The 51,056-nt window shown below is 56.8% G+C and carries 41 protein-coding genes, 2 tRNA genes and 1 rRNA gene (1 of these 44 only partly in view); 13 read left to right on the top strand and 31 right to left on the bottom strand.

Going from position 1 to position 51,056, the window contains the following annotated elements; translation table 11 throughout:
* The 3 genes from LW884_06735 to LW884_06725 all read left to right on the top strand — a co-directional run.
* Window positions 1–111: ribosomal RNA gene (locus tag LW884_06735) — 16S ribosomal RNA — on the top strand; the annotation flags it as partial.
* Window positions 112–182: 71 nt separating this feature from the next.
* Window positions 183–256: transfer RNA gene (locus LW884_06730), tRNA-Ile, on the top strand.
* Window positions 257–332: 76 nt separating this feature from the next.
* Window positions 333–406: transfer RNA gene (locus LW884_06725), tRNA-Ala, on the top strand.
* Window positions 407–1,017: 611 nt separating this feature from the next.
* Here LW884_06725 and LW884_06720 read toward each other — a convergent pair.
* The 17 genes from LW884_06720 to LW884_06640 form a co-directional block, all read right to left on the bottom strand.
* Window positions 1,018–1,686, bottom strand: a complete 669-nt coding sequence (locus tag LW884_06720; GenBank protein MCE3008023.1) for a hypothetical protein — start codon at window positions 1,684–1,686, stop codon at window positions 1,018–1,020.
* Window position 1,687: 1 nt separating this feature from the next.
* Window positions 1,688–2,206 (bottom strand): 5-(carboxyamino)imidazole ribonucleotide mutase, encoded by a 519-nt coding sequence (purE, locus tag LW884_06715; protein ID MCE3008022.1) that lies wholly within the window; start codon window positions 2,204–2,206, stop codon window positions 1,688–1,690.
* Between the two features lie 223 nt (window positions 2,207–2,429).
* Entirely contained in the window at window positions 2,430–2,756 is a 327-nt protein-coding gene (locus LW884_06710; GenBank protein ID MCE3008021.1) for an iron-sulfur cluster assembly accessory protein, read from the bottom strand.
* A gap of 3 nt (window positions 2,757–2,759) precedes the next feature.
* Window positions 2,760–3,173 carry a Fe-S cluster assembly scaffold IscU gene (gene iscU / locus LW884_06705; protein MCE3008020.1) on the bottom strand — a complete coding sequence of 138 codons (414 nt, stop codon included), beginning with the start codon at window positions 3,171–3,173 and terminating at the stop codon, window positions 2,760–2,762.
* A 100-nt stretch (window positions 3,174–3,273) separates the two neighbouring features.
* On the bottom strand, window positions 3,274–4,485 hold the full coding sequence (locus tag LW884_06700) for an IscS subfamily cysteine desulfurase (protein MCE3008019.1): 1,212 nt from the start codon (window positions 4,483–4,485) through the stop codon (window positions 3,274–3,276).
* Between the two features lie 298 nt (window positions 4,486–4,783).
* Window positions 4,784–6,253, bottom strand: a complete 1,470-nt coding sequence (gene guaB / locus LW884_06695) for an IMP dehydrogenase (protein MCE3008018.1) — start codon at window positions 6,251–6,253, stop codon at window positions 4,784–4,786.
* 180 nt (window positions 6,254–6,433) lie between these two features.
* A complete protein-coding gene (locus LW884_06690; GenBank protein MCE3008017.1) occupies window positions 6,434–7,336 on the bottom strand; it encodes a helix-turn-helix domain-containing protein in 903 nt (300 codons plus the stop codon).
* A gap of 134 nt (window positions 7,337–7,470) precedes the next feature.
* Window positions 7,471–9,873, bottom strand: a complete 2,403-nt coding sequence (locus LW884_06685) for a Smr/MutS family protein (GenBank protein ID MCE3008016.1) — start codon at window positions 9,871–9,873, stop codon at window positions 7,471–7,473.
* Between the two features lie 46 nt (window positions 9,874–9,919).
* The gene (locus LW884_06680; protein MCE3008015.1) at window positions 9,920–10,309 is read right to left on the bottom strand and encodes a DUF4296 domain-containing protein; all 390 of its coding nucleotides are present in this window, start codon (window positions 10,307–10,309) and stop codon (window positions 9,920–9,922) included.
* Between the two features lie 328 nt (window positions 10,310–10,637).
* The gene (gene rpsA, locus LW884_06675; GenBank protein MCE3008014.1) at window positions 10,638–12,476 is read right to left on the bottom strand and encodes a 30S ribosomal protein S1; all 1,839 of its coding nucleotides are present in this window, start codon (window positions 12,474–12,476) and stop codon (window positions 10,638–10,640) included.
* A 140-nt stretch (window positions 12,477–12,616) separates the two neighbouring features.
* Window positions 12,617–14,659 (bottom strand): thioredoxin domain-containing protein, encoded by a 2,043-nt coding sequence (locus LW884_06670; protein MCE3008013.1) that lies wholly within the window; start codon window positions 14,657–14,659, stop codon window positions 12,617–12,619.
* A gap of 137 nt (window positions 14,660–14,796) precedes the next feature.
* Window positions 14,797–15,111 carry a hypothetical protein gene (locus tag LW884_06665; protein MCE3008012.1) on the bottom strand — a complete coding sequence of 105 codons (315 nt, stop codon included), beginning with the start codon at window positions 15,109–15,111 and terminating at the stop codon, window positions 14,797–14,799.
* A gap of 108 nt (window positions 15,112–15,219) precedes the next feature.
* A complete protein-coding gene (locus tag LW884_06660; GenBank protein ID MCE3008011.1) occupies window positions 15,220–16,590 on the bottom strand; it encodes a hypothetical protein in 1,371 nt (456 codons plus the stop codon).
* Window positions 16,591–16,610: 20 nt separating this feature from the next.
* Window positions 16,611–18,227 carry an anthranilate phosphoribosyltransferase gene (trpD, locus tag LW884_06655; protein MCE3008010.1) on the bottom strand — a complete coding sequence of 539 codons (1,617 nt, stop codon included), beginning with the start codon at window positions 18,225–18,227 and terminating at the stop codon, window positions 16,611–16,613.
* Between the two features lie 2 nt (window positions 18,228–18,229).
* On the bottom strand, window positions 18,230–19,711 hold the full coding sequence (locus LW884_06650; protein MCE3008009.1) for an anthranilate synthase component I family protein: 1,482 nt from the start codon (window positions 19,709–19,711) through the stop codon (window positions 18,230–18,232).
* Entirely contained in the window at window positions 19,693–19,953 is a 261-nt protein-coding gene (locus tag LW884_06645; protein MCE3008008.1) for a trp operon repressor, read from the bottom strand. The genes LW884_06650 and LW884_06645 overlap by 19 nt, the downstream gene beginning before the upstream one ends.
* 96 nt (window positions 19,954–20,049) lie before the next feature.
* Window positions 20,050–20,937, bottom strand: coding sequence for a hypothetical protein (locus LW884_06640; GenBank protein MCE3008007.1), 888 nt, complete (start codon window positions 20,935–20,937; stop codon window positions 20,050–20,052).
* Between the two features lie 72 nt (window positions 20,938–21,009).
* Between LW884_06640 and LW884_06635 the strand changes: the two genes are divergently transcribed.
* Window positions 21,010–22,380, top strand: coding sequence for a DUF1015 domain-containing protein (locus LW884_06635; protein MCE3008006.1), 1,371 nt, complete (start codon window positions 21,010–21,012; stop codon window positions 22,378–22,380).
* On the opposite strand, the gene LW884_06630 is transcribed toward LW884_06635, so the two are convergent.
* Both LW884_06630 and LW884_06625 read right to left on the bottom strand, forming a co-directional pair.
* Complete coding sequence (locus tag LW884_06630) at window positions 22,348–23,004, bottom strand: MarC family NAAT transporter (GenBank protein ID MCE3008005.1); 657 nt, start codon at window positions 23,002–23,004, stop codon at window positions 22,348–22,350. The genes LW884_06635 and LW884_06630 overlap by 33 nt on opposite strands.
* Before the next feature lie 85 nt (window positions 23,005–23,089).
* A complete protein-coding gene (locus LW884_06625; protein MCE3008004.1) occupies window positions 23,090–25,570 on the bottom strand; it encodes a hypothetical protein in 2,481 nt (826 codons plus the stop codon).
* Between the two features lie 203 nt (window positions 25,571–25,773).
* Here LW884_06625 and rpsO point away from each other — a divergent pair, with 203 nt between their 5' ends.
* From rpsO to LW884_06610, 3 genes are read left to right on the top strand one after another with little or no spacing between them, the layout of a single operon-like run.
* A complete protein-coding gene (rpsO, locus tag LW884_06620) occupies window positions 25,774–26,049 on the top strand; it encodes a 30S ribosomal protein S15 (GenBank protein MCE3008003.1) in 276 nt (91 codons plus the stop codon).
* Between the two features lie 42 nt (window positions 26,050–26,091).
* Window positions 26,092–28,398, top strand: coding sequence for a polyribonucleotide nucleotidyltransferase (gene pnp / locus LW884_06615; GenBank protein ID MCE3008002.1), 2,307 nt, complete (start codon window positions 26,092–26,094; stop codon window positions 28,396–28,398).
* Between the two features lie 12 nt (window positions 28,399–28,410).
* A complete protein-coding gene (locus LW884_06610; GenBank protein MCE3008001.1) occupies window positions 28,411–29,397 on the top strand; it encodes a GDP-mannose 4,6-dehydratase in 987 nt (328 codons plus the stop codon).
* 131 nt (window positions 29,398–29,528) lie between these two features.
* On the opposite strand, the gene LW884_06605 is transcribed toward LW884_06610, so the two are convergent.
* Together LW884_06605 and ccsA are read right to left on the bottom strand one after the other, a co-directional pair.
* Window positions 29,529–29,708 carry a CcmD family protein gene (locus LW884_06605; protein ID MCE3008000.1) on the bottom strand — a complete coding sequence of 60 codons (180 nt, stop codon included), beginning with the start codon at window positions 29,706–29,708 and terminating at the stop codon, window positions 29,529–29,531.
* Entirely contained in the window at window positions 29,701–30,441 is a 741-nt protein-coding gene (ccsA, locus tag LW884_06600) for a cytochrome c biogenesis protein CcsA (GenBank protein MCE3007999.1), read from the bottom strand. The genes LW884_06605 and ccsA overlap by 8 nt, the downstream gene beginning before the upstream one ends.
* A 40-nt stretch (window positions 30,442–30,481) precedes the next feature.
* Here ccsA and proC point away from each other — a divergent pair, with 40 nt between their 5' ends.
* Window positions 30,482–31,309, top strand: coding sequence for a pyrroline-5-carboxylate reductase (gene proC / locus LW884_06595; GenBank protein MCE3007998.1), 828 nt, complete (start codon window positions 30,482–30,484; stop codon window positions 31,307–31,309).
* Window positions 31,310–31,433: 124 nt separating this feature from the next.
* On the opposite strand, the gene LW884_06590 is transcribed toward proC, so the two are convergent.
* From LW884_06590 to smc, 5 genes are all read right to left on the bottom strand, one after another.
* Window positions 31,434–32,015, bottom strand: a complete 582-nt coding sequence (locus LW884_06590; GenBank protein MCE3007997.1) for a hypothetical protein — start codon at window positions 32,013–32,015, stop codon at window positions 31,434–31,436.
* Between the two features lie 81 nt (window positions 32,016–32,096).
* Window positions 32,097–32,678: a Crp/Fnr family transcriptional regulator gene (locus tag LW884_06585; GenBank protein ID MCE3007996.1), complete on the bottom strand. Its 582-nt coding sequence runs from the start codon at window positions 32,676–32,678 to the stop codon at window positions 32,097–32,099.
* Window positions 32,679–32,835: 157 nt separating this feature from the next.
* Window positions 32,836–34,494: a PAS domain-containing protein gene (locus LW884_06580; GenBank protein MCE3007995.1), complete on the bottom strand. Its 1,659-nt coding sequence runs from the start codon at window positions 34,492–34,494 to the stop codon at window positions 32,836–32,838.
* 88 nt (window positions 34,495–34,582) lie between these two features.
* Window positions 34,583–35,008: a DUF2141 domain-containing protein gene (locus LW884_06575; protein ID MCE3007994.1), complete on the bottom strand. Its 426-nt coding sequence runs from the start codon at window positions 35,006–35,008 to the stop codon at window positions 34,583–34,585.
* Complete coding sequence (gene smc, locus LW884_06570; protein ID MCE3007993.1) at window positions 35,005–38,574, bottom strand: chromosome segregation protein SMC; 3,570 nt, start codon at window positions 38,572–38,574, stop codon at window positions 35,005–35,007. Before smc ends, LW884_06575 begins: the two co-directional genes overlap by 4 nt.
* Window positions 38,575–38,788: 214 nt before the next feature.
* On the opposite strand from smc, the gene LW884_06565 reads away from it, so the two are divergent.
* The 4 genes from LW884_06565 (at window position 38,789) to LW884_06550 (ending at window position 43,739) form a co-directional block, all read left to right on the top strand.
* The gene (locus LW884_06565) at window positions 38,789–39,541 is read left to right on the top strand and encodes a ribonuclease Z (protein MCE3007992.1); all 753 of its coding nucleotides are present in this window, start codon (window positions 38,789–38,791) and stop codon (window positions 39,539–39,541) included.
* A 35-nt stretch (window positions 39,542–39,576) separates the two neighbouring features.
* The gene (locus LW884_06560; protein ID MCE3007991.1) at window positions 39,577–40,434 is read left to right on the top strand and encodes an FKBP-type peptidyl-prolyl cis-trans isomerase; all 858 of its coding nucleotides are present in this window, start codon (window positions 39,577–39,579) and stop codon (window positions 40,432–40,434) included.
* 21 nt (window positions 40,435–40,455) lie between these two features.
* Window positions 40,456–41,193 carry a hypothetical protein gene (locus LW884_06555; protein MCE3007990.1) on the top strand — a complete coding sequence of 246 codons (738 nt, stop codon included), beginning with the start codon at window positions 40,456–40,458 and terminating at the stop codon, window positions 41,191–41,193.
* A gap of 152 nt (window positions 41,194–41,345) precedes the next feature.
* Window positions 41,346–43,739, top strand: a complete 2,394-nt coding sequence (locus LW884_06550; protein MCE3007989.1) for a gliding motility-associated C-terminal domain-containing protein — start codon at window positions 41,346–41,348, stop codon at window positions 43,737–43,739.
* A gap of 103 nt (window positions 43,740–43,842) precedes the next feature.
* On the opposite strand, the gene LW884_06545 is transcribed toward LW884_06550, so the two are convergent.
* From LW884_06545 to LW884_06525, 5 genes are all read right to left on the bottom strand, one after another.
* Entirely contained in the window at window positions 43,843–45,504 is a 1,662-nt protein-coding gene (locus LW884_06545; GenBank protein MCE3007988.1) for an AMP-binding protein, read from the bottom strand.
* A gap of 277 nt (window positions 45,505–45,781) precedes the next feature.
* A complete protein-coding gene (locus LW884_06540; protein MCE3007987.1) occupies window positions 45,782–46,723 on the bottom strand; it encodes a hypothetical protein in 942 nt (313 codons plus the stop codon).
* A 19-nt stretch (window positions 46,724–46,742) separates the two neighbouring features.
* Complete coding sequence (locus tag LW884_06535; GenBank protein MCE3007986.1) at window positions 46,743–47,186, bottom strand: DM13 domain-containing protein; 444 nt, start codon at window positions 47,184–47,186, stop codon at window positions 46,743–46,745.
* A gap of 166 nt (window positions 47,187–47,352) precedes the next feature.
* Complete coding sequence (gene uvrB, locus LW884_06530; protein ID MCE3007985.1) at window positions 47,353–49,374, bottom strand: excinuclease ABC subunit UvrB; 2,022 nt, start codon at window positions 49,372–49,374, stop codon at window positions 47,353–47,355.
* A 41-nt stretch (window positions 49,375–49,415) separates the two neighbouring features.
* Window positions 49,416–50,279: an alpha/beta fold hydrolase gene (locus tag LW884_06525; GenBank protein MCE3007984.1), complete on the bottom strand. Its 864-nt coding sequence runs from the start codon at window positions 50,277–50,279 to the stop codon at window positions 49,416–49,418.
* Between the two features lie 294 nt (window positions 50,280–50,573).
* Between LW884_06525 and LW884_06520 the strand changes: the two genes are divergently transcribed.
* Window positions 50,574–51,056, top strand: partial view of a gliding motility-associated C-terminal domain-containing protein gene (locus LW884_06520; protein MCE3007983.1) — the beginning only. The gene runs 3,081 nt beyond the window's last position; the window shows 483 of its 3,564 coding nt (coding positions 1–483); the start codon lies at window positions 50,574–50,576; the stop codon falls past the right edge of the window.

Below are 51,056 nucleotides of genomic sequence, written 5' to 3'. Positions count from 1 at the left end.
CCGCGGGCGCCTGAAGTCGGGCCTTAAAACCTGCCGAGGGCGAAAGTGGTAACTGGGGCTAAGTCGTAACAAGGTAGCCGTACCGGAAGGTGCGGCTGGATTACCTCCTTTCTAGTGATCTTTGTGATCAATTCAATTTCCTTTTCTCGATTCTATACGAATCTTTTCCCCTCGATTTTCATGGGCTTATAGCTCAGGTGGTTAGAGCGCAACACTGATAATGTTGAGGTCCCAGGTTCGAGTCCTGGTAAGCCCACGTATAGGGAAGCCAGAACCAAAGCAACCGGTTCTGAAACAGAAAAACAAAGCGCACTGCGCTTTTTTGACATTATGGGGGATTAGCTCAGCTGGCTAGAGCGCCTGCCTTGCAAGCAGGAGGTCATCGGTTCGACTCCGTTATCCTCCACACCAAGCCTCAAAATTGGCCTCCATAGCCAGTTTTTAGGCTTTTTTTGTTTTGGGGTCAAAAATTTGGACGAAATTTAGACAAAACCTTGTGTTCAACCCCTGCGTAAACACTGGAGTTACGGGCCAAAAGTGGCGTACTAGAAGACTGCATTTGAGGAGTCAAATTCAGTTTCTAAACGCATGAAAACTGAAGTTGCGTGCAGAATGTCCGTCTCTTTCCCAAGGATGGATAGGCCAGGTATTGGTCTGTTCACGTTGACTTCCTAAATCCCAAAACCGGGAAACACCAACGCACCAGGGAGTGCGCTGGCCCGAGCCGGATCCCCAACTGGTGGAGAGCATAGGTAAGGAGCAACACATACTAACCACTACAAGGAAGCCATTTCTTTTAGAAGGCAGTGCTCCCCCCTTGAGCGTGTGGTATCTGCTACTACGAGGCAACCACTTAAGGGGCCAAGACTAGCCCATTGGGGCAAGGTGGGTCTGCGTTTAAAACCCGATGCCCGTGTTTATCCCCACAGGGCAGAAGGGTAGTTGAAGCACGAGCCGCGAGAAGATCAGACTAGGAGGATTGGGAATCTATTGCCTATCGAGCGGATCCGTGGTCTATCAGCGGTTGCTTAGCAGTACGTGTATCTCAAAATTGAAGGTACGGATTACCCCCCCGGTACGCAGGTTTCCGGTTCCGAGCACGTTGGTAAGGCCAAAGTTGTAGTAAGCCCCGAAGCCGGTGGCCCCGAAGCCGGTAGGTAGGTCGATCGAGAAGCCAATGGGTAACAGCAGGTGCATTTTATTTAGCTTGTACTTATCGGTAGGTTCTCCCTCAAACACCTTCTTCAGCATGCCCTCCTGCAGAAAGCGGTACTGCCAGCGGAAGCCAATCTTAGGCGTAAAAATGCCGAAGCGTGGGCCTACTTTGAAGTCCAGCTCCAGGCCCGTCATCCGGGTGTTCAGCGTGTCCGGACTGTCCCGATTTACTAGCGGTAGCTGAAAGCCGCCATCTCCACCCTTGAAGAGAAAATTTAGGCCTACTTCCATTTGGCCGTTCCCATAGAACTTCTTGTAGGTAGGGCCAATGGTGATGTGGCTGTAGTTCCCCTCGATGAGTGGGAAGTTACGTGCCTGATTGTAGTAGGAAAAGTCGGACGCGAAGCGCATGCCGAAACCCGTCATCACTACCTCGTTTCGCCGGTTATAGGCCTGGCCCAGCACGAAGCCCTGGCTAAGCAGCAGGCAAATCAGGCACAACTGTGCATATCCCCGAAGAAGGCTCTTCATACTAGCTCTCCAGGTACTTTTCAATTCCGCTACTGACCAGCCTGTTGGCTCTGCGCTCCTCTTCCTCCTTCATTTGCCGTTTGAAGGCAATGACCAGGTCGTGGTAACTGGGGTGCTTGCAGCCCAGGATTTGCAGGGCAAAGAGTGCCGCATTTGCCGCCTCATTCAGGGCCATGGTGGCCACGGGTACACCCATGGGCATCTGTAGCATGGAGTATATGGCGTCCAGGCCATCGATGGAGTTATCGGCCTTGATCGGCACCCCTATGACCGGCTTGGGCGTAAAGGCCGCAATCATACCAGGCAGGTGGGCAGCACCTGTGGCCCCCGCCACCACTACCATAATATCACTACTGGCCAGCGAACGCGCATAGTCTATCATCCGCTGGGGGTTTTTGTGGGTTTCCAGCATATCCAGCGCGTAGGGGATGCCGAAGCGATCCAGCAGTTTGGTGGCCCCCAGCATTATCGGCAGGGTTTCTGCCGAGTCCATTACGATTCCTATTTCTTTGGCGCTCATTGTATTTAGGGCTTTGATTTTGCCAAATCTACAGCTTTTTGTGCACGCATGCTGCCCAAATCTGTACGACCGAAACCATTGTTTGGGTATGGCTTGCGCTTCCACTGCTACAGGGTGCGCCCGCCGCACCACAAAAACAGCCCCCTGGTGGGGGCTGTTGGGGTGTTAGGCCTAATGGGTGGGCGTGGCGTACTTTTTCGATTTCCTCGCAGGTACACCACGCTTATACAGCAAAGCTTTCGCCACAGCCGCAGGCACGGCTGGCATTCGGGTTGTTGAAGTGGAAGCCCTTGCCTTGCAGGCCATCGCTATACGTTAGCTCGGTGCCTGCCAGATACAGATAGCTTTTCAGGTTCACGCGCATGGTAATGCCGTGGTCCTGAAACACCTGGTCGCCCGGCTGCACTTCATTGTCAAAGTCCAGGTGATAGCTCAGGCCTGAACATCCGCCGCCGTTTACCGATACGCGCAGGGCATAGTCATCACCCAGACCCGCCTGCTCGCGCAGGCGCATTACATGTGCTGCTGCTTGATCTGAGATCGCGATCATGGTTTAATGGGCTTTTTCAGATACAATGGGTTCCAGTCCCTGCTTGGCTCGGTAGTCATTTATGGCTGCCTTTATAGCATCCTCGGCCAGTACGCTGCAGTGGATTTTTACAGGCGGCAGTGCCAGCTCCTCCACAATCTCCATGTTGTCTATCTCCAGGGCCTCGTCTACCGTTTTGCCTTTTAGCCACTCGGTAGCCAGGCTGCTGCTGGCAATGGCACTACCACAGCCAAAGGTTTTAAACTTGGCATCACGGATCACTTTGGTCTGCTCATCCACCTCTATCTGCAGGCGCATCACGTCTCCGCACTCTGGGGCACCTACCAGGCCAGTGCCCACGTTGCTTTTACTTTTATCCAGCGTACCTACATTTCGGGGGTTGCTGTAGTGGTCTATTACTTTGTCGCTATAAGCCATGTCCTTCGGGTTTTAGGTTGTGTTCTATCGGGGTGTAAGTATTGCGTTATTCGAGTTTGATGCAGCAGGGCGAAACGGCTCCTGGCTGGGGGCATCCCGCTTAGTGAGGTACCCAGGCTACGGTGCTGAGGTCAACACCCTCCTGATACATCTCCCATAGGGGGCTCATTTTGCGCAGCTTGCTTACGGCCTCGCGCACGTGCCCAATGGCGTAGTCAATCTCGGCCTCGGTGGTGAAGCGGCCTAGGCCAAAGCGGATGCTGCTATGTGCCAGGTCGTCGCTCAGGCCCATGGCTTTCAGCACATAGCTGGGTTCCAGGCTGGCACTGGTGCAGGCGCTGCCAGAGCTTACTGCCAGGTCTTTTATTCCCATCATCAGGCCCTCGCCCTCCACGTGCTTGAAGCTGATGTTTGCCACGTGGGGCAGCCGCTGGGTAGGATTGCCGTTCCGTGTGCTCTCTTCTATCTTCAGCAGCTCGGTTTCCAGCTTGTCTCGCAGCTGGCGCAGGCGGGTTGCCTCGGCCTGCATTTCCTGCTGAGCCAGCTCGCAGGCCTTGCCCAGGCCCACAATGCCCGGTACATTCAGCGTGCCACTGCGCATGCCGCGCTCGTGGCCGCCACCGTCCATCTGGGCAGTTACCTTCACGCGTGGATTCTTCCGCCGTACGTACAGGGCACCCACGCCCTTGGGGCCATACATCTTGTGGCCCGAGAAGGCCATCAGGTCTATGCCCTCCTCGTCCACGTTTACGGGTATCTTGCCCACGGCCTGGGTGGCATCGGTAAAAAAGAGCGCCCCGTAGCTGTGGGCTATGGCCGACATTTCGCGGATGGGCTGTATCACGCCTGTTTCGTTATTGGCAAACATGATCGCCACAAGCGCCGTCTGCGGGGTCATTGCCGCCTCCAGTTCTTTCAGGTCTATCAGGCCATCTTGCTGTACATTCAGGTAGGTTACCCGGGCACCGCGGCGCTCCAGGGCGCGGCAGGTGTCTACTACAGCCTTGTGCTCCGTGCGGGCAGTAATGATGTGGTTGCCCTTGCGCGCATACATTTCGAACACGCCCTTTATAGCCAGGTTATTGCTTTCGGTAGCGCCGGAGGTAAATACAATCTCTTTTGCCGTGCAACCTATTAGGTTGGCTATCTGCTCGCGTGCATAGTCCACTGCCTCTTCGGCTCGCCAGCCAAACAGGTGGTTCCGGCTGGCAGCATTACCATAGTCTTCGGTAAAATAGGGTAGCATGGCCTCCAGCACACGGGGGTCCATGCGTGTGGTGGCATTGTTGTCCAGGTATATGGGTGTTTTCATGATTTTAGCTTGGGAGTAAGGGCTGGGAGTACGGCTTTGCTTCTTGATGCACTTGCCTCCGGAGTTGGTGCTTATTTATACTTATTCTAATTCTACAAAGCTAAAAACGCAGACGGTTACCTGCAAGTTTCCGACTGGTATATTTTCTGAGCTAAATGCTTGTGCTTTTTGGGCAGTACATATGCCGCAGTGCTATTCGGGCTTGTCCGCCTGGCCACAGGTGGGCTGGTTGGCAGCCTGGCACAAAAAAAAGGGCGCTCGGGCCCCTTTTGGTCTTTTTGATGCGGCTGGTATACCGCTACTTGCGGCTATAGTTGGGTGCTTCTTTGGTAATATAGATGTCGTGTGCGTGGCTTTCGGTCAGGCCGGCATTTGTGATGCGCACAAAGCGTGCCTGCTTTAGTTCGGCCAGGCTGGCGGCACCGCAGTAGCCCATGCCGGCCCGCAGGCCCCCTACCATCTGGTAGATCACCTCGGCCACCGTACCCTTGTAGGGTACCCGGCCTACAATGCCCTCGGGTACCAGCTTCTTGATGTCGGCCTCCACGTCCTGGAAATAGCGGTCTTTGCTGCCCTCGGCCATGGCCTCTACACTGCCCATGCCCCGGTAGCTTTTGAATTTCCGCCCATCATAGATGATGGTTTCGCCGGGGCTTTCATCCGTACCGGCAAAGAGGTTGCCGGCCATAACACAGTCGGCCCCGGCGGCTATGGCCTTCGGGATGTCGCCGCTGTACTTGATGCCGCCGTCGGCAATCACCGGGATACCCCGGGGTGCTGCTGCCGCCACGGCGGCCATCACGGCCGTTATCTGTGGCACCCCTACACCGGTAACAATGCGGGTGGTGCAGATGCTGCCAGGGCCTATGCCTACTTTAATGGCATTGGCTCCGGCCTCTATAAGGGCTGTGGCGGCTGCGCCGGTGCCTACGTTGCCGGCTATGAGCTGTAGATCCGGAAACTGCTTGCGTATCTTCCGCACCATGTCTATAACCCCCTGGCTATGGCCATGGGCTGTGTCTATGGTGATAACGTCCACCGAGGAGGCTAGGAGCGCCTCTATACGCTCCAGGGTGTCAGCTGTTACGCCTACGGCGGCCCCCACCCGCAGGCGGCCCAGCTCATCCTTGCAGGCATCCGGGAAGTTTGTTTTCTTCAGGATATCCTTGTAGGTAATCAGCCCAACCAGGGTTCCGTCCTTGCTTACTACAGGCAGCTTTTCTATGCGATATCGCTTCAGGGTTTCCTCGGCCTGGTCCAGCGTGGTACCTTCGGGCACGGTTACCAGTTTTTCATGCGTCATCACCTCCTTTACCGGGGTGCCGTTGGGCTGATGGAAGCGGATGTCGCGGTTGGTGATGATGCCTACCAGTTTTTTGTGCTGATCCACCACCGGTATACCGCCAATGCTATACTCGCCCATCATGCGGAAGGCATCTGCCAGGGTATCATCCGGGCGCAGGGTAATGGGGTCTACGATCAGGCCACTCTCATAGCGCTTTACGCGCCGCACCTGGTCGGCCTGGCGCTCTACGCTCATGTTTTTGTGCAGGATGCCCAGGCCCCCGCTGGTGGCCATGCCAATGGCCATGCGGTATTCGGTTACCGTATCCATGCCGGCACTCAGTAGCGGCACATTCAGGCGAATTTCAGGCGTAAGCAGGGTGCTGGTGTCGACCTCGCGGGGTAGAACCCGACTGTGGCCGGGGATGAGCAAGACATCGTCGAAGGTGAGGCCCTCCACGATTTTCTCCGGGCTGTCTATCATGATCTAAACACTTTTGCAAAGGTAGCAAAAGCAATCCGGTCTGCAAGGGCTAAGACGCTGGTCGTTCCACACTTCCACGCGTTTCCGCATCTGTGCGCCCCGGCTGCCTGCCCGTGCGTGTTGTGTTTTTTTCTGTCGGACTGTGTCTGGGTACTCCAAGATTTGGGAGGCGAAACCCGCTTATCCCCGCGTACGAGCAATCTCGTTTCGCAGCGCCTCCAGTTCATGGCCAACGCGCGCCAGGGTATGATCCAGGCTCTGCTTGAGCGGGATGTTTGGGGTTATGATTCGTTCCACCTTCCATAGCTGCAGCACCTGCTTCCGGTTCAGGCGCAGGGTAGTAGCATTTGGGCTATCGCTATTCAGTTGAAACTCTGGGGTGGTGGCGGGCACCTCTTCTGGCACGCGGCCTATCTTTAGCTCATGCTTGCTATGTGCTATCAGGTATACCTGGTTTGCCGCCAGGCTTGCCCGGGGCTGCACCAGGCTGCACACTACCACATCGCCCACAGCCAGGCTGGGATACATATTGTCGTCTCGCACCTCAAAAGCACGATACTCGTCTTGCCCGCTCAGGCCGGGCAGCTCCAGGGTGGGCTGCAGTTGTATGAACTCCCAGTCTGCATACTGCACCGCATATCGTTGGGTTGCCTCCTTGCCGCTGATAAGGGGGATGCGGGCATGCGTTGCCGGTGTCTCTGTTTTCCTGGAGGCCGGGCCTTGTCGCACATCGTCTATGGCAGCGCTGCTGGCAGCCGCCTGCGCTTGCTCCTTGCGTTTGCGCTGGGGGGTATAGGCCGTGTTCAGGGCTACCAGCTCCTCGCTAACGGGCTCAAATGGATCCCCATTTCGGTACATCAGCCAATCGCTCTTGATATGGAAGGACTCCAGTATGCGCTTGAATACGTCATAACTGATCCCGTTTTTTTCATTTTCAATGTCACTCAGTGCAGCCTGCGATATACCTATCTGGCCGGCAAACTGCTGCTGGGTCAGGTTCATCAGCTTGCGGATTGCCTTGATACGCTGGTTTTCGTTGTGCTGGGGTATGACGGCTTTTCGTTTGGCTTTCCTTTGAACCATGATTCTTGCAAGTAAAAAGTGTAAGATCCGGACCTACATGCCTGGTATTTTATACGATGATTTACGGTTTACGTAAATATAACAGTGGGAGCTAAATAAATCAAACTATATCACAGGTGAAATGATCTGTGCACTTATTCAGCAATACCCTGCCCATCGGCCAGGTGAATGTGGGTAATGCCACTTCCGCCCTGCTGCTCGGGCGGTTCCTCTATCCGAAACTGGGGGTAGTGGGTACGCAGGTGCAGGCGAATGGCGCTGCGCAGGGCACCGGTCCCTTTGCCATGCAGGATTTCGGCTGCTGGGTAGCCAGCCAGCAGGAGCCTATCCAGCAGTTTTTCCAGCTCTGCAATGGCCTGTTCGGGCCTCATCCCCCGCAGGTCCAGTTGGCGCGGGGGGCTTGTGTTTCGAATGGGGGCGTGGGTGCTGTGGCGTGCCGCTGCCGGCGGTGTGGCTGCACCCACCCGCCGCAGGCGGGTGGGTGCCACGCGCGTTTGCAGCTCGCCAAAGGCTACCAGCACCCCCTTGGTTCCCAGCTCCAGCACCTTGCCCGTGCTGCCACTGCCATCCAGCAGCACCAGGTCTCCCACCGCCAGCGGACCCGATTGAGCCGTGCTATCTACCTGCTGCCGGTGTTGCTTACGTTTTTTGGCTCGTGCCGTGTCGTCTAGCAGGAAGGCATCCTTCAGTTCTTGTCGCAGCTGGCGGGTTTGCGCCTTGTCTGCCTCTGCCTCCTTTATCCCCCGGATGGTGGCCTCTATGCGGGCATTTGCTTCTTTTACAATCTGTTCTGCCTGCCTTCGTGCCAGTTCCAGCGTTTCTTTTTTCTGCCGGGAGGCCTGCTGCTGTAGGGCCACATATTCCTTTCGTGCCTTTTCCAGTTCATTCACCTCTGTCGCGTAGCGTGCCCTTAGCTGCAGTAGCTCCTGCTGCTGCTGGCGTAGCTGTGTTAGCAGCTGCTCGGTGTCTCCCCGTTCTTTTCCGGCCAGCTCGGTGGCACGCGCTATCAGTGCCTCGGGTAGCCCTACACGCCGGGCTATCTCCAGCGCATAGCTACTGCCAGGCTGGCCAATGACGAGCTGATAGGTGGGAGAGAGGGCTGCCAGGTCAAAGGCCAGGGCGCCATTCAGGATGCCCGGGCTGTGGTGGGCGTACTCCTTCAGCAGGCTATAATGCGTGTTGATGACACCCAGGGCACCCGATGCCACAAAGCGCTCTAGCAGTGCCTGGGCAATGGGGCCGCCCAGGGCGGGGTCGGTTCCGGTGCCAAATTCGTCGATCAGGATCAGGCTCTGCGCATCCAGCTCCTCATAGGCGTGTCGCATCTGCACCAGGTGGCTGGTGTAGGTGCTCAGGTCGCTCTGCAGGTTTTGGTCATCCCCCATGTGCACGAATAGCTTGTGCAACCAGGGAAACCGGGCACCTGCCTCGGTGGGTAGGGGTAGGCCACACTGGGCCATTAGCTGCAGCAGTCCTACGGCAGTCATGGTTACAGACTTGCCGCCCGCATTGGGCCCGGAGATCAGCAGGATGCGCTGCTGTGCATCTAGCAGAAGCGAAAAAGGCACCACGGCAGCAGGCCCCCGCTGTAGGCAGAGTAGGGGATGACGGGCCTGCTGCACCGCGTAGCTGCCCTGCTCCGCTATCGTATACGCGGTGGTTCCGTCCAGGGCCATGCCCAGCCTGGCTGCCGCATACCGCTGATCCAGGCTGGCTACCAGCTGCAGCATGCTGCGTAGGGTAGGCAGGGCGCTGTGCAGCTCGGCGCTCACCGCTTGCAAGATGCGCAGAACTTCATTCTGCTCCTGGCGGCTCAGCTCCCGTTGGCGGTTATTCATGGGCAGGGAGCTGGCCGGTTCTATAAAGAAAGTTTGCCCCGAACCGGATACGTCTTGCACAAAGCCCTCGTATTTGCTGCGGTGCTCGCCAGGCACGGGCAGTACCAGCCGTTCGTTTCGTACGGTTACCTCGGTAGCGGCATCAAAGTGGCCCTTTTGTTTTCCTGCCTGTAGCAGCCGGTTTAGCTGTGTGCGCAGCTGGGTGCCTACCTCGCGCAGGCTAGCCCTCAGCTCGGCCAGCCTGGGGCTGGCTGAGTCTCGCAGCCGATTATCAGGCCCCAGTACCTTATCTATCCGTGCATGTAGGGCCGGGTCGCTGCTGTGGGCCTGTACGAGCTGCTGCAGCTGTGGGGTGTCTTCCCGATCGCGTACAAAGCGCACCAGCTCATTGGCTGTAGCCAGGAAGCTGCGCAGGCGGCCCAGTTCGGGCTCTGTGAGGTGGGCACCGGCAATGGCCAGCTGGTGGAGCAGGGGCTGAATGGGGTCTAGCTCGGATAGGGGCAGGCGTATGCCCCGCTGTACCAGCTGCATCAGTTCGCCCACCTGCTGGCGGTAGCGGTTGGCCAGTTCGGGTTCGGAGGGGGGGCTTAGTTCTGCACAGGCAGCACGCGCCTCCGGGCTATAGCAGTAGCTGCCCAGCTGCCTGCGAATGGTGCCGAAGCCCAGCTTGTCGCCGGCCTCTGCGGGATATAGTTTCATGTATGGAGAGAACAGCTGCTACGCAATTTTTTTATCCCGAAGTACATCAGGGCTGGGGAGAATAGTTTCCCTTGAGCTTGGCCCCCCGTACGGTCAGGCGCTCCAGGGCCTGGTTGAACACGCGCTCGAAAGCCTCCGGATCTTCGCTATAGGCGGCCAGGGCTGCCTCTGCTTCGGCCGGGCTAAGCCGGTGGTGGGCCAGTACCTGCTGCACCATCTGGGCCCGCGTGCTATCTTTGGCCTGCACAGCCCCCTGCTGGATGAGCAGGGCACCGTGGTGTGCCAGCATCAGATCCTCCATCAGTGCGCTCATCTGCGCTTCATCCAGGGGCTTGGCAGCTGGGCCACAGCCCCAAACGACTAGCACGGGCACTATGGCTGCCCAAACCGCCACAGCTAGCAGGTGCTTTCGTCTTGCTTTGCTCTTTCTGTACATATGCAGGTACGGAATCCCCAATTGCGATGCAAGATACAAATACAAGTGCGCTTGCTGTGTGCAAGCGGCCGTATGGCACACTTTATCTGCATTACCGCCCCCGGCAGTGTCTGTACTTCGCTCTCTTCAAGCGAAAACCCGTACCGATCCAGCTGAAATCCGGCAGAGTCCGGAAACACTTGGGAGCTATTAGGTGGAAGTATCGGCAATACTTTTCGCCAGCTTTGGCCGGCTATTACTGAGATATACTAAGCCCCGGGAGGCAACACAAAAAAAACCCACTCACAGCCGTGAGCGGGTTTCTTGTGTTGGAACTTCGTAGCGATTTTTATTCCTCGCTTGTTTCCTCGGCTACCTCGTCAGCCTGCGTCTCGTCTTTCTGAGCCTCAGCCTTTTTGGAGGTAGTCTTTTTCTTTGGCGCCTCTGCAACTGGGCTTCCACCTTCCATGCTCTCTTTCAGCTTGGCTAGTGCACTCAGGTCGCCCAGGGTGTCCTTGCTACCTGCGCCGGTTGTTACAAATGCATCTTCGTCTTTCTTCTTACGACGCGCACCTGCTTTGGGCTTGTCGTCTTCCATTTCCTTCCAGGTTTTGGCGTGGCTCAGCACGATGCGCTTGGCATCCTTGTTGAACTCGATCACCACGAAAGGAACAGAGTCGCCTTCCTTGAGTGCTTCTTTACCATCTTCGGCCTGAAGGTGCTTTTTGGGTACGAAGCCCTCAACACCATACTCCAGCTCCACTACGCCACCTTTGTCGTTCAGTTTTGTAATCGTTCCGGTATGGCTGCTGCCTTCGGGGAATACGGTAATCAGGGTCTCCCAGGGATCTTCGGTCAGTTGCTTGTGGCCTAGGCGTAGTTTACGGTTATCCAGATCCATCTCCAGGATCACCGCTTCTATTTTCTCCCCTTTTTTCGTTACCTCGCTGGGGTGGTTTAGCTTGTTCCAGCTCAGGTCTTGAATATGAATGAGGCCATCAATTCCATCCTCCAGCTCTACGAATATGCCGTAGTTGGTGAGGTTTGTTACGGTTACCGTGTGCTGGCTGCCGATGGGGTACTTGGCTGGTACAGACTGCCATGGGTCGGCAGAAAGCTGCTTGATACCCAGCGACATTTTGCGGTCTTCCTTGTCTAGCGACAGTACCTTGGCTTCTACCTCCTGGCCTACCTGGAACACATCGTGCGGATTTTTGGGGTGGGTACTCCAGCCCATTTCGCTTATGTGGATCAGGCCTTCTACACCGGGGGCAACCTCGATGAACACACCATAGTCGGCAATGGTTACAATCTTGCCTTTTACGGTTGCGCCTTCTTCCAGGCTTGCCGCCATGCTGTCCCAGGGATGGGCTTGCAGCTGCTTCAGGCCCAGGCTGATGCGTTTTTTCTCGTCGTCAAAGTCCAGCACCACCACATTCAGCTTCTGGTCCAGGCTCAGCACCTCATCTGGGCTGCTGATGCGGCCCCAGCTGATATCTGTAATGTGTAGCAGGCCGTCCACACCACCCAGGTCGATAAACACGCCAAAGTTGGTGATGTTTTTCACGGTACCTTCCAGTACCTGTCCTTTTTCCAGGTTGTTGATGATCACCTGCTTTTGTGCTTCCAGATCTTTTTCGATCAGGGCCTTGTGCGAGATGACCACGTTATTTTGCTGGTGGTTGATTTTTACCACCTTGAACTCCATCTTTTGGCCTACGTAGCTATCGTAGTCGCGGATGGGTTTCACGTCGATCTGAGAACCGGGCAAGAAGGCTTCTACCCCTTCCAGCTCCACTACAAAGCCGCCTTTGGTCCGGCGCTTCACAGTGCCCTCTACCACGGTGTCCTCTTCCAGGGCCGCGTTGATTTTGTCCCAGGCGCGCATGCTGTTCGCCATCCGGCGGCTAATGACCAGCTGGCCATTTTTGTTCTCCAGGTTTTCCAGGAAAACTTCTACCGGATCTCCGGGCTTAAGGCCGGGGAGCAGGTCGCGAAATTCGTTCAGCGCAACAATGCCTTCGCTTTTGAAGCCGATGTTTACAACCACTTCGCGGTCGTCCATCGAAATGACCGTACCCTTTACAATCTGGTAGGGCTCTACCTCGGTCAGGGTTTGCTCGTACTTCCGGGCCATCTGCTCGCGCTCGGCTTGGCTGTACTCCTCAGGTTCTTCCCATACAGGCATATCCAGCGCACCTATCTGCGGCTCCATGGTGGCTACCTGCCGGGTGTTTTCCTTATTCTCTTGGCTCATGAAGTGTGGAAAAATTTTAGGGACACAAATTTAGCCCCAAAGCACGAAATCACCAATTTTTTTTAAAAAAATCATTCCGGTTTCACATTTTGCCCGGCCCTTAGCTGCTGAATGGCCTGCGAAACGGTGGAAACAGGCAGCTGACACGCGCCGCCGCTGCACACATAGATGTTCGTTTCGCCCGCATTCCAGCGGTATTTCAGTAGTGGAAGGGCTTCTGCGTCCTCTGGCTCTGCCACCGCACCGGTGTGGGTGGCAAAAGGCAGATACTGCTGCTGTAGCGCCTGCTGGTAGGCCATGGCCTGCGGGCCGCAGGCCACCACCTCTTGGGCCGGCAGGAGTGTGGCCAGGTAGGCATGAGCCCAGCCTGCCAGGGCCGACCCATGCTCCACCAGGCGGGGCTGCACACGCTGCAGCATTTTTCGCGCCCGTTCTGCCCATTCGGGCCTGCCGAGCAGGGTGCCCAGCTGGGGTAGCACCCGCGCCAGGGTGGAGTTGGCGCTGGGTATTACGTTGTCATACAGGTCTCTCCGTATAGCAATTAGCGGCGGATCCGCTCGGCTGGTGAAGCGATACAGGCTTGCCTCGGCGTCCCAATAGTGCTGCTCCAGGTGGGCCACATAGGCAGCTGCACGCCGCAGCCAGTATGCATCCAGGGTAACAGCGTGCAGGTGTATATAGGCCTCTATGAGTAGGGCGTAGTCTTCCAGATAGGCATTGATGCGCGCCTGGCCCTGCTTCCAGCTGCGGTGCAGGCTGTCGCCTGCGGCCATTTCCCGCTCTATGAAGTGGGCATTCTTTTGGGCTGCCTCCAGGTATTCGGCCTTGCCAAAGCTGCGGTAAGCCTCCACATAGCCGCGTATCATCAGGGCATTCCAGCCCGCCAGGGTTTTGTCATCCAGGCCGGGGGCGGGGCGCTGTGCCCGCGCCTGCCACAGCTGGAGCCGCGCGCTGGCCAGCCTGCTGCTCAGCTCGGCTTCGTCCATGTTCAGGGCCGGGGCCAGCTCGGCCAGCGGCTGCACTCTGTGTAGCACATTCTTCCCATGCTCCCAGTTTCCCGCTTCGGTGCAGGTGTAGGCCGCAGCCAGTAGGGGGGCATCCGGGCCCAGTAGTGCCTGCAGTTCCGCCAGGGTCCATACATAGTATTGACCCTCTTCGCCCTCGCTATCGGCATCCAGTGCGCTGTAGAAGGCTCCGGAGGGGTCTGTCAGGGCATCTGCTATCCAGTCCAGGGTTTCCTGTACCACCTGGCGGTATAGCGGATCGGGCTGCTGGCGCCAGGCCTGGCTGTAGAGCGATACCAGCTGGGCATTGTCGTACAGCATTTTTTCGAAGTGCGGCACGTGCCAGTATCTATCTGTGCTATAGCGGGCAAAGCCGCCCCCTACGGCATCGTACAGGCCGCCCCAGGCCATGCGGGTCAGGGTGCGGTGCACATGGGCCAGTGCCTGGGGCTGCTGCAGCGTGTGCCCATAGGCCAGCAGGTACTGCAGGTTTACCGGCATGGCAAATTTTGGGGTGCGGTTTTCGCCGCCATAGTCGGGGTCCCAGCTGGTGTGCCAGCGCTCGTACAGCTGGTGCAGGGTCTCCGGCCGGAAGGGGGTTTCGTCTGCCTCCTCGGGCACTTCCAGCTGCCGGATGGCACCTGTGAGGCGGCTGGCATATTCCTCAAAGCGGGCGGGCTGCTGCCGCCACTGCTGGGCCAGCTGCTGCAGCACGGCTGTCCACTGCCGGGGTGGAAAGTACGTGCCGCCATACACCGGGCGCCCGTCTGGCAGGGCAAAGCAGTTTAGTGGCCAGCCCCCTTGGCCGCTCATCAGCTGCACGGCATCCATGTACAGCTGGTCTATGTCGGGCCGCTCTTCGCGGTCCACCTTTATACACACAAAGTGTGCGTTCATCAGGGCTGCTATCTGCTCGTCTTCAAAGCTCTGGTGCTCCATTACATGGCACCAGTGGCAGGCACTGTAGCCTATGCTGATGAGTACCAGCTTCTGCTCGCGCTGGGCCTGGGCGAGTGCGGCCTCGCCCCAGGGCTGCCAGTGCACGGGGTTGTGGGCATGCTGCAGCAGGTAGGGGCTTGTTTCGTGTATCAGGGCATTGGCCTGGGGCATGGCAGGTTTGGCTAGGGATGGGCAAAGGTCGGCGGGCCTACCGTCTGGCGGCGGCTGGCCCAAAGAAAAGCAAAAAAGGGAGGCATTTGCCTCCCCATTCTATGCTCGTTATGCTCGGACCAGCCGACACTTTTGGGTTATTCCACCTCGGTTACCCGCTTTACCTGAGCCAGCGAGATGTTGCCTTCATACTCCAGTACTTCGCCGGCCACAATCTTTTCTCCATCCAGTTTGTTTACATCCAGCTCCACTACCAGCAGTTTCTTCACCCGCTGGTTCCGGCTTTTTTTGTCGGCCACGGCTTCCTCAGGCGAGGCAAGCAGGCGGAAAGGGTTTTTGCCGGGTTCCAGTCCGGTGGTAACCATCTCTTTTAGGTCATTTTCGATAATGGTTATAAAGGCTTTCTTTACCTCGATCTCCGAGAAACTTACTTTTTTGACTTTGATTTTCATAATGAGTGGTAGAAAAAATAGATTATACAAGTAGCTACAAAGCTAATAATAGTTTTCAATCATTTTTTGTTCACTCACTACAAAAATAGCACGCACACTGGTTGCCCATCAGGGTAGGCCGTGCAGTTTTTCAGCGATATTTCGGATTAGCTCCTTATCTGGGCTTCCTTCTTTCTCTATTCCACTGGCCATGTCTACGCCTATACATAGGGGGTGCTCCTGCACCTGCTGCAGGGTGTCTTGCGTTATGCCACCTGCGAGCAGGAAGGGGAAGGGAAAATCATCGGGTATGGAGTAGCCTCTGGACTGGCCGCTACCTGGCACAGCGCCGTCCAGAATAAAGAGATCGGCCGGATACTTGTGCAGGTAGTCTGCATAGTGGGTGTCGGGCTGCCGGAAGGCGTAGATCCATTTTTTTTTGCTTGCCTGAACCAAATCGACAGGCATATCTCCGTAGGTCTGTACCCAGCGGAAGGCAGATTGGCTCAATAGATTGCGCATTTCTTCGGGCGAGTTTTGGAAAAACAAAGCCACGCTCTTGGCTGATAGTTTCGCCTTTTTGAGCTCCGACGCTGGCATCGTGCGCCTGCTTTTTGGGCTGAAGTTGATGCCCTGCAGGTCGGGCCCCGGGTAGTCTAGCTGCTCGGCCGTGCGCAGCCCACAGGCCTTGAAAAAGTAGCGTTGCTGTAGTAGATCCTGTAGTTTTTCGATCTTCTGGCTGCCCTGCATCAGCGAGGTGCCTACCAGAAAGCCATCTGCATACGGGCCGCAAATGCGGAAGTCTATAGGCTGATCCATGCCACTCTCGGCAATCACTATGCGATCTTTGGGCAGGTCGTAGGCCAGAAAATTGGTGGTGTTCAGGCTGATCTTGAAGCTATGCAGGTCTCGGTTATTCACCCCGATGACCGGCAGGCCCAGGCGCACAGCTCGGTCTCGCTCTTCCCGGGTGTGTACTTCCGTTATGGTGTCCATACCCAGGCTGGTAGCCAGGGTGTGGTAGCTTAGCAGCTCCTCGTCGCTTAGCAGCGCTGCAATGAGCAAGATGAGGTCGGCCCCATACTTTCGCGCAAGATAGATCTGGATCGGATCGAGAATAAAGTCCTTGTTCAGAATAGCCACAGGCCCCGCGCCCACCAGCTGCTGCACCTGCAGCATGTCTTCAAACTGGCCGCCAAAGTACCGGTTATCCGTAAGTACCGAGATGGCATCCGCGCCTTGATCCAGGTAGCTAGCTACCTGGATCAGGGGGTCTGCAGTGGGGGCAATGCCGGGGTTGCTCGGGCTACGCCGTTTGAATTCGGCGATGAAAAACTTGCGCCCCAGTTGTCTGTTTCGGGTTGTCAGGTTATGAAACTTCCGTGTGCCGGGCACTACCTGCTGGCGTAGGCTTTCCAGGCTATGCTGCTGGTAGTAGGCCGTTATTTCCTGCTGTTTGTGCCGGGCAATCTCTTGTAAAATAGTGGGGGCTGGTGCCATGTGTGGTAGGTGCCGATGCTTTATGATTTTGGTGTAGGTGCCTGTAGGTGCCTATTGTAGGCGTTTAGTAGCAGCTGCAGTTTTCCGGATCGGATGGTTTCTTCCATTTTCTGATACGATTCCTTCAGCGGGATGCTTTTATAAAAATGGCTGTATATCCAGGCGGCATTGGCGGCTACCAGCTGGTAGTGCTGCGTGCTGGGCTTTCCGGCAATTATCTCCTGTGCCAGCTGCAGGCTCTGCCGGGGTGTTTCGCTTTTAATAGCCTCAAAGGGCAGCACCTGTAGGCCGAAGTCTGCCGGGTGCACCACGCCTGTGCTTTTGTGCCCCTGCTCAATGGTGATGAGGCGGGTGGTACCAGTCAGGGTTATTTCGTCCAGGCCATCTTCCCCCCGGGCAATCACTACTTTTTCCTTTCCCAGCAGGCTGGCGGTTTCTGCCATCAGGTCCATATACTGGGCAAAGGCAGTGCCGATGAATTGGCGCTTGGGCTGTAGTGGATTGAGCAGCGGGCCTAGTAGGTTGAAGAGGGTGGGGATGCCAATGCGTGCGCGGCTGGCGCCAAAGGCCCCCACCACGGGGTGTGCCTTGGGGGCGAAAATAAAAGCCAAGCCAGTAGCCCCATAGGCCCGCTGTACAGCTTTCGGCTCTGCGTCCAGCTCCAGGCCCAGGTCGTTCAGCAGGTCGAAACTGCCAAAGCGACCGCTGGCGGCCCGGTTACCGTGTTTGGCAATGGGTACGCCATTGGCAGCCAGTGCCATGGCCACCAGGGTACTGGTGTTTAGCCTGGGCAGCCCGCTGCCCCCCGTTCCACAGATGTCGATGGCATCGGGCCCCAGGGGGGCCTCCCAGGTGCTATGCTTCAGCAGGGCCTGCACAAAGCGGCTGAGGGATACCGGATTCTTCAGCCGGCCACTCATGCTTACCAGCAGGATGAGCTTCTGGTCTTCGGTCAGCTGGTTTTCCTTGATCTGCTCTACAAACTGATCGAAGTCTTCGGCCTGTAGGCTTTCCTCGTCCATCACCTTGTGCATCAGGCTGTAGTAGCCCACATTGCCGGTGCTCAGCCGGCCCTGCACCACATTGCGGATCAGCCGGAAGCCTACCTCGTCGCCCATGCTTAGCACACTCTCCGGGTGGTACTGCACGGCCTCTATGGGCAGTTGCTTGTGCCGGATGCTCATTACCACGCCCTGGGGGTTGCGGGCCGATACTTCAAATACCTGGGGCACCACATCGGCTGCCAGGCTGTGGTAGCGGCCCATTCGCACCTCGGCGGGTAGGCCGCTATAGATGCTTTTCCCATCGTGTATAATCTGCCCCGCCTTGCCGTGCACCGGCTCCAGAAACTGCAGGCTACCGCCAAAAAACTCTATCAGGGCCTGCAGGCCCAGGCATACGCCAAAGATGGGCTTGCGCTGATAGAAAGTATCGATTACCTGCATCATGTTGCCCGCATTCCTGGGTACACTGGGGCCGGGGCTTAGCACCAGCAGGTCGAAGTCCACCTTTTCCAGCTCGGCCACCGGCACATCGTTTCGGTAGATCAGCACCTCGCAGTCCAGCCTACGGAAATAATCTACCAGGTTGTAGGTAAAGGAGTCGAAGTTATCGAGCATCAATATTTTCCGGTACATGGCTAGGTAGTTGCAGGGGTCTCTGTGGGTTCAAACAGGTCCATAAAGGCCTGGGCCTTTATGCGGGTTTCGTTCAGCTCGTAGGCAGGTTCACAGTCTATCAGCAGGGTAGCCCCACTGTGGTATTCCAGCATCCCCTGGCGGATGTGGGCCGAGCGGATAATGATGCCGGTATCCACCTCCCCGCTCAGGGCCAGGTAGCCTGCCACACCACCATAGTAGCCGCGCGCAAAGGGCTCCATTTGCTCAATATACTTCATGGCTGCCAGCTTGGGTGCGCCTGTCAGCGTGCCGGCATTCAGGCTGGCAATGAGGGCATCCAGCCCGGTCTTTCCGGCTTGCAGGGTGCCACTTACCTGGGCTACGGTGTGCATCACCCGTTTGTACTTTTCTACATAGCGGTAGTCCTCTATGGCCACGCCAGGCTCGCATATACGCGCCAGGTCATTCCGGCCCAGGTCTATCAGCATGTCAAGCTCGGCCTTTTCCTTGCTGCTGTTCAGCAGGCGCATCATGTTGTCGTGGTCTTCCATGGGCGTTTTGCCTCGTGGGGCGGTGCCGCTTATGGGCCTCAGCACCACTTTGCCGTTTTCATGGCGCAGCATCATCTCGGGGCTGGCCCCTATTAGCTGTTCCGCTCCACCCATATCGAAATAAAACAGGTAGGGGCTGGGGTTGTGGGTGCGGTAGGCCAGGTACAGATCGTAGGGTTGGCCTATCAGCCGGGCTTGCAGCCGCCGGCAGAGCACAATCTCCATCAGCTCTCCGCTTCGGAACAACTCTTTTGCGTCCTCTACCTGCTGGATAAAGTCGGCCTCGGAGGGTGTAAACTGGGGGTCTTGCAGCTGGCACGGGCGTGGGCTGTGGGGCACATGCCTGGCCACCTGCGCTGCCAGTTCGCCGCATGCCGCCTCGGCCTCGGCTGCAGTGGCCCGGGTGCACTGTATCTGGCAGGTGTGGCTCAGGTGATCGAAAAAAACAAAACTGTCGTACAGAAACAGATGGAAGTGGGGCACTGCTGTTTTGTGCTGCCAGGGGATGTCTTCGAACAAGTAGACGAAACGATAGGCCAGTGCGCCATACAGTCCTGCGAAGCTTTTTTCTTCGGTATGGAACTGCTGTAGCAGCTGCCGGATTACCTGGGCCGTGTTTAGCTGCTGCAGGCGCCCATCCTCCTCGCCCACATAGGGCTGCCTGGCCATGCCCAGCACGAGCTGCTCTGCATCGGATTCGACAATGTATGGGGCAAAATATGTCCGAGCAAACGCCAGATACTGTCCACCCCGCGCATTTAGCAGCCTTAGGGTGCAGTGCGTGTCGTCCGCCTTCAGCTCCAGGCAGGGGTCGTAGCCTGCCAGGCTTAGCCGCCCGAATCGTTCGCTCACGCTCAGTGATTCCAGCAGGAAGAAGGGGCTGGGCTGCCCCAGCCGATGATACAGGCTTTCGGCGGGTATGGGGTCTATGGCTAGGCGGTGGGTGTGCATTTTTGCAGAATGTTATCGATCAGCTGCTTGTACTCGCGGTAGGCCTTTGCCCCCCGGGTAACGGTGGCGATACCGCAGCCCAGGGTCTGGGCAATGTCTCGCTGACTGCGGCCCTCGTAGAAGCCCCGAAAGATAGCCCAGCGTTCGCTTACCATTTGCAGCTCTTTTTCGGTAAAAGTAGCCTTTAAAACGGCCGATAGTTCATCGGCTTGGCTATGGTGGATGAGTTCTTCTAGTTTCATGATAGCTGCAAAGGTAGAAAAATTCCGGATTTGCACTAGTGTACTAGTACGTTTTATTGTTGGCTGAACCAGCTGCCTGGCCGAGCTGGAACTGGCCTAAGCGCCGCCGCCGCTCAGCACCAGTAGCTGTGTGCCTGCCTGGGTGTTCAGCAGGGGTAGGGCTGTGGCCAGCAGCTTGGTGGTGTATACCCAGTCGGGCTGTATGCCGGTTTCGGCCCGGAAGCGGGCGGCATAGTCTCTTACGGCCTGCGTTACCTGGCCGAAGCGTGGGGCCAGGCCAGGGCGGTACAGGCTGTAGTGCAGGGCCGGTACGTCTTGCCCCATCCAGTGGGCCACCTGTGCCAGCCGCTGGGCAAAGGGTAGGGGGTCCGCAGCCAGCTCTATGATGTGGTAGTGCCTGTCGGGCAGTGCCAGCAGGGTAGCCATGGCCGTTAGGCCCGTACCTGCGTCCAGCCATATATGGCCAAAGTGCAGGCCACTTTCCGCCTCATTGCGCTGTATATCCTGTGCCAGGGTGGCAGCTCCGGCCACGGCCTGGGGCATGAAGCTGCCTTCGGGGATAACGGCATAGCTCCCCAGCTGCTCAGCTAGCTGCCGGGCCGCATGCGGTGCCTGGTTCCAGCTGCTGCGTGCCTGCCAGTGGAATGCCTGCGGGGGTAGCAGTGCCCGCAGCTGGGCCAGGTTGCCCACGGGCCTCAGCTCAGGTTCGCCCCGCACCACCAGCCGGATGTCTATCCGGGGGGCATGCTGCCGAAGCAGACGGGTATACGCCAGCAGCTGATTGCTATACGCACCCCCCACCAGCACCACACCCGCCCTGCCTGCCAGCAGGCTGGGAAACAGGCTGCTGGCCTTGCGCAGTTTATTTGCGCCCAGCCCATCCAGTATCTGGTCTTCTCGTTTGGCGTAGAAGCATTCTTCGCCAAATGATATATGGTCAATGTGCGTACGGGGTGAAAGGATGTTGTGCAAAAAAGCAGGCATTTGCACCCAAAACTACGCAGGCTTTGCTACTTTTGCCGCCACATTAGTATGTTCAACAGCTGAACCCCCATCATGGCAGAGATTCGTCCTTTTCGTGCATGGCGCTATGCTCCCGAGTTTTTTCGGCAGCCCATGGACGTGCTCAGCCCTATGTACGATGGCTTTGACGATGCCTTTTTCCAGCAGCTGTATCAGCAGCCCCACAGCAGCCTGCACCTGGCCATGCCCAGAGACCTGGGGGCCGCACAGGCTGCCGGCCTGCAGTGGCGTGCCACGGGTGTGCTTCGCCAAGATCCGCTGCCGAGTTTTTACCCATTCTTTCAGACCTTTTCGCTATTCGGCCACAGCACCCAGCAGGTGCGCAGGGGGTTTCTGGCCCTGGTCAGGATCTCGCCCGAGGGCGAGCCCGACACCCTTGTACCCCACGAGGGGGTGCTACCGGCACGGGTGGCCCAGCGGGCCGAGCTGCTGCAGCAGATGCAGATGCAGCTGACCCCTACCCATGGCCTGTATAGTGACCCCTACTTTCGGCTGGAGCCCCTGCTAGCGGCCTACATGGAGGCTCCCCTGATGGATGCTACAGACTTTCAGGGTGTGCGTAGCCAGCTGAGTATGGCGGTGCACCGCAAGGACCTGGACCGCATGCGCGAGGTGCTGGCCCCCAAGAAGATCTATATTGCAGACGGGCACCACCGGGTGGCGGCCAGCAGGCGCCTGCTGCGCAGGGCACTGGAGCAGAACCCAAACCTGCCAGCGCACCACCCCTACCGCTACCACCTGATGTACCTGAGCAACATGCGGGGGCACGACCTGCAGATACTGCCCATACACCGCGTGCTGCGCATGCCAGCCGGGCACACCCATGCCCAGCTGGCAACAGACCTGCAGTTGTTTTTCGAACTGACAGAGCACCGCAGCCGACAGAGCCTGTATGAAGCCATACGCGATCGGGCGCATACACTTGGCCTGGTGTGGCAGGGCAGGCAGCTCATCCTCTCCCTGCGGCCAGAGCTGGACCCGCTGGAGCTGATAGAGCCGCGTATGCCCAGCAGCGTGAAGGACCTGGACTATACCCTGCTGCACTACCTGGTGCTGGATAAAATACTGGGCATGCCCTATGAAGAGCAGGCCACCCAGCTCGATATCCGGTATGTACCCCAGGCCCAGGAGGCAATCCGGCAGGCGAGCGATACCCACGCTGCTTTCATCCTGAACGGGGTGCCCATGCGTAGCCTGCTGGCCGTGTGCAATGATGAGTGGCTGATGCCGGCCAAAAGCACCTTTTTCTTCCCCAAGCTGATGAACGGCCTTGTGTTTGCCAGCCTGCGCGAAGCAGACTACCAGGCCCCGCACGAGGCACTCTTCCTCTCGGGTGTGCAGCCCTCTGCCGTGGCGCTACAGTGGTCTCGCCTAGCGGGAGATCAGGCCATTCTCTCGGAGTAGCTCGCCTGTGGTGGAAAGCAAAATCTGTATGCCGATACAGAGTACAATGAACCCCATAATTCGGGTCATCGCAGCTATGCCGGTGTGCCCCAGCACCCGCTGCAGGTACTCGCTGCTGCGTAGCACCAGGTACACCAGGGCCATGGCCACCAGTATGGCTGCCAGCAGGAATACGTGCACCATCACCCCATTCAGGTTCCACAGGGCCGGTACCCGCTCGGCGTAGCTAAGGGTAAGCGCAATGGTGCCCGGCCCTACGGTAAGGGGCATGGTGAGTGGCGCAAAGGAGATGTCGTCTCGTTCATTGTCCTGTTCCAGCGTTTTCTTGCTTACGTTGCCGCGATTTTGCAGCATGTTGTATCCGCTGTTCATAATCAGGATACTGCCGCCAATGCGCAGGGCGGGTATGGTGATGCCAAAAAAGTTGAGGATATAGCTACCCGCCAGCAGCACAACCACCAGCATGAAAAACCCATAATTGGCTACCCGCCACAGGATCCGCCGCTTCTCCTTTTCATCCCGGTCATGCGTAAGCCCCAGAAACACCGGCACCACGCTGAGTGGGTTCATCATGGTGACGAGGCCCGTCAGAAAAATCAGGTAAAAATCCAGGCCGTAGGTCATACGCACGAGCCTGTGCCCCTGGGCAGGCACAGTGTCCACAAAGTTACGCAACCCTCCCTCAACTTCAACTACGCATGGGCCCAGCCTATTTTTTCTCCGCCTGCCCTTCGGGCCTGTGGGGCTTTAGCATGGCATCCTGCTCAGGGGTCCAGTTTTGGCCAGATTCATAGGCCTGCAGCTGGGCTGCCGTGTCGGCCTGCGCATAAAAATGCTTGAGCACGGCCCCTGCCGCGCCTGCCAGGCGGGCGTTCCAGTGCAGGCATGCCTGGTAGAGGAGGGGGATCACGTCATCGGGCAGCTGGTTTAGTTGCCGCAGGGCATCCAGGGCATTTATGCGGGTTTCAAACTCATAGCTGCTGGTGCAGTAGGCTTTTAGCTCATCCAGGTAGGGCTGTGCGGTTTCTGGCCGCAGGCCTATCCGGATTTTGAGCCATTTGATACGAATATTTCTGCCCCGCCAGCCCTGCATGTTCTGGGTGGTGGCCAGGTAGGCGTCTGCATCTTCCGGGTAGTTTTTGCAGAGGGTTTCCAGGGCTTTGGCGCGGGCAAAGTAGCTACTGTCTGTCAGCAGGTGCTCATATAGGGGGCGTAGCTCGGGCTGCAGGCTATCCAGGTAGAGGGCTGCATAGGTGCGCAGCTGGATGTGGGGTGCCTGTAGGGCACTGGCCAGTAGGGCTTGGGCATCGGGCTCCGTATCGCGGGCTAGCTGGCGCACCACTTCCGCCTTTGGCAGCCAGTGTGTGGCCTGCCGGTAGGCTGCTATGAGTGCGGGTCGTTTTTCTGCCAGGGCTACCGTGTCTAGCGCCCGCAGGGCATCGTAGCGGTCGCGCAGCAGGGGGGCGTGCAGGGCCTGGGCCATTAGCTCGGTGGGGGTGCGGTCAAAGCTGAGCTTCTTTATTACACGTGCCCCAGGATCAAACAAAACGAAGCTTAGCTCTTGCTTATCCTTCTTGGGTATACGCACCGTGTGTTCTGCCTTTTCCACCCATAGTTGCAGGCTATCGTACGTCCCGTTTGTATAATGCACCTGTAGCCAAATGGGCATCTTGAATAAGCCTGAAAGCTCAGTTACAGGCTGGATTTGCTTGATGTTTATCTCAGTCTCGTGGGCTGCTGTGGTGTAGTTTATCTGGTAGTGTGGTTCTCCGCCACGGTGTACCCACTGGTCAAAAAACCAGTCCAGGTTCCAGCCCAGCTCTGCCTCAAAGGCCCGGTACAGGTCGTGGCTGGTAACCATTCCGTAGGGGTGCGCCTGCAGGTAGCGCGTAATGCTGCGCCTGAAGGGCTCGTCGCCCACCACATCCCGCAGCATATCCAGCACCAGGCTGCCCTTGGGGTACCAGCGCGCCGGGTTACCTAGGCTGCTGCCCACAGGCTGGGCGTCCTTTTCGGCTGCTGCCAGGGTGCTACGCAGCTCCTGTATGCGCTCCAGCTCGTAGGCCTCGGGCCCTTGTAGCTGCTGGATAAACTTCTTGGCATAGTAGGTGGCAAAGCTTTCGGTCAGCCAGATGTCTCCAAAGGTCAGGTGTGTTACATAGTCGCCAAACCACTGGTGCACCAGCTCGTGGCAGTTGGTCTGCACATAGCTGCGGTCGTTGTATGCGATGGAATCCACCTGGTAGAAGTCGCCATACACGGTGCAGGTGGTGGTTTCCATGGCTCCGTACATGTAGTCAATGATGGGGATCTGCCCATAGCTGTCCCAGGGGTAGGGCACGTTCAGCTCCTGCTCCAGCCAGTCCATCATCTGGGTGCTGTAGCGATAGGTAGGCTCTACCCGGTTGGCGTACTCCGGGTAGTAGTACAGGTAGTGCGGCTTGCCGTTCCGGGCTTTTCGCACCACCCCATCGTATTCGCCTATGGCTAGCATAATCAGGTAACTGCTCATGGGTTTAGTCATCCGGTAGCGGAAACTGCGGGTGCCATCGGCATGCGCTACTACGCGGCCAGGCGTGCCATTGCAGCGCACAAAGTAGGGCTTGCGGAAGCGCACAGTCAGGTCTGTGGTGAATTTGTCATTCGCGCCGGTGTATACCGGCATCCAGCCCTGTATGTCGTGTGCCCATATCTGTTTGCGCTTCAGTTGCAGGGGGTCATTCCAGCCTATAAAGTGTATGTTGTTCTTGGCATTTCCTGCATCACTGGGCGTACATGCATAGTCTAGCTGCAGGGTGTAGGGCTTATCCCAGGTAATGGGCTTCGGAAACTGCAGAGATATGCCGCCTGGCTGCTGGGTGTAGGGTACTGCCTGCCCGTCTAGCAGGGCGGCGCTTATCTGTATGCCTTCGCCATCTATCCACAGGGTATCCAGGCTAGGGCGCAGGGACCGGAAGGTTTGCCACACCTGGCCATATACTTGGCCAGCCTCTGGCCGAAAGCCCAGCTCGGCCCGCACATGCTGCACATCTATGGTATGGTCGCGCGGATGCGAGGCGGGGTCGTACAGGTGGGTGCGCGTTTCGGGTGTCTGTGCCTGGGCCATAGGGTGCATTGCCACATAGCTGGCCAGTACGCTCAGGGCATAGAAAAACCGATACAGGCTGGGCTTGATACAAATCTGAGGCATAACAAACAAAAAATTTAAGCGGAGGGCAAATTAGCAAACAAAAACAGAATGCTATATGCGTAGCCTGAAAAAAAACCAAATGGCCTGGGGCCGGACACCCACAGGGGTACGCAAGAAAAAAGCAAAGCAAGTGCGAAAAAAATTGTAGGGATAGAGAATTCTCGCTTATTTTGCCACTTGATAAAATAGAAGAGAAAAGAGCAATGTATCTGACCAAAGAAAAGACCGCAGAGATTTTCAAGGCCAATAGCCTGAAAGGGGATGCCAAGGATGCGGGTAGTGCCGAGAGCCAAATCGCCCTGTTTACCTACCGCATCAATCACCTGAATGAGCACCTGAAGCAGAACAGGAAGGATATGAGCACCAAGATGGGGCTACTACGCCTGGTAGGGCAGCGCCGCAAGATGCTGGATTACCTGCGCGACAAGGATATTCAGCGCTATCGTGACATCATTCAGAAGCTGGGCATTCGTAAGTAAGCCAGCTCATCCTTTCTTAATCTTATTAATCCCCCTCCAATTATGGAAGCTCTTTCTCGCTCATTCGAGCTGGAGAATGGTCATACTGTATCTATCGAGTTCGGTAAAATGGCCCGCCAGGCAGATGGTTCTGCATGGCTCTCAATAGGTGATACCCGCATGCTGGCTACCGTGGTGGCCAAGCGCGAGATCAACCCTCTGACAGATTTTTTGCCCCTGTCCGTAGACTATAAGGAAAACTACTCTTCCACCGGCAAATTTCCCGGCGGATTCTTCAAGCGCGATGGCCGCCTGAATGAGTATGAGATCCTGACCAGCCGCGTTGTAGACCGCACGATCCGGCCCATGTTCCCCGAGGACTACCATGCCGACATACAGGTGATCATCACCGTGTATAGCAACGACCGTGTGGTGCAGCCCGATGCCTATGCCTGCCTGGCTGCCAGCGCGGCGCTGATTAATTCAGACATCCCCTTCCCCGATCCGGTTTCTACCGTTCGCGTTATCTACAAGGGCGGTAAGTACCACATTAATCCCAGTTTTGAAGAAACCGAAACCGCTGAACTGGAGTTGGTAGTGGCCGGCAGCGAAGACTCCATCAACATGGTGGAGGGCGAAGCCAGCGAGGTGAGCGAGGAGGTAATGATCGGTGCCCTGCAGGCCGCACATGCACAGATCAAAAAAATATGTGCCTGGCAGAAGGAGCTGCGTCAGGCGGTAGGCAAGCCTACCCGGACCTACGAAACACCCCTACGCGACGAGCAGGTAGAGCAGCAGCTGCGCGCCTTTGCTACCGATAAGGTGAAAGCCGTGCTTAGCCAGCAGCTACCCAAGCAGCAGCGCTCAGAGGCTGTCAAGGCCATTAAAGATGCGTGCCTTGCCCAGTTCTACAACCCGGAGCACGAGCGGGCTTCCGAGCTGGAGCTGGCCATCAAGTCCTATTTCTCCGAGGTGGTGTACGACGTGATGCGTGCCACCATTCTGGACGAAAATATGCGCATAGACGGACGCAAGCCCGACGAGATTCGCCCCATATTCTGCGAGGTAGATCTGCTGCCCCGTACGCACGGCTCTTCCCTCTTCACCCGGGGAGAGACCCAGGCACTGGCTACGGTAACGCTGGGCACCAAGATGGATGAGCAGACCATAGACTATGCGACCAAAGAAGGGAGCAAGAAATTTATGCTGCAATACAGCTTCCCCCCTTTCAGCACAGGTGAATCCAAGTTTCTGCGCGGGCCTTCTCGCCGCGAGATTGGCCACGGAAACTTGGCCGAGCGTTCGCTGAAGCGGGTGATGCCCAAGGACTTTGACTACACCGTGCGCGTAACCAGTGATGTGCTGGAGAGCAACGGCAGCAGCAGCATGGCCACCGTGTGCTCGGGCACCATGGCGCTGATGGATGCCGGTATAAGAATAGCAGCCCCCGTGAGTGGTATTGCCATGGGGCTGATTATGGAAGGCAACCGATACGCTGTACTGAGCGACATCCTGGGGGATGAGGACCACCTGGGCGATATGGACTTCAAGGTAACCGGTACGCCCAAGGGCATAACGGCCTGCCAGATGGACATTAAGGTGCGTGGCCTGAGCTATGAGGTGCTGGCCAAAGCCCTGTATCAAGCCAAGGAAGGCCGCGCCCATATCCTGGGTAAGATGCAAGCTGCCATTAGCGAGCCCCGCGCCGACTACAGCGAGTTTGCCCCACGCCTGGTGAAGCTGATCATCCCGCAGGATACCATTGGTGCCGTAATCGGCCCAGGGGGCAAGGTGATTCAAGAGCTACAGCGCACCACCAACACCGTGATTGTGATCGAAGAAATCAACAATCAGGGCCATGTTACCATCTCGTCGCCAGACCGAGACTCGCTGAATGCTGCTGCAGACCGGATCAAGGCCATTACCCGCCAGCCCGAAGTGGGCGAGGAGTTTCATGGCATTGTGAAGGGCATGAAGGAAAGCGGCGCCTTTGTAGAGTTTCTGCCAGGCAAAGAGGGTTGGCTGCATATTAGCGAGGTGGCCTATGAGCGCATCCCTACCATTGAGGATGCAATCAAAATAGGCGACGAATTCCCCGTAAAGCTGATTGAGGTAGACAAAAAGGCCGGTAAATACCGCCTGAGCCGCCGTGCGATGATGCCTAAGCCCGAGGGCTGGGTAGATGCCCCCCCGCGTGAGCGTGGTGGCCGAGACGACCGGCGTGGTGGTGGCCGCGACGATAGGCGCGGAGGCGGACGCAATGACCGCCGAGATCGCGATCGCGGCTACGACAGAGACCGGAGCCCAAGTGGCGATGAGCGGGCCGAAAGGCGTGAGCATACCCAGCACAATGACCATTCCGAAGCCTAAGCCTCGATAGCTGTGCGGGTCTTTATCACCGGTGGTGCAGGCTTCATTGGCTCCAGCTTGGCCGAGCGGCTGGTAGCCCGGGGCGATGAGGTGAAGGTGCTGGATAACCTGGCTACAGGCAGGCTACAAAACCTGGCTACCGTACTGCATCACCCAAGGTTTGAGTTTGTAGAACAAACGGTTACCCATGCCCCCACGGTAGACCCGCTGGTGGCGTGGGCCGACCATGTGTACCACCTGGCGGCCCCTGTGGGGGTAAAGTACATCATGGATCACCCCGTAACCACCATACTGGATAACGTACGGGGCATGGACGTGGTAATGAATGCCTGCCACAAGTATGACAAAAAGCTGCTGGTGGCTAGCACGAGCGAAGTATATGGCCGCAGCCTAGACCTGCTGGATGACACCGGCACCCGCAAGCTGAAGGAGGATGACTACCGCATAGAGGGCAGTACGCAGAACCACCGCTGGGCCTATGCCAATACCAAAGCCATGGATGAATTCTTGGCACTGGCTTTTCACAAGGAGTATGGCAGCCGGGTTGTGGTGGTGCGCTTCTTCAACACGGTGGGGCCACGCCAGCTCAGCCAGTATGGCATGGTGATCCCCAATTTTGTGCAGGCGGCGCTGGCTAATCAGCCGCTGCGTGTGTTTGGCAGCGGCGAGCAGAAGCGCAGCTTCCTGCACGTGCAGGATGCACTTCGTGCCATTATGGGCCTCATGGAGGCCGATGCCGCAATCGGCCAAGTATTCAATGTGGGGAACCCCATAGAGGTATCCATCAACGAGCTTGCCCGCTTGGTCATCTCCCTTGCCGATAGCCACAGCAGGCTGGAGCACGTTAGCTATGAGGCTGCCTACGGCAAGGGCTTTGAGGACATGAATCGGCGCACTGCCGACATTAGCAAGCTGGAGGCGACGCTGAATTTTCAGATTGCCTATCCCTTGGAAGCAATCTTGCTGGATGTAATTACACATCAGCGGGCTGGCCTATAGTTGCCCGACTGCCCCTGCTGGCCAGGTTAGCCCTCGGGTTGGGCCCACATCGTTCGGCTAGCTGGGTTTGACTAATAGGCGCGGGTTGTGCCGGATACAGCTGGCAGGTTTACCTTCCTTCCCTGTTGCCGCTACTTTTTAGGTTGAGAGAAGCGCCTTTCCAGGCGGCTGATCTTCCGGTTGGTGAGCAGCAGGTAGACGATGATGCCTACCCAAATGAGCAGAATGACCGTTAGTACGGCGAAGATCTTTTCGCTGCGAAACAGCAGGCCATCTGGCGTGGCTTGCAGTAGGCTGAGTAGTTTAAGCATGGGGCGTACTAAGGGCTTTTTCCAGTTCGGTTTCCTCGTATTCGTGCTGCAGGATTTCGGTGCGTGCACGTAGTTCGAGCAGCCACAGGCCCAGGCACATAAAGCCCAGGACGGCAGGATAGAAAACAGCGCGAAACTCGTTGCTGATGTCGTCTTGGCTAAACAGCGGCCCACCGCCCCCCGCACCCGGGTGCTGGCCCCCCATCATGCGGGGTATAATCAGGGTAAGCGGGATGAGGCTGACCCCGGCAAATACGTTGTACACAGCGGCTATGCGCGCCCGCTTGGCCTTGTCCTCTATACTACCCCGTAGCAGGAAGTAGGCCAGGTACATCAGCACGGCAGCCAGCGCAAAGGTCTGCTTCGGGTCCCAGCTCCACCAGGCCAGGGGCTCGCTATTGGGGTACAGGGCACCCCAGGTTACGCGGCTCCATACAATGCCCGTGGCTAGCCCCATTAGCCCAAACAGTACGCCTATTTGTGCCGCCACCTTGGCTTTCAGGTCGTGGTGCGCGTGCTGGCTGTGCAGGTAGCGCAGGGTGTAGTACAAAGACACAAACATGACCAAATACATGGTAAACCACATCGGTACATGGTAGAACAGGTTTCGGGCTGTGTGCCCCAGCTGGCCCACACGGGGCAGCGTGCCCAGCAGCCCAAAGCACAGGGCGTAGGTAAGCAGCAGAATGGCGAGGCTCTTGTAAACGAGGCGTAAATACCTGTTTTTCGTCATTGGCTGCAAATAAACGAGCTTTTGCCTAGTTTTACAGCACATGCACGAAAAGAAGTACAAAATAGGCCTGATTGGTGCCGGAAACATGGGCCAGGCCCTACTGGCCGGGCTACTGAAGCGCGGAACGTATAGACGAGAGGACATAAATGCCTGTACCAAGCAGGCAAAAAGTGCCCGGGCACTGGCTGCCGCCATGGGCATCCACACGGGTAACGACCCCCGGGAGGTGGTGCTTAATTCGGAGCTTGTTATCCTGGCCGTAAAACCCTATATGGCCGAGCGGGTGCTGCAGCCACTGCAAGGCTGCTGGGATGATGTGCGTGCTGTAGTGAGCATTATGACGGGGGTGCCCATCTCTTTTCTGGAAGAGCAGGTAGGCCGTACCATACCCGTATACCGAGCCATGCCCAACACGCCGGCCACTGTGGGGCAGGGCATGACGGTTATTGCCAGGGGTAGCCAGGGGGCAGAAGAAATGGACGCACGTGTAGAGGAAGTTTTCCAGGCTGTAGGCCACACGGCCTGGATAGAGGAGGACCTGATGAATGCCAGTACGGGCCTAAGTGGGGCAGGCCCTGCCTATGTATATCTGTTTATAGAGGCGATGAGTGACGCGGGGGTAAAGGTAGGTATACCCCGAGACCTGGCCCTGCTGATGGCGGCCCAGACGGTAAAGGGTGCGGCAGAGATGGTGCTGGCTAGCGGTATGCACCCGGCTCAGCTGAAAGACCAGGTAACTACCCCTGCCGGTGTAACCATAGATGGCATTATGGAAATGGAAGACCTGAACCTGCGTTCTGCTGTTATCCGCTCGGTGGTGAAGGCTACCGAACGGGCCTACGCACTATTTAAGCAGAGTGTTCAGTAGATTAACTACACAAATCAACCAAACCACCAAAATGCAATATGCAAGGCGTTCTTCCTAGAACTTGCATCTTGCACTTTGTTTCTCCAGCAGTATGGAATAAGTGCGAAGTGGCGTGCAAGTCGGGTTAGAACCGCACCCCTATGTTAAGCGTACCCACATAGATTGGTACTTCTCCTGAATAATCTCGGATAGGGTGAGGATTGCTGCGCGAAGCAAGGTAATAGAAACCATGCTGGGTGCTCAAATATGGGCTGTATTTCACCTTCTCTCTTTTTTCCTTTTTCAAGAACTCCCACCTATAGCCTAGTAGCATGCCCCACTCATAGTCCCAGCTGGTATAGTCTTTGCCGTCTATCACATTATCTCGGTTAAATCCAGGTCCAAATGCCTGATACAGCTCTGCGTGTAGCCCCTGCCAGAAGTACTGACGATAGCCAAACGTTAGGGCATAATTAGAAAACTCGCCTTCGTCGTCTCGCTTTTCAAATGGGCGGATATGGAAGCCAAGGTATACATCTCCGGCAAGCTGGTTTTGCCGCCAGGTCTCATAGGTGGCTTGTCCCTTATATATGTTTCCTGGAAAGATAGGCCAGAGAACGTTTAGTTCGGCCCCCCACCTACGTCGTGGCTCTTCATCAGCCTGCGCATACACTGTTGCATTGCTTGCCATCATGCTGGCACAGATGACGATTAGTAACCTTTTCATAAGCTTTCTCTTGTGTTAAAGTAGATTTTCCAGCAAAATTGGCATCAAAGTTTGTCTGGCGCATTGACTTTGGTCAAGAACTTAATCTGGCTTTTTAGGGGTCATCCTTTTCTTTATCCGGCTAAGTGTTTCGGGCTGTATTCCCAGGTAGGATGCTATCATATACTGAGGTACCTGCTGTACTAGCTCTCGGTTTTGGGCCATCAGCAGGCTGTATCGTTGTTCGGGTGTGTAGTTTTGTAGGAGATCAATTTTTCGGGTTATCCGCAGGTAGATTGCTTCTGCAACCAGCCTGCCAACGCGTTCAAATTTTGGGTGTGCTTGGTATAAGGTTTGCAAGTTGGTTTTCGTCAGTATGTATATGGTAGAAGGCTGGATAGCTGAAATGTAGTGTGCAGATGGATCTTCAGTAAGAAAGCTCCGATAATTTGTAGCTGTTTCGCCCGGAAAGAAAAACTCGAGAACCTGTTCGCGCCCCTCTTCTTCGGCATACATCCGAAAACAGCCCCGCTCGATAAATGCCAGAAAACGACACGCTTCGCCGGCCATAAGTATGGGTTCGCCTTTTTTTACTTCGATCCTCGTTACAAGTTGTTCAAAAGTGCGCCATTCTTGGGTGCTGAGTGTTGCAAACCGGCCTAGAAAAGTTCGGATAGCATCCATTTCTATTGTCTATAGTACTTTAGTTCTGGCAATATAGGAGATACTATCCAACCGGTTGTAAGTATTAGCCCGCCTACAGGGAGCGTATTGGCGGCGGATTTCTTTTGCACTGTATGGTTACTCGTATGATTTAGCAGCGTACACGCTTGTGGACGGACTACCAGCCATACACGCCATCCCAGTGCCAGATCCCCTCCTCCTGGTAGGGTAGGCAGCGTGCCTTGAAGCTGATCCATTTTCCTTCCGAATTTTTTAGGCGAAGGTTGAAGTCTACTGCTTCCGATTTTCCCTTTGAGTCCTGGAGCTGCGCCCGGATGTTCTCTATTTCCGCTGGATGTAGCTCCAGTGCAAATGTGCCTGCTGTGGGGTTGTACAATTCCTCTTGCCTTAGGCCCAGCTTTATCCACAGCTGTCGTTTGCTCAGGGCCACGGTCTGTAGCTCCCCGCCCTGCTCTCGCAGGGTGAATACGATGCCGTGAATGCTTTCTACCAGCCTGGCCTGCTGCCGGTGGCCTGTTTCCAGGTCTTTTTGCATGCGGTTCATTTCCTCCTGGGTGGCCATTAGCACCTCCAGCTTTTGCTTTAGCTCTTCCTCACTGGCCGCCAGTTCCTCGGTTTTGCTTGTCATCTCCTGTTCATAGCGCTTTTGGTCTCGGATGTCCAGTAGAATTCCGTCCCAGATCATCCGGTTTGCATCACTTTCGTCTCCGTATGGCGTGCTTTCGGCCCGCAGGTACACCCAGTGCCCATCCCGGTGTTGCATCCGGCCCTCCCACACGAATTTAGTCTGCTGCCTAAGGCTTTCAAGCATTTTCCGGTCATGGTCGGCCACATCATCCGGGTGTATCTGCACAGTCTGGTTTTTTCCATAGTCTTCCAGCACTGTTTTTGCGGTGAAGCCTAGTATGTGCTCTACTTGCTTGCTCATGTACAGGAATCCCTGCCGCTGCTCTGCTATTTCCAGCTGAAAGCTGTACACAATGCCCGGCACATTCTGCATGGTTCTGTTCAGGCTCTCGCCTTGTCGCTTCATCTCCACCTCTATGCGTCGCATCTCCTCTTGGGTAGCCTGTAGTTCCTCCAGGTTTTGTCGCATTTCCTCCTCCTGCGCGGCCAGCTGCTGATAGGCTTCCTGGCTTTGCCGGTACAGGCGTTTCATTTTTTGTTGGTTCAGCTGGCTTTCCAGGCTCGCCCCCAGGTTTCGGCATAGCCGTTCCAGCAGTTCCAGCTGCCGTGCTTGCGGTGGCTGGATGCAGCATAGCTCGAGGATGCCTTTCAGGTCTTCGTTGTAGGTAATGGGGTACACAGCCAGCGACTGCGGTATGAGCTGCACGAGTGAACTGCCCTGCATGATAGGTGCGTGCTTGCCCAGGTTCTCCAGCACATAGGGTTTTCGGCTTTTTGCTACCTGGCCAATCATACCCTCGCCCAGCATGTAGCACTTTTTCTCTAGCCGATCGATGTTGCAGGCATAGCCTGCTGCTAGCTTTATTGTGGGTGTTTCGTTGTTTTCCTGCTCGTCTGGCACATACAGGGCTGCCTGCACAAGGGGAATCATTTTGCTTATCTCTAGCAGAATGGCCTCCATGTAGTCCCGTAGGCCTCTGTCAAAGTGGGTCCGCATTACCTCATCAAAGCGGCCCAGGCATTTGTCCAGCCATTGCTGGCTTTCGGTTTCCTGCTGCTGCAGCTTTAGGGCTTCTTTTGCCTCCTGCAGCTGTGCGGTCAGCGCCTCCACCTGCCTTTTCAGGGCCGATTCGTTTATGGGGCCTTCATGCCCGCCTACGGTGTACCTGGTGGCTAGCGATTCGGTCATGATGCTCGCAGTAGGTGTAAATTCGGTATAGGTGCTTCTTGTTGGCCTGGGTGGGAGGGTGCCCCAGTTTGTATCCGATGTGGCCTAGTCATTTTAGCGTAATGGTTATCTTCTGTTGGTTACGCAATTTTATCTCACATTCTCCGAAGTTTGGGGCGCTCAGGGTACCCCGGGCATTGTTGCTAAAACCATAGGGCTCTGTAGGGACACCAAAGAGGTTGGTGTCCAGTTCTCCATTCCCGTTCAGGTCCTGAAAGGCGGCCAGGGCGTAGCTGCCAGCTGGCAGGTTGGCGAAATGGTGCAGGGTTTGCTGTCCGCCACATGGCACCTTTGCTGTTCGATAGGCCTGTTTGGCCTCATCGGGCCATCCCTGGGCCGTGCTGAAGAGGGTGATGTAGAGGGTTCCGGCTGCCTGGCTGGTGCGAAAGTCTACATGCAGGCTGTATCCCTCGGCAGGCGGGGGTGGGGTTGGCTGCAGGGCTAGCAGGCAGTATAGTAGGCTGAGGACAATCATGCGGGTTGCAGTTTTAGGGTTTGCAGGTCTACGGGCAGCACACGGCTTATGCCGGTTTCCTCCATGGTTACTCCGTACATGATGTGGGTTTTTACCATGGTGCGCTTGTTGTGGGTTACGATGATAAACTGGCTTTCGCTGCTGAATTCCTGCATGATGTTGTTAAACTTGTCGATGTTGGCGTCGTCCAGCGGCGCATCCACTTCGTCGAATATACAGAAAGGTGCCGGTTTGATGAGGTAGATGGAGAAGAGCAGGGAGATGGCGGTGAGGGTTTTTTCGCCCCCACTCAGCTGGGTGATGGCACTGGGCCGCTTGCCCTTGGGGCGTGCCATCACCTCGATGGGCGACTCCAGGGGGTCATCGGGGTTGGCCAGCACAATGTCGCAGTCATCCTCTTGGGTAAAGAGGGTACGAAATACCCGCTGGAAGTGTGCGCGTATCTGGTCAAAGGCTTCCATAAACTGTGTGCAGGCGGTTTCATCTATTTCCGCTATGGTTTGCACCAGGTCTTGTTTGGCCTGTATCAGGTCGGCCTTCTGTTCGGTAATGAAGTCGTGCCGTTCCTTTATCTCGTTGTAGGCCTCGGGTGCGGTGGTGTTTACTTCGCCAAACTTTGCGTACTTCTCGCGTAGGCGTAGCACGGTTTTTTCCACTTCGTCTACGCTCAGCTCGGGCGTTGGGGTGCCGAATAGGGTTTCTATGTCCAGTTCCTCTATCGTTAGGTGCCACTCTACCTGCAGCCGCTCGCGCACACTGCTCTGCTGCAGGCGCAGTTCGTTCATTTGGTCTCGCAGGTCATTCCGCAGGGCCTGTATCTGCTGCTCTTTGCTGCGTGCTTCGCGTATGCCCTTGTCTACCTGCTGCAGGCTTGTTTTGGTATTGGCCAGCCGGTCTTCCAGGAAGGTCAGGTGCTCTTCCATTTGCTTCTTGGTGTCGTACAGGGCTACTATCTCGTCGTCATTGCTCAGGTTGTTGTCCACCAGGTCCTTCACCTGCGCACGGGCCTCGTCCAGGTTTTTCTTTAGCTGCTCCAGCTGGGTGTGCAGGTTTTTGCGTCGGTCCTGCTCCTGGTCCAGCTCTCTTTTCAGGTTGCCTAGCAGGTTTTCACTCTGGTGGTAGGCTATGTTTTGCTGGTTGTAGGTTTGGTTCAGTTCGGTATATTGGTCGTTTAGCCGCTGCCAGGCTTCGGCCATCTGGTTCTGGGTGCGGTATAGCTGGTCCACCTCGGCCTGTAGCTGTGCCAGTTGGGGTTCCCGGGCTTTCAGTTCGGCCTCCAGCTTTGCTATCTCCTGTTCTATCCCCTCTCTGCGTGCCCCGGTGCGCTCTATCAGGTTTCGGTACTCTTGCGCCTTGGTTTTTACTACTTCCAGTTGTTTTTGCTGGTCTACCAGGCTGCGCTGCTGCTGCTCCAGTTCTTTACCAGGCAGCTGGTTTTGCAGCTCGGCCAGCTGTGCCTTTCGCCCGGCTAGTTCGGCCTCCTCCTTTTCCAGCTTGGCGCTTAGTTTTTCTATTTCTTTATCCAGCTTTCCCAGGTTTTTTGCCCGTCCCAGGCGTTTGCCTTCGAAGAGCCCGATGGAGCCCCCTCCTACGCTGAACCGCTTGTTTATGGCAGCACCGGAGCTGCGGATGAGGGCTACGTGCTCGGGTATGTCTTCGCCACTCACCTCGCCGTCGTACAGATACACCCCCTCTAGCAGGTAGCGTGCCAGTTCTGCGTACTCTTCGCTGTACTCTACCAGTTCCAGCACCGGCTGGGCGGGTTTGCCATCTTTGGGCCGATAGGCGGGCTTGGCTTTGCGTGCCCGCATCTCCTGTTTTATTTCTTCCAGGATGAAGAAGTTGGCTCGCCCCTTGCTGCTGTCTTTCAGCATCGCCAGGGCCCGTAGGGCATCTGCCCGGCTGAAAACTACGTAGTAGTTCAGGTAGGGTTCCAGGTAGTTTTCCAGCGGTATCTTCAGCTGGTCGTCTGCGGCAAAGATGTCGCCTATTAGCGGGGCTTCGCGGGTTACGGGCACCTGCTGCTTCAGCCAGCGCACACTTTCGGGGAAACCGTCCAGGCTGTCTACCAGGCTCTTGGTCAGGTTGTATTCGTTCTGTTTGGCATCCAGGGTGCGACGCAGGCGTGCCAGCTGGTCGGCATGCTGTTCGTTCTCCTCTCGCAGCCGCTGTATGGCGGCTTCGGTTTCCAGTTTTCGTTTCTGCCCGGCTAGCACGGTCTGTTCCAGCTCGTCGGCTGCCCGCTGTAGGGTCTGGATCTTCTCCTGAAAGGCATCTATGTCCTGGCTGCGGCTCTCGGTATCTTCTTCGGTTTGCTTTAGCTGGCCCTGCAGGCTGCTGATCTGGTAGGTGCGCAGTTCGCGCTCGCGGATCTGCTGTTGCAGGCTCTGTTCCTGCTCCTTCAGCTGCTGGGCGTGGGCATCCAGCTCGGTCTTCTGTTGTTTGTTTTGTGCCTGTAGCTCGGCCACCTGCAGCTCCAGGGCTTTTGTTTCTCCGGCTCGGGTTTGTACTGTTTGGGCGGTTTGCTCCACCTCTTGCTCTAGCCGCTGGATGTTTTTGGTGTTGAAGTCAGCTTTCTGTTTGTTCTGCTCTATCTGGTGTTGCAGTTCTTCTTCGTTTTTTTGATAAAACTTCAGTCGTTCGCTGCGCACCTCTTTCTCCCGTTCCAGCTTTCGGATATGCTCTACATGCTGGTTGTACTTCTTCTGCTCTTTGTTTAGCACTTGTTCTTGCTGAATAATGTCTTTATTCAGCTCTTGCACGCGGGCCTCGTGCAGGTGTGCGCCAGACTGTGCCTGTGTAACGCCCTCTACCAGCTGCTCATCCTGCGCCTTCAGCTGCTCGTGCTGGTGCAGCAGGTTTTCCACCTTCAGGTAGGCCAGCTGGCTGCTGGCATGCCGATACTGGGCCTTCAGGTTCAGGTACTGTTCGGCCCGTTTGGCTTGCTTCTCCAGGCTTTTCAGGTTTTTATCTATCTCGAAGAGAATGTCTTCTACCCGCTCCAGGTTTTTTTCTACTTCATCCAGCTTGCCCAGGGTTTCTTTCTTGCGCAGCTTGTAGCGGCTTACGCCGGCTGCTTCTTCAAACAGCTGGCGGCGGGCATTGGCCTTGTCTTTAATCAGGTCTTCCACCATGCCCAGCTCGATGATGGCATAGCTGTCTGAGCCGATGCCCGTGTCCATGAAGAGATTGTGGATGTCCTTCAGCCGACAGGGAACCTGGTTGATGAGGTACTCACTGTCGCCATCCCGATACAGCTTGCGGGTTACGGTAACGGTGGTGTACTCTGTGGGCAGGATGTTTCGGGTGTTTTCAAAGGTGATGGCCACCTCGGCCACATTGGCCCGCTTGCGCTGCGAGGTACCGTTGAAGATCACGTCCTCCATCTTTTCACTGCGCAGGTTTCGGGTCTTCTGTTCGCCCAGCACCCAGCGGATGGCGTCTACCACATTGCTCTTGCCGCAGCCATTGGGCCCCACTATGCCGGTAATGCCTGCATCAAAGTTTAGTTTGATCGGATCGGCAAAGCTTTTGAAACCCTGTACTTCCAGCTTCGTTAGTCTCATATCGCACGCATTTTACCCATCATAACGGCCTGCAAAAGTAGACAATGGCAGTTATCCACAGGTCGGGGGCTTTGTTCTGCTTATGCACATTTTTTCACCACGCGGCTCATGCACGCTGTGCGCACGGGCCTGGCTGCGCACAGCCGATTGAGGCATTGGCATATTCCCTTATTCCCTTATTCCCTTATTCCCTTATTCCGTATTATTGTGCTGGATGGCGCTCCCTATTCATTTTCTGGGCACAAATGGCTGGTATTCGGACCATAAGGGCAATACCCTGAGTACCCTTATCCAGCTGCCGCAGGCGGACGTCATCCTGGATGCAGGCAATGGCCTCTACCGCGCGGCCAGGCTACTCCGCCCCGGGCTGCCCTGCTACCTGTTTCTCAGCCATTTTCACCTGGACCACACCAGTGGGCTACACTACCTGATGCTGCTACGCCCGGTGGAGCTACACATTTGCGGTTTTGTAGGTTTTCGGTCCTACTTTGATGCCCTGGTGCAGGCCCCCTACACCATCCCCTGGCAGCAGCTGCCCTATCCGGTGCACTTCCACGAGCTGGCCGATGGCACCCACGGCTTCCCTTGGGGGCGTGTGCAGGCCCTGCCCCTGGTGCACGCCGTGCGCTGCTATGGCTACCGCCTGGAGGCTGAGGGGTATGCACTGGCCTACTGCACCGATACCAGCCTGTGCGAGGCGGGCGTAGCCCTGGCCCGGCAGGCAGACATGCTGATAGCTGAGTGCAGCCTGAAGCCCGGGGTGCCCGACGGGGGCTGGGGACACATGAACCCCACCGATGCCGCCACCATGGCCATGCGGGCCAATGCCAGGCTGCTGATGCTAACACACTTTGCCGCCCACGACTACCCCGAGCTGGCCGACCGGCAGGCCGCGCTGGCCGACGCACAGAAAACTTTCTCCGCCACGCGAATAGCCCGCGAGGATGTGCCCTGGATGCTGGAATAAACGTACCTTTACCCCCTAAGAATAGAAAACTACCCATGAAACACCTGCTTGTATACCTGCTTGTATTAGCCATCCTGCCAGCCTGCGCACAGGACGGCACACAATCCACCTCTGCCAGCATGAATAAAGACACCGCCACCCCCCCATGGCCCGTAGACGAGGCCAAGATCAAGACCACCGACTCTGGCCTGCGCTACTATATCTACGAGAAAGGCAGCGGCCCCCTGGCACAGGTAGGAGACCGGGTAACGGCCCAGTACCACGGCCTGCTGAAGGACGGAACCAAGTTTGACAGCAGCTTCGACCGCGGACAGCCTTTTACCTTCCAGGTAGGTATGGGCCAGGTTATCAAGGGCTGGGATGAGGGCTTTCAGCTGCTGCCCGTGGGCACAAAGGCTGTGCTATTAATCCCTGCCGAACTGGGCTATGGTGCCCAGGGCGCCGGTGGCGTTATTCCCCCCAATGCCGAGCTGATCTTCCACGTACAGGTGGAAGACGTAAAGCCGGGCCCCAAGCCCATCGACTTCAAGGGCTATACCCTGAAAGAAGGCAAGCTACAAACCACCAAAAGTGGCCTGAAATACCAGATGGTAGAAGAAGGAAAGGGCGCACAGGCTGTGGCCGGAAAAACGGTAGAGGTGCACTACCACGGCACCCTGGAGGATGGTACCGTGTTCGACAGCAGCTTCAAGCGCGGCGAGCCCATCCAGTTTCCCCTGGGCCAGGGGCGCGTTATCCCAGGCTGGGAGGAAGGCATTGCCCTGCTCAAAGAGGGCGGCAAGGCCATCCTCATTATCCCGGCAAACCTGGCCTATGGCGAGCGCGGGGCCGGTGGGGTAATTCCCCCCAACGCTACCCTCCGCTTCGATGTGGAGCTGGTATCCGTTCGATAGCCTTTCTGTCGTTAGTACCCTATGTGGAAGCTACTGACCATAGGGCTGTGTATGTGCCTGGCAGGCCGGGCACAGGCCCAGCTCATCCTGGAGGAAGACCTGGAGCCGCGCACAGCGGGTACGGCCTTCGGGGCACATATACACTCCTATGGCATCGGTTTCGACTTCTATCACTTCAAGCAGTTGCAAGGCCGCTGGGAGGGCGTTCTGTTCCTGTCCACGGGTAATATCAAGGACCCCAAGGAGTCCAGAACCAAGAGCCTTTACAATGACCAGGGCGGACGCGACTTTATCTACGACAAGCGCAACTATGCCTACTACCTGGCCGGCACCTACGGCCTGCAGACCGAGCTGCTGAAGCTTAATCATTACAATAAACTCTCGCTGCGGGCAGGCCTGGGCCTAGGCCCCGTCTTCGGCATCCTGAAGCCCTACTACCTGGAGGTGGCTGTTCCGGTTAGCACGACACAGGCCGTGGTGGAGATAGACCAGTACGATTATCGGAAGTACAATTTCATCGATATTGTAGGCCGCGCAGATTACTTTGTGGGCCTGAACCGCACCCAGTTTGTGCCTGGGCTGCGCATAAAGGGGCATGCCCTACTCAGCCTGGCGGGCAGCACCCTGTATATACGCGGGGTGGACATGGGCTTTACCGCCGACCTCTACAGCCGTGCGCTGGACATCCTGCACCGCCAGTCCGACCGCTCGGCCTTCTTTTCCCTCTATCTGGGTTTTCTGATCGGCAACGCCTGGTAGCGCGGGGAGGAGGTACCCTGGGAGGGGCTAGCCGCATTGGGTCAGTCGTCCGGCCTGCCGGTTCAGCCCCCATTTTGCGCAGTTCAGCCGGAAGCGCTTGTGCCTCTGCTAGCAGCTGTTTACCTTTAGGCAAGCAACTTCCAGTACCCCGCATGCGCTTCTCTTCCATCCCCCTCCTGCTTACCCTGCTGCTGCTAGCGGCCCTGGCCACCCACGCCCAGCCCACCGTACAGTGGGACAAAACCCTGCGCGGACAGGTTGGTGGGGCAAGTATTCAACCTACTATAAGACAGACGATGGACGGGGGTCTCATTGTGGGGGGCAGTTCTGATGCGCAGGCAGGTAACCTGAAAAGTGAAGACAGCCGTTCGTTTGGTAATTACGATTTCTGGGTGATTAAACTAGATGTGAACAGGGACAAAGAGTGGGATAAAACATTGGGGGGAATTGGACATGATAATCTCAGTTGCCTGCAGCAGACCGCCGACGGCGGCTACATCCTGGCAGGCCAATCCGGGTCTGATATAGGTTTTGAAAAAAGCGAAAATAACCGGGGCGCTGGAGACTACTGGGTGGTAAAGCTGGATGAAAATGGAAACAGGAAGTGGGACAAAACCTTCGGAGGAAACAAGGACGATTTGCTAACTTCTGTGCAGCAGACTGCTGATGGCGGGTATATCCTGGGGGGATATTCTATTTCCGATGCAGATATAGCCGGCGGGAAAAGCGAAAATAGCCGGGGCGATTTCGACTACTGGGTGCTAAAACTGGACGCGAATGGAAACATGCAGTGGGACAAAACCCTGGGCGGAAGCGGCGCTGATCGGCTCAGTTCCCTACAACAGACCAATGACGGCGGTTATATCCTGGGGGGATACTCCTCTTCTAATGCAGACAATGAAAAAAGTGAGAACAGCAGAGGCAGTGGTGACTTCTGGATAGTCAAGCTGGATGGGAACGGAAATAGGCAGTGGGACAAAACCCTGGGCGGTGCTGCGGGAGACTTTCTTATGGCCCTGCGGCAGACGGCCGACGGCGGCTATATAGTGGGAGGGCAATCCTGGTCTGAGGCGGGCTACGAGAAGAGCGAAAGCCCACGCGGAGGGATAGGCGATAACGACTGGTGGATCGTCAAGCTGGACGCAAATGGAAGCAAACAATGGGACAGAACCCTGGGTGGATATAACGCTGAGGGTTTTAGTGCCTTACAGCAAACAGCCGACGGCGGCTACCTATTGGGTGGTTCTTCGATGTCTAGTGCCGGTGGAGACAAGCGGGAAGATAGACGTGGCGGTACAGATTATTGGGTAGTGAGGCTAGACGCAGACGGAATAAAGCTATGGGATAAAACGATAGGTGGCACTGATGAGGATAAGCTGTCCTTCCTACAGCAGACATCCGACGGCGGCTACATCCTGGCAGGTGAATCCGGGTCTGATATAGGTTTTGAAAAAAGCGAAAAAAGTTGGGGAGTGTTTGCCTCGGACTACTGGATCGTCAAGCTATGCGACACCCCCCCCAAGCCCGAGCTAGGCCCCGACCGCCCCTGGTGCCGCTGGACAGACCAGAACGCCAACGACCCCGCCTATCCCCCCGCTGCCAATAACCCTGTGCTGACCGGGCCCGCAGGTAGCCTGCTTGCTTACAGGTGGTGGCGGAATGGCAGCGAGCTGACCAGCCAAACGAATCGCACCCTGCCAATCGATAAGCCCGGCGAGTATGTACTCGAAGTAAAAAACGGCTGCGGCAACACCGCCCGCGACACCGTCATCCTCACCCGCTATGACGAGGTGCAGCCCTTCAGCCTCACCAGCACCAGCGAGCCCCGCCTCTGCCCCGGCGAGACCCAAACCTGGGTAGGCCCCAGCGGCGACTTTGCCTACACTTGGGAGTGGGCCCGAGACCCCGACTTTAGCCAGGTGATCGCCACCACCCGGCAGATTGCCCTCACCCAGCCCGGCACCTATCGACTGACGGCCATCGACAGCTGCGGCAACTATTACCGCGACTCAGTTGTCATCACCCAGCAGGCAGATCCCAGCACCCTGAGCCTCAACCTGCCGCCCCTATACGACCGCTGCCTGCAGGCCAGTAGCCCCCTACAGCTGCCCGCCGACCTCGGCCTGGCCTACCGCTGGACCAGCGAAGACGGCAGCCTGCTGAGCGAGGAACCTGTGTTTCTACCCCCGAGCGGCCAGGGCGGCACCCTCACCCTCCAGATAAGCGACCGATGCGGCCGCAGCGCCACCGCCAAGGTAGAAGTCATCGACCCCGAGGCCTCGGCCGTACATCGCTGGGGCACCGCCTTCAGCCCCAATGCCGACGGCCTGCACGACACCTACCCGCCCGCCAGCTACCTGGACGGTGCCTACCGCCTGCAGGTCTTCAACCGCTGGGGCCAGCTGGTGTACACGGGCAGCCAGCCCTGGCGTGGCACGGACGGCAATACCGATGCCCCCGAGGGCAGCTACGTGGTGCACATCCAGGTGCCCGACTGCCAGGGTGGCACGCGCGAGCTGATCCGTACGGTAACGGTGATCCGGTAGGGGGGCGGGGCCCGCTTCTCGCCCCGGTGGCTAAGCTAGACTGTAGAACCAGATTATAGAAACCGGGCACGCCCACCCGCCCGCTATTTGTGGGGTTCGCGGCTTACGCTTCCTTAAGGTGCCTGCGGAGTATCTTGCCAATGTTGGTTTTGGGTAGCTCCGTGCGAAACTCTACATACTTCGGGCACTTATAGCCAGCCAGCACCTCTTTGGCATAGGCTTTTACCGCTTCCTCGGTTAGTGTGCTGCCCGGCTTTTTCACTACATAGGCCTTTACGGTCTCGGTACTCTCGGGGTCGGGTACGCCTATCACGCCGCACTCCAGGATATCCGGGTGTCCTGCCAGGGCTTCTTCCACCTCATTGGGGTATACATTGAAGCCGCTTACCAGGATCATATCCTTGATCCGGTCTACAATACGGAAATAGCCGTCGGGGTCCATGGTGGCTACATCGCCGGTGCGCAGCCATCCGTCCTTCAGCACGAGGGCGGTTTCATCGGGGCGGTTCCAGTAGCCCTTCATTACCTGCGGCCCCATGATGCATAGTTCGCCCCGCTCGCCCGGCGCCACCTCATTGCCTGCCTCGTCTACCAGCTTAATGTCTGTGCTGGGAAAAGCCAGGCCGATGGTGCCTATGCGGTTTTCGCCCACCAGGGGATTGCAGTGTGTAACTGGGCTACATTCGGTTAGGCCGAAGCCCTCGTGGATCTGCACGCCGGTTAGTTCCTTCCAGCGCTCCGCTATGGGCCGCTGTAGGGCCATGCCGCCTGCTACCACCACTTTCAGGGCTTTCAGGTCTAGCTGGCGGAATGGCGCGTAATTCAGCAGACCGTTAAACAGGGTGTTTACCCCCGTCAGCACCGTAAAGGGGTGTTTCTTCATCTCCCGGGTAAAGGCCTTCAGGTCACGCGGGTTGGTTATCAGCACATTCAGCCCGCCGTAGTGGATAAAGGTCATGCAGTTTACCACCAGCGAAAACACGTGGTATAGGGGTAGGGGGGTCATGATTGTTTCGGCACCCTCCTTTAGCAGGGGGGCCATCCAGGCGCAGTTTTGCAGGGTGTTGGCCACCAGGTTTCGGTGGGTGAGCATGGCCCCCTTGGCTACGCCAGTGGTGCCCCCCGTGTACTGCAGGATGGCTACGTCATCCCGCTGCCACACATGGTCGCTCAGCCTGGCCTTGGCTCCCAGCTTTAGGGTGCTTCTATACCACACCGCATCGGGCAGCTGGTAGTCGGGGATCATTTTCTTGATCTTTTTCAGCACAAACTGAATGATCTGCCGCTTTGGGTTGGGCTGATAATCGCCTACCTGGGTCAGGATGACGTGCTTGATCTCGGTATGGGGCAGAATTTCTTCCAGCTTGTGGGCAAAGAAGTCCAGGATGACGATTGCCTTTACCCCGGCATCGGCAAACTGGTGCTGCATTTCGCGCTCGGTATACAGGGGGTTGGTATTTACCAGGATAAGCCCGGCCCGCATGGCACCAAACATAATGACAGGATATTGCAGCAGGTTGGGCATCTGCAGGGCTATTCGGTCGCCCGGCTTCAGGCTGGTGTGCTGCTGCAGGTAGGCGGCAAACTTGCGGCTCTCCTGCTCCAGCTGGCGGTAGCTAAGGGTACGGCCCATGTGGGTAAAGGCAGGCCGGTCGGCAAACTTCTCGCAGCTTTTCAGGAAAAAATCCACCACCGAGGCGTACCGGTTGGGGTCTATGTCTCGTGCTACGCCTTTCGGGTATTGTGCTTGCCAGATGCGTTCCATGCTATTCAGGATTGTGTTTTTTCTGGTTCGATTTTTGGGTGCGGTAGGTACCGGGCAGTCAGGCTACAGCAATCAGCCTGTAGCCTGCTAACCCATCCGGCCCGCGTTCACCATATTAGCGATTATTCTGTTTTTTGCAAGCACGCTTCTGCATTTTTTGCCAATTTTCCTTCCTTTCGGGCGCGTAACACCCCCAAAAAAAGCAAGCCCAACAGTTCATCCTGTCGGGCTTGCCTTTTGTCCCAGCGTGGTGGGTTCGGGTACGGAGCGGTAAATTCTAGAAGCGGGCAATGTAGGCCAGCCCCGCCGTTAGGCCGCGTGTAAGGCCGTCAGGCCGCTCCTCGCGCACAACTAGCGGGCCTGCTACCGATAGCTCCAGCCCATGGCGAGGCACCCAGAAGTAGTCGGCAATCAGGTTGATGTTCAGGGTGAGTCCGTCGGAGCCTTTTATATCCTGCCGCTTGCCCAGTGCGTCTTCAAAGGTGTCTTCGCCCAGGTGATAGATGGCCAGCAGATTGGGCCGCACAGTCAGTCGCCTGTCGTCCGTCTGATAGTTGTAGGTAACGCGTAGCAGGGCATCGGGCCGGCGCTCAAAGAGGTTGGTAGAGGGGAATACATCCGTGCCAGACTGTTCGGCAAAGAAGGAGTTCCGATTGCTTTGTACCACAGGTAGCTGCACGGCAGCATCCAGCGTCCAGCTCTCTATGGTTGCGTTTAGCCCGGCTATGGCATCCACCGTGCCCAGGCTACTCTGGTACACCATGGGCAGGGGGTTCTGGTTTATCTTGAGGTTGCCCAGGTTGGTCGGTACTTTTACACCCAGCAGGGCGTTCCACATCACTTTTTTGGGCACACTCGGGTGCGAGAGTGTGTAAAAGCCCGTTCCATACACATCGCCAAAGTGGCCCCGGGTGCCAAAGTTGCCCCAGGCTGTGGAGAAGGTGGTCTTTACACTGGCGGCCCAGCGCGCACCAAACTGGCGGCGATAGGTGATGTACTGGGTATTTACCTGCACGTCCTCTTCGGCCACGGCATACACGTTGCCAATTTCCAGGCGGTTGTGCAGCGAGTCGATGCTTTGGCCATGGCTACCGGTTATGGTACAGAAACCGGCATCGCTACAGCCCTGTGCCTTGGCCAGTGTGGGCATCAGCACGGCTACTAGCAGCAGATATACGCCTATGGTGTGTAGGCGGAATGTTGGAGAATAAATGGGCATGATACTAGATGCAATAAGGTTAATTAAGCGGGGCTACAGCAAATGTGACACTGAAGGCCTGGCAGTAGACCAATACGAAGGGGTAGGTGCTAGGGTCTCTTCCTTCGGGCACGGTGTAGGCCAGCTCGGTCTGCCCATTGGAAAACCTGCCTACATTGATAATATCCTGCGGGCTGGTGCCACGAGACAGATACACCCGCAGGTCGGGCCCGTTGGATACGTTCAGGTTGGTAAACCGAAGCTTGTATACCCCTTCATCCAGCAGCAGCTCGGCAGTGCCACTGGCCCTGTAGCCGTTGCGTCCCTCCAGTTGTCCTGTTTTGCTCAGCTGTGCCTCGGTGCTTACGGTTACATTTCTTCCTGGCGGGTTACGGGTTAGCTCACCCTCTTTTTCACATCCACCCAGCAGCAGTGCCACCAGGAGCAGGCAGGCTGGTATCAGTCCGTTTTTCATCTTCTTCATTTTTTAATTAAGAGCCACAAAGTAACTATTAAAATTGTTTCCATAGAAACTAAATTAGGTTTTTTCTGCACCGCAGCCACGCTAGCCACACAACTGTGGGCCCGTTGGCATGCCGGGGTGTTGGCTGCTTCAGGTTCCGGATGGGGAGGGGTGCTGGTAGCGTGGGCTACTTTTCCCGCTCCTGCATCAGCTTTTCCAGGGCAAATAGCTCGTCGCGGTACTTGGCGGCGCTCAGAAAGTCCATTTGCCGGGCTGCTTGCTCCATCTGCTTGCGCGTGTCGGCTATGCTGCGGCGCAGCTGGTCGGCACTCATGTAGGCCACTATAGGGTCTGCCACCTGGGCCAGCTCAGTCTCTTCCATCCTGTAGCCAAAGGTGCGCGCCCCTACGGCCATCTGCTCTTGTATCTCTTGGGTGCTCTTGCTCACGGTGGTGGGGGTTATACCGTGGGCAGTGTTGTAGGCCATCTGCTTTTCTCGCCTGCGTTCGGTTTCGTCTATCAGCATCTGCATGCTGCCGGTTATCTTCTCGGCATACAGGATAACGCGTCCCCTGGCATTTCGGGCGGCCCTGCCAGCTATCTGGATGAAGCTACGCTCGGAGCGGAGGAAGCCCTCCTTATCGGCATCCAGTATGGCTACCAGGCTCACCTCTGGCAGGTCTAGCCCCTCGCGCAGCAGGTTTATTCCGATTAGCACGTCAAACTTGCCTAGCCGCAGGTCTCGCAGGATCTCTACTCGCTCCAGGGCATCAATGTCGCTGTGTATGTAGCGGGCCTTGATGCCGAGGTCGATGAGGTAGCGGCTCAGCTCCTCGCTCATTTTTTTGGTTAGGGTGGTTACCAGCACGCGCTCGCCCTTTTTCACGGTTCGGTCTATCTCCTCCAGCAGGTCATCCACCTGGTTAATAAGGGGGCGTACTTCTACCGGTGGATCCAGCAGGCCCGTGGGCCGCACAATCTGCTCTACTACCGCGCCGCCAGTTCTTTCCAGCTCGTAGTCGCCCGGGGTGGCACTCACGTATACCACCTGGTTCATCAGCCCTTCAAATTCATCGAACTTCAGGGGGCGGTTATCCAGTGCGCTGGGCAGGCGGAAGCCGTTCTCTACCAGCACCAGCTTACGGCTTCGGTCTCCGCCGTACATGCCGCGCACCTGGCCTACGGTTACATGGCTCTCGTCTATCACCAGTAGGTAGTCGTCCGGAAAGTAGTCGATCAGGCAGAATGGCCGCTCGCCCTGCGCCCGGCCGGTTATGTGGCGGCTATAGTTTTCTATACCCCGGGTAAAGCCCAGTTCGCGCAGCATCTCCAGGTCATGCTCGGTGCGCTCTTTCAGGCGTTTGGCCTCCTGGTACTGGCTTCCCCGCTCAAAATATCCCACCTGCTCCACCAGCTCATCCTGTATGCGGCGTATGGCCTGGTTTAGTATCTCGGGCCGGGTGGCAAACAGGCTGGCTGGGTACATGGTGTACTCCGGTAGGTCGGCTATCGTCTTTCCGGTAGTGGGGTCAAACTGCTGTAGGGTTTCGATTTCGTCTCCGAAGAAGATGACCCGAATGGCGGTGTCTGAGTAGGCCGGAAAGACCTCTACCGTATCGCCCCGCACCCGGAAACGCCCCTGGCGAAACTCGGTTTCGCTGCGGCTGTACAGCACGCTTACTAGCCTGTGCAGCAGGGCGTTTCGGCTCATTGCAGCACCCTGCTCTATCCGGAATACATTCTCTTTGTAGTCGCTGGGATTGCCGATGCCGTAGATGCAGCTGACAGAGGCTACGATGAGCGTGTCGTTCCGGCCCTCCAGTAGGGCGGTGGTGGCACGTAGTCGCAGTTTTTCTATCTCCTCGTTGATGCTCATATCCTTTTCGATATACGTATCGCTACTGGGGATATAGGCCTCGGGCTGGTAATAGTCGTAGTAGGAGATGAAGAACTCTACCCGGTTGTTCGGGAAAAACTGGCGAAACTCACTGTATAGCTGTGCGGCCAGGGTTTTGTTGTGGCACAGCACCAGGGTGGGTTTGTTCCACTGGGCTATTACGTTGGCCATGGTAAAGGTCTTCCCACTGCCGGTAACCCCCAGCAGCACCTGGTGTGCCTCATGCTGGGCCAGGCCCTCCAGCAGCTGGCGTATGGCTTCGGGCTGGTCTCCGGCGGGCTGGTAGTTACTATACAGCTCAAAGTTGGGCATAGCGCCCTAAAGATACGGTGCTTTGCGCCGCTACGCCAGGTTTAGCCTTGCAAACTGTGTGCGCCGCCAGGTACTTGGCGGCATTGACCATAGAAAGCCAGGGTGGCCTCCAGCGCCTGCTGGCTGTGGGGTGGTAGCTGGGCCTCTGTCCAGGGGTGTGCGCCGCCCAATGTGTGATTGGCCCCTGCTATCTCCAGGCTTTGCATCCGGTAGTTGAAGATGCGCAGGCTGCGGGCTTCGTCTAGCTGAACGGTGGTGTCTTCGGTGCCATGTATCTGCAGGTAGGGCATCTGCAGGCTTTGGGCTACCTTGGCCAGCTGGTAGTGCTTGATGTGGCGGTGGTAGTCTTCTAGCAGGTCTGGGTACAGGGGCAGCAGTTGGCCTGTTCGGCTATTGGGCACGTGCAGCACGCCCGCTTTCTGCCATTCTTCCAGCTCGGCCCGGCTGAAGCGAAGCAGGGTGCCCACGCCGGCCCAGGTGCATACACCCTTCAGGTTGGGGTCGGCAGCTGCAGCCAGCAGGCTGATGCCGCCACCCCGGCTATGCCCCAGCAGAAACAGGGCTTCGGTATCCACCACATCGGCTAGCTGGCTGCGTGCGTGGGCTACCACGGTCTGCAGGTCATCCAGTTCCTTACTATAGGTATTGTGGCCAAATGCCTCCAGGTCCACAATCTCTGTGGGGTGCTGTGGGGTGGTACCATTTTGCGAGAAGTTGAAACTTAAAAATGCATAGCCCTTCTCTGAAAATGCCTGACCCAGTAGGGGCCAGTGCCCCCAGTCCTTAAACCCCTTGAAGCCATGACTAAAAATAACCAGGGGGGTATGCTGGTGGTGTTTGGGTAGAAACAGACTTGTGGCTATGGGGCCATGTTTGCCCTGTATAATCCCGGTTTTTGGGTTCATGTCCTGTAGTACGTGAATAGGATCCTATACCGTTACGATTTACCTCTTTTTACTAAAAAAAATGGCACATAGCTACAAAAATTCATTTGCCAAGATGTGAGAAAATGGGTTTCCGGCTCTTTCGCACCAGGTTGAAAGACGACTCGCGCATCGAAAATAACAGTTCAGCCTATATTCTGCCCATTTGGGACATGGGCTGTAGTTAACTACTGGTACACAGTGTAAATTTATGACGTCCTGTGTGTATGGTGGCTTGCCAGTGCACGCAGGTATGGCAATGTTAATTTCCAGGTTATGAAATCGAAACGTCTTTGGCTCTTCTTCGCACTTCTTGTTCTTTTTACCAGTAGCCATGCCCAAAAGGTGTGGTATTTTGGCCAGAACGCTGGCATTTCGTTTGCCGATCTGGCCAATCCGGCTCCTGCAGGGGGCAGCCAAATGAACACGCTGGAGGGCTGTGCTGCGGCCTATGATGCCGAGGGCAATTTGCTTTTCTACTCCGACGGGGATCGTGCCTGGAACCGCGATAACCAGCCCATAGCGGGTGCTGTGGAGCTGGGCGGGCATGGCTCTTCCACGCAGTCGGCCGTGGTGGTGCGGCAGCCGCTGAGCTGCAACCGCTACTACCTGTTCACCGCCGAGGTGGGCCTGTATCAGCCCGGCACCCTGGGCCGCCTGTACTATGCTGTTTTCGAGCAGAATATGACTACCGGTGCCGTAAGCATGGTGGTGCCCCGCACGCAGATAACGGATGGGTGCGAGGAAAAACTGACCGCC

The sequence above is a fragment of the Bacteroidota bacterium genome, assembly GCA_021300195.1.
In the GTDB taxonomy this organism is placed as follows: domain Bacteria; phylum Bacteroidota; class Bacteroidia; order J057; family JAJTIE01; genus JAJTIE01.
Note: the sequence above shows the minus strand (reverse complement) of the source record. Positions and strands in the feature narration are given on the sequence as shown.

What these genes read in the sequence shown, in the direction of transcription:
- LW884_06580 (MCE3007995.1), bottom strand. Translation starts at nt 34,494, where the DNA reads ATGACCGAATCGCTAGCCACCAGGTACACCGTAGGCGGGCATGAAGGC.
- LW884_06550 (MCE3007989.1), top strand. Translation starts at nt 41,346, where the DNA reads ATGCGCTTCTCTTCCATCCCCCTCCTGCTTACCCTGCTGCTGCTAGCG.
- LW884_06525 (MCE3007984.1), bottom strand. Translation starts at nt 50,279, where the DNA reads ATGAACCCAAAAACCGGGATTATACAGGGCAAACATGGCCCCATAGCC.
- LW884_06545 (MCE3007988.1), bottom strand. Translation starts at nt 45,504, where the DNA reads ATGGAACGCATCTGGCAAGCACAATACCCGAAAGGCGTAGCACGAGAC.
- iscU (MCE3008020.1), bottom strand. Translation starts at nt 3,173, where the DNA reads ATGGCTTATAGCGACAAAGTAATAGACCACTACAGCAACCCCCGAAAT.
- guaB (MCE3008018.1), bottom strand. Translation starts at nt 6,253, where the DNA reads ATGATAGACAGCCCGGAGAAAATCGTGGAGGGCCTCACCTTCGACGAT.
- LW884_06670 (MCE3008013.1), bottom strand. Translation starts at nt 14,659, where the DNA reads ATGCCCCAGGCCAATGCCCTGATACACGAAACAAGCCCCTACCTGCTG.
- LW884_06660 (MCE3008011.1), bottom strand. Translation starts at nt 16,590, where the DNA reads ATGGCACCAGCCCCCACTATTTTACAAGAGATTGCCCGGCACAAACAG.
- LW884_06690 (MCE3008017.1), bottom strand. Translation starts at nt 7,336, where the DNA reads ATGGTTCAAAGGAAAGCCAAACGAAAAGCCGTCATACCCCAGCACAAC.
- LW884_06605 (MCE3008000.1), bottom strand. Translation starts at nt 29,708, where the DNA reads ATGCTTAAACTACTCAGCCTACTGCAAGCCACGCCAGATGGCCTGCTG.
- LW884_06585 (MCE3007996.1), bottom strand. Translation starts at nt 32,678, where the DNA reads ATGGATGCTATCCGAACTTTTCTAGGCCGGTTTGCAACACTCAGCACC.
- LW884_06680 (MCE3008015.1), bottom strand. Translation starts at nt 10,309, where the DNA reads ATGTACAGAAAGAGCAAAGCAAGACGAAAGCACCTGCTAGCTGTGGCG.
- LW884_06540 (MCE3007987.1), bottom strand. Translation starts at nt 46,723, where the DNA reads ATGCCCATTTATTCTCCAACATTCCGCCTACACACCATAGGCGTATAT.
- LW884_06665 (MCE3008012.1), bottom strand. Translation starts at nt 15,111, where the DNA reads ATGAAAATCAAAGTCAAAAAAGTAAGTTTCTCGGAGATCGAGGTAAAG.
- LW884_06640 (MCE3008007.1), bottom strand. Translation starts at nt 20,937, where the DNA reads ATGCCTGCTTTTTTGCACAACATCCTTTCACCCCGTACGCACATTGAC.
- LW884_06650 (MCE3008009.1), bottom strand. Translation starts at nt 19,711, where the DNA reads ATGCACACCCACCGCCTAGCCATAGACCCCATACCCGCCGAAAGCCTG.
- ccsA (MCE3007999.1), bottom strand. Translation starts at nt 30,441, where the DNA reads ATGACGAAAAACAGGTATTTACGCCTCGTTTACAAGAGCCTCGCCATT.
- smc (MCE3007993.1), bottom strand. Translation starts at nt 38,574, where the DNA reads ATGAGACTAACGAAGCTGGAAGTACAGGGTTTCAAAAGCTTTGCCGAT.
- LW884_06555 (MCE3007990.1), top strand. Translation starts at nt 40,456, where the DNA reads ATGTGGAAGCTACTGACCATAGGGCTGTGTATGTGCCTGGCAGGCCGG.
- LW884_06685 (MCE3008016.1), bottom strand. Translation starts at nt 9,873, where the DNA reads ATGAAACTATATCCCGCAGAGGCCGGCGACAAGCTGGGCTTCGGCACC.
- LW884_06630 (MCE3008005.1), bottom strand. Translation starts at nt 23,004, where the DNA reads ATGACCTACGGCCTGGATTTTTACCTGATTTTTCTGACGGGCCTCGTC.
- LW884_06720 (MCE3008023.1), bottom strand. Translation starts at nt 1,686, where the DNA reads ATGAAGAGCCTTCTTCGGGGATATGCACAGTTGTGCCTGATTTGCCTG.
- LW884_06560 (MCE3007991.1), top strand. Translation starts at nt 39,577, where the DNA reads ATGAAACACCTGCTTGTATACCTGCTTGTATTAGCCATCCTGCCAGCC.
- rpsO (MCE3008003.1), top strand. Translation starts at nt 25,774, where the DNA reads ATGTATCTGACCAAAGAAAAGACCGCAGAGATTTTCAAGGCCAATAGC.
- LW884_06700 (MCE3008019.1), bottom strand. Translation starts at nt 4,485, where the DNA reads ATGAAAACACCCATATACCTGGACAACAATGCCACCACACGCATGGAC.
- purE (MCE3008022.1), bottom strand. Translation starts at nt 2,206, where the DNA reads ATGAGCGCCAAAGAAATAGGAATCGTAATGGACTCGGCAGAAACCCTG.
- uvrB (MCE3007985.1), bottom strand. Translation starts at nt 49,374, where the DNA reads ATGCCCAACTTTGAGCTGTATAGTAACTACCAGCCCGCCGGAGACCAG.
- LW884_06625 (MCE3008004.1), bottom strand. Translation starts at nt 25,570, where the DNA reads ATGCCTCAGATTTGTATCAAGCCCAGCCTGTATCGGTTTTTCTATGCC.
- rpsA (MCE3008014.1), bottom strand. Translation starts at nt 12,476, where the DNA reads ATGCCTGTATGGGAAGAACCTGAGGAGTACAGCCAAGCCGAGCGCGAG.
- LW884_06575 (MCE3007994.1), bottom strand. Translation starts at nt 35,008, where the DNA reads ATGATTGTCCTCAGCCTACTATACTGCCTGCTAGCCCTGCAGCCAACC.
- LW884_06565 (MCE3007992.1), top strand. Translation starts at nt 38,789, where the DNA reads ATGGCGCTCCCTATTCATTTTCTGGGCACAAATGGCTGGTATTCGGAC.
- proC (MCE3007998.1), top strand. Translation starts at nt 30,482, where the DNA reads ATGCACGAAAAGAAGTACAAAATAGGCCTGATTGGTGCCGGAAACATG.
- LW884_06535 (MCE3007986.1), bottom strand. Translation starts at nt 47,186, where the DNA reads ATGAAGAAGATGAAAAACGGACTGATACCAGCCTGCCTGCTCCTGGTG.
- LW884_06645 (MCE3008008.1), bottom strand. Translation starts at nt 19,953, where the DNA reads ATGAAACTAGAAGAACTCATCCACCATAGCCAAGCCGATGAACTATCG.
- trpD (MCE3008010.1), bottom strand. Translation starts at nt 18,227, where the DNA reads ATGTACCGGAAAATATTGATGCTCGATAACTTCGACTCCTTTACCTAC.
- LW884_06635 (MCE3008006.1), top strand. Translation starts at nt 21,010, where the DNA reads ATGGCAGAGATTCGTCCTTTTCGTGCATGGCGCTATGCTCCCGAGTTT.
- pnp (MCE3008002.1), top strand. Translation starts at nt 26,092, where the DNA reads ATGGAAGCTCTTTCTCGCTCATTCGAGCTGGAGAATGGTCATACTGTA.
- LW884_06590 (MCE3007997.1), bottom strand. Translation starts at nt 32,015, where the DNA reads ATGAAAAGGTTACTAATCGTCATCTGTGCCAGCATGATGGCAAGCAAT.
- LW884_06710 (MCE3008021.1), bottom strand. Translation starts at nt 2,756, where the DNA reads ATGATCGCGATCTCAGATCAAGCAGCAGCACATGTAATGCGCCTGCGC.